Below are 45,009 nucleotides of genomic sequence, written 5' to 3'. Positions count from 1 at the left end.
GATCCGCCGCCGGATCGTCCGGCCGAGGCTGTGGGGCTGGGGCGCGCTGAGCGGGTCCGTGGGCATGTCCCTGTTCGGAGCCGCCCCTCACCCGTTGTCGCCGGGCGTTACTTCTTCTTGTTGGCGCCGCGCTTCTCCCGCACCCGCACCGAGATGTGGATCGGCGTGCCCACGAAGCCGAACTCCTCGCGCAGCCGGCGCTCGATGAAGCGGCGGTAGCCGTGCTCGATGAAGCCGGAGGCGAAGAGGACGAAACGCGGGGGCTTGGTGCCCGCCTGCGTGCCGAACAGGATGCGGGGCTGCTTGCCGCCGCGGATCGGGTGCGGGTGGGCGGCGACCAGCTCGCCGAGGAAGGCGTTCAGCCGGCCGGTCGGGACGCGGGTCTCCCAGCCGTCCAGCGCCGTCTCGATCGCCGGGACGAGCTTCTCCATGTGCCGGCCGGTGCGGGCCGAGACGTTCACGCGAGGGGCCCAGGCCACCTGGGCGAGCTCGGTCTCGATCTCCCGCTCCAGGTAGTAGCGGCGCTCCTCGTCGAGGGTGTCCCACTTGTTGAACGCGAGCACGATCGCACGGCCGGCGTCGACGGCCATGGTGACGATGCGCTGGTCCTGCACGGAGATGGTCTCGGACGCGTCGATCAGGATGACCGCGACCTCGGCCTTCTCGACGGCGGCCGCGGTGCGCAGCGAGGCGTAGTAGTCCGCGCCCTGCTGGAGGTGGACGCGCTTGCGGATACCCGCCGTGTCGACGAACTTCCAGGTGATGCCGCCGAGTTCGATCAGCTCGTCGACCGGGTCACGGGTGGTGCCCGCGACCTCGTTCACGACGACACGGTCCTCGTTCGCCACCTTGTTCAGCAGGGAGGACTTGCCGACGTTCGGGCGGCCGATGAGGGCGATGCGGCGGGGGCCGCCCACCGCGGCGCCGAAGCTCTGCTCGGGGGCCTCGGGCAGGGCTTCCAGGACGGCGTCGAGCATGTCGCCGGTGCCGCGGCCGTGCAGCGCGGAGACCGGGTGCGGCTCGCCGAGACCGAGCGCCCACAGGTACGAGGCGTCGGACTCGCCGCTCATGCCGTCGACCTTGTTGGCGCACAGGACGACGGGCTTGCCGGCCTTGCGGAGCAGCCGGACGACGGCCTCGTCGGTGTCCGTGGCGCCGACCTTGGCGTCGACGACGAAGACGACCGCGTCGGCGGCCTCGATCGCGTACTCGGCCTGGGCGGCCACGGACGCGTCGATGCCGAGGACGTCCTGCTCCCAGCCACCGGTGTCGACCAGCTTGAAGCGGCGGCCCGCCCACTCGGCCTCGTAGGTGACGCGGTCGCGGGTGACGCCGGGCTTGTCCTCGACGACCGCCTCGCGGCGGCCGATGATGCGGTTCACCAGGGTCGACTTGCCGACGTTCGGGCGGCCGACGACGGCGAGGACGGGCAGCGGGCCGTGGCCCGCCTCCCCGATCGCGCCCTCGACGTCCTCGATGTCGAAGCCCTCTTCCGCGGCGAGCTCCATGAACTCCGCGTACTCGGCATCGCCAAGCGCCCCGTGCTCGTGCTCTGCCGAGCCGTCGGGCTGGATGTGGTCGTTCATGAAGTCCGTACCTCGTCGTTCATCGTGGTGATCGGTGGAACGACCGCAAACCGGCCGATCCACTACTCAAGTGTCGCCTAACGCCCGGCGGGGCGCCCGGCGTTTTCCGGGCGTCCGGTGAGACGCCTGGCGTGGTCCAGGTGGGCGCTGAGCTGCTTCTGGATGCGGCCGGTGGCCTCGTCCAGGGCGCTGCGGGTGCGCCGTCCGCTGCCGTCGCCCGCTTCGAAGGGGTCGCCGAAGACGACGTCGACCCTGCTGCGCAGCGGGGGCAGCCCCTTTATCAACCGGCTGTTCCGCTCGGAGCTTCCCAGCACCGCCACGGGGACGATCGGGGCGCCGCTGCGCACCGCGAAGTACGCGAGGCCGGCCCGCAGCGAGGCGAAGTCGCCGTCGCCCCGGGTGCCCTCGGGGAAGATCCCGAGGACGCCGCCGGACGTCAGGACGCCGAGGGCGTCGGTGATGGCCGTGCGGTCGGTGGTGTGACGGTCCACCTTCAGCTGGCCGATGCCCAGCAGGAAGGGGTCGAGCGGCCCGATGAACGCTTCCTTCTTGATCAGGAAGTGGGTGGGCCGGGGCGCCACGCCCATGACCATCGGTCCGTCGATGTTGTGCGAGTGGTTCACGGCCAGGATCGCCGGACCGGTCGCGGGGACCTTCCAGGCGCCGAGGACACGCGGCTTCCACAGCCCGTACATCAGGCCGACGCCGATACGGCGCCCGACCTCGGCGCCTCTCGCGGAGGGTGCGGTCACTCGGCGGCCCGCTTCTCCTCGACGAGGGTGACGACGCACTCGATGACCTGCTGGAGCGTGAGGTCGGAGGTGTCCACCTCGACGGCGTCGTCCGCCTTGGCGAGCGGGGACGTCTTGCGGCTGGAGTCGGCGGCGTCGCGCCGGATGAGCGCCTCGCGGGTCGCCGCGACGTCCGCGCCCTTCAGCTCGCCGCTGCGGCGGGCGGCGCGCGCCTCCGGAGAGGCGGTGAGGAAGATCTTCAGGTCGGCGTCGGGCAGCACGGTGGTGCCGATGTCCCGGCCCTCGACGACGATGCCGTCGGCGGCGGACGCGGCGAGCGTGCGCTGCAGCTCGGTGATCCGGGCGCGCACCTCGGGCACGGCGCTGACCGCGCTGACCTTGGAGGTGACCTCCTGCGTGCGGATCGGGCCCGCGACGTCGATGCCGTCGACCGTGATGGTCGGCGCGGACGGGTCGGTCCCGGAGATGATCTCCGGCTTGCCGGCCGCGGAGGCGATCGCGGCGGGGTCCGTGACGTCGATGTCGTTGCTGACCATCCACCACGTGATCGCGCGGTACTGGGCCCCGGTGTCCAGGTAGCTCAGCCCGAGCTTCGCGGCCACGGCCTTCGAGGTGCTCGACTTGCCGGTGCCCGAGGGGCCGTCGATGGCCACGATGACGGTCGGAGCGGTCCGGGCGGCGCCGTTTTCCACGGTGGGAACACCTTCCTGGTGCGGGGTGGAGGTCTGTGCGGGACACGATCGCGCCCCGCACAAGGTTACTGGCTCCGCGGACCCCGTATTACTGGCCCTTCCCGGGCCGTACGAGCGGGCCGTCCCCGCTCCGGCTCACCGGGGCCCGCCGGGTCACCCCCGGCCGGGCCCGGAGCTGCCGCCCGGCCCGGGACCGGGCTTACTGGCGCAGCGCCCAGCCGCGGTCCCGCAGCGCGGCGCTGAGCACCGGTGCCGCCTTCGGCTCGACCATCAGCTGCACCAGACCGGCCTGCTGCCCGGTGGCGTGCTCGATGCGTACGTCCTCGATGTTGACCCCGGCCTGCCCCGCGTCGGCGAAGATGCGGGCGAGCTGGCCCGGCTGGTCGTCGATGAGGACCGCCACGACCTCGTAGGCGCGCGGCGCGGAGCCGTGCTTGCCGGGGACACGGACCTGTCCGGCGTTGCCGCGGCGCAGGACGTCCTCGATGCCGGTGGCGCCGTCGCGGCGCTTGCCGTCGTCGGCGGACTGGAGGGCGCGCAGCGCCCGTACCGTCTCGTCGAGGTCGGCGGAGACGTCCGTGAGGAGGTCCGCGACGGGTCCCGGGTTGGCGGAGAGGATGTCGATCCACATCCGGGGGTCGGAGGCCGCGATACGGGTCACGTCGCGGATGCCCTGCCCGCAGAGGCGTACGGCCGCCTCCTCCGCGTGCTCCAGGCGGGCGGCGACCATGCTGGACACCAGGTGCGGCATGTGCGAGACGAGGGCGACGGCACGGTCGTGGGCGTCCGCGTCCATCACGACGGGCACGGCCCGGCAGTGCGACACCAGTTCCAGGGCGAGGTTCAGGACCTCGGTGTCGGTGTCGCGGGTGGGCGTGAGGACCCAGGGGCGCCCTTCGAAGAGGTCGCCGGTCGCGGCCAGCGGGCCGGACTTCTCGCGTCCGGACATGGGATGCGAGCCGATGTACGCGGCGAGGTCGAGGCCGAGGGCCTCCAGCTCGCGGCGGGGGCCGCCCTTGACGCTGGCGACGTCCAGGTAGCCGCGGGCGAGACCCCGGCGCATGGCGTCGGCGAGGGTGGCGGCGACGTGGGCGGGCGGCGCGGCGACGATGGCGAGGTCGACGGGCCCGGCGGGCGGCTCGTCGGTGCCCGCGCCCAGTGCCGCGGCGGTACGGGCCTGCTCCGGGTCGTGGTCGGCGAGGTGGACGACGACGCCGCGGGCGGCGAGCGCGAGGGCGGCCGACGTGCCGATCAGGCCGGTGCCGATGACGAGTGCGGTCCTCACTGGGCGATGTCCTTGCGCAGTGCGCCGGCGGCGCCGAGGTAGACGTGCACGATCTCGGCGCGCGGCCGGTCGGACTCGATGTGGGCGAGGACCCGGACGACGCGCGGCATGGCGCCCTCGATGTCCAGTTCCTGCGCGCAGATCAGCGGGACGTCGACGATGCCGAGCTTGCGCGCGGCGGCCGCCGGGAAGTCGCTGTGCAGATCGGGTGTCGCCGTGAACCAGATGCTGATCAGGTCGTCCGTGGTGAGCGCGTTCCGCTCCAGGACGGCGGTGAGCAGCTCGCTCACCTGCTCATCCATGTGGCCGGCCTCGTCCCGTTCCAGTTGGACGGCGCCCCGGACCGCTCGTACCGCCACGGTGATGCTCCTCGCTGGTCTGCGTCGGTCGTGTCGTGGCCAGCGTAGTCAGGGCCCGGAGCGGGGGTGCGCGGCGCCCGCCTGACGAGACGGGGCCGCGCAGCGGACCCGGCCGTCCGCGGCCGGGGCCACGGGGTCAGAGCGACTGCTGCTTGATGAGGTCCTCGAGCGAGGTGCCGGACGGGATCTGCCCGGTCGGGGTGAGCTTGTCGACGGCCTGCGGAAGCGACTGGGCGATCTGGTCCGCGGCCTGCTGGGGGCTGACCCCGTTCTGCTCGGCGACCTTCTGGAGGGTCTCGTCGGGCAGCGCCTCGGCGATCTGCCGGCCGCTGACGGCCTTGTTCTCGCCGCTGCCGACCCAGGACTGGGCCTGGTCGACCAGGCCGGACTTGGTGAGCATGTCCATCAGGCCGCCCAGCGGACTGCCGCCGCCGTTGCCCGACGCGCCGCCGCCGAGGGCTCCGAGCAGCGCGCCCAGGATGTTGCCCGCGCCGCCGCCGGAGGAGCCGGACTGGCCGCCCCCGCCGAGGAGGCCGCCGAGCAGACTGCCGAGATCGTTACCCGCCATGGTCCCGCCTTTCGTGAGTGCGGCCGGGGGAGGCGCCCGCCCGGCCTCAAGCTCTGTCAATGTCACCGGAATCACCCCTTTCCGCCACTTGTGGTGAGAACGCGCCTGTGCGCCTCTGGACGCGGGGCCGCGGGTCCGCTCTCATGGCAGGAGACTCGCCTCGGGGGAGGCCCGTATGACCCGCATGAAGCGTCCAGGACCCCTTCTCACCCTTCTCGCGGGGCTCGTGCTCGGCGTGTTCCTGCTGTCGCTCAACGCGGCGACGGGGACGAGGACAGCGTCGGCCGACCAGAAGAACCCACCGGGCGCCACGGTGTCGCCCGCCGCGTCCGGGGCCTCCGCGTCCCCGTCCTCACCGGACCCCTCATCGCCGTCGCCGCGTTCGTCGCCCTCCTCATCGCCTCCGGCGTCACCCACGGTCCGCCCGGCGCCCGACGCCGACTACGCGGGCCGCACGGACGACGACTCGTCGGCGGTCGCCGTCTCCCTGCGGAACGGGAAGGCGATCGCGTACTTCTGCGACGGGCACGACAAGGAGTCCTGGCTGAAGGGCGACGTCGGCAGCGACGGCGCCATGAAGCTCACGGGCCGCGACGGCGCCGAGCTGAACGGCACGCTCAAGGACGGCCGGCGGATCCGCGGGACCGTCGACCTCGGCGGGCGGCGCTACGGCTTCACCGCCGACCGGGCGGTCAAGCCGTCCGGGCTGTACCGGGCGACCTCGACCGTGCGCGGGGCGAAGATCGACGGCGGCTGGATCGTGCTGCCGGGCGGAAAACAGGTCGGCGTCGTCGACCGCGACGGCACTCCCTCGAAGGCTCCGGCGATCGACCCGGAGACCGGTGCCGTGACCATCGACGGACACAAGATCGTCGCGCGGCCTGTCACCCCCTGACCCCCTCTCTCGCAGGGAGCAGCTCATGACCGTGGACCCGAACGCCGCCACCCGGGGATTTCCCGTTCCGCCACCCGCCCACCGCCGCCGGAGTCCGGCCCGCTATCTCGTCCCCGCCCTGGTCGCCGGGGCGGTCGCCCTCGGCCTCGGTGTCTACGGCAGACTGCACGACCCGGCCGGAACGGCCTTCAACCTGGCGGGCTTCAGCAGCACCGGCGCCGTGAAGTCGTGGCTCGCGACGGCCGCGTTCTTCTTCGCGCTCGTCCAGTTCGCGTCGGCGCTCATGATGTACGGGAAGCTGCCGGGGCCGGGCTGGGCGTCCACGCTGCACCGGTGGTCCGGGCGGATCGCCTTCCTGGTGGCGGTGCCGGTCGCCGTGCACTGTCTGTACGCGTTGGGCTATCAGACGTACGAGACACGCGTCCTGTTGCACTCGCTCCTCGGTTGCTTCTTCTTCGGTGCCTTCAGTGCCAAGATGCTGCTGCTCCGCTGGGAGCGCCTGCCCGGCTGGCTGCTGCCGATCGTCGGCGGCCTGGTCTTCGCCGTGCTCACGGCCCTCTGGCTGACGTCCGCCCTCTGGTTCTTCCGAACGTTCGGAGTGACGACATGACCCACCGCTCGACGCGGCGCACCGTGATCCTCGCGACGGGGGCGTCCGCGCTGCTCGTGGGGTGCAGCAAGTACGGGGACGAAGGCGGCTCGGACAGCTCCTCGGACAACACCTCCAACACCTCGCCGAAGGCGTCGAGCGGCGAGAAGCTCGCCTCGACGGGCGACATCCCGGTCGGTGGCGGCAAGATCTTCAAGGACAAGAAGATCGTGGTGACCCAGCCGAAGAAGGGCGACTTCAAGGCCTTCTCGGCGATCTGCACGCACCAGGGCTGCACCGTGAACACCGTCGCGAACGGCACGATCGACTGCCCGTGCCACGGGAGCAGGTTCAGCGTCGAGAACGGCGCGGTGAAGGCCGGTCCCGCACCGCGTCCGCTGCCCGCGGAGAAGATCGTCGTGGAAGGAAATTCGATCCGCACGGCGTGAGAAGGCCCGTACGCTCCGGGCATGCGTTCCGAATCCGGAGCGCCGCGGGTCTCCGCGGCGTCCCCCGTCTCCCCGCTCTCCCTGGTGCGTGATCACACGGTCTACTCCTGTGTGATGGGGTCGCGGGCCTTCGGGCTGGCCACGGACGACAGCGACACGGACGTCCGGGGCGTCTTCCTCGCCCCGACCCCGCTGTTCTGGCGCTTCGAGAAGCCCCCGACCCATGTCGAGGGGCCGGCGGAGGAGCAGTTCAGCTGGGAGCTGGAGCGGTTCTGCGCGCTCGCGCTGCGCGCCAACCCGAACATCCTGGAGTGCCTGCACTCCCCCCTCGTCACGTACACGGACGAGGTGGGGCGCGAACTCCTCGCCCTCAGAGGGGCGTTCCTGTCCCGTCTCGCACACGAGACGTTCGCCCGCTACGCCCTGGGCCAGCACAAGAAGCTGGAGGCCGATGTCCGCCGGCACGGCGCCCCGCGCTGGAAGCACGCCATGCATCTGCTGCGGCTCCTGATGAGTTCGCGCGATCTGCTGCGCACCGGCGTCCTCACGGTCGACGTGGGCGACCAGCGGGAGCCGCTCCTCGCCGTGCGGCGGGGCGAGATGTCCTGGGACCGGGTCGAGGCGTGGATGTCCCGGCTGGCGGCGGAGGCCGAGGAGGCGGAGTCCCGCAGCCCGCTTCCGCCCGAGCCGGACCACGCGCGCGTGGAGGACTTCCTGATCCGGACGCGCCGGGCCGCCGCGCTCCGGGACTCCGGCGCTCCGGACCCGCCCTAGGAGACGGCCGCGGCCTGTCGGTCGGCGTCGAGACGGACCCGGACGACGTAGTCGTGCAGGGCGTCGCGCACGGAGGGGGCCTCCGGCAGTGCCGAGGCGTCCTGGGCCTCGTCGAGGAGGCTGTGCAGCCGCTCGACGTCCGCCTCCACGCGCGCGTGGGGGACGTCGGCGGCGCCGTGCTCCCGCTCCGCCTTCTCGGCGATCAGGTCCGGCAGGTAGTCGGGAGAGGCGATCTGTCCGACGAGCGTCGGCAGATCGGCCTGGACCTCGCCGCTGCGCATGAGGTGGATACCGGTGAGCAGCACACGGAACGTGTAGAGCAGCGGCTTGAGTTCGCCGGTCCTCTCGAAGAGCCGCCACTGCGTCGAGGCGAACCCCCGGTAGTGGTGGGCGTGATGACGGGTGAGGACGCCGGGGGCGAGCGAGACCAGCTCCCGGTGTTCGTCACCGGTGTGCACGACGAGCGGCGAGAGCAGCTGCTCCAGTACATAGCCGTTGCGCCGCAGCATCAGCCGTACGAACTTGCGCAGGTCGTGGGTGACCAGGTCCATCTCGACGCCCTCGCGCAGCCACATGCGGGACCGGGTCTCCTCGGGCTCGCGCAGTCCGACGAGGTCGGCCGTGGGCAGCAGATGGACGCCGCGCAGGTCGACGTCGGAGTCGCGCGAGGGGAAGCCGTACAGGTGCGCCCCGGAGACGGTGGCGAAGAGCACGGGGTCGGGCTGTTCGGCCACCACGCTCGCGAGGTCGGTGCCGAGGTCCAGGGCGTCTGTCATCCCTCAAGCGTCCCAGAGCGCCCCCAGGGACATCAGGTCGCCCTGGTACTCGATCCGGTCGGCCCACTCCCGGGGCCAGGCACCGGAGCCGTGGTAGGCGCCGGCGAACGCCCCGGTCAGGCAGGCGATCGAGTCGGAGTCGCCCGAGGTGCAGGCGGCGCGGCGCAGCGCGGTGACGGGTTCGTCGACGAAGAGCAGGAAGCACAGCAGGCCGGTGGCGAGTGCCTCCTCGGCGACCCAGCCCCCGCCGGTGGCCATGCAGGGGTCGGACTCGGGCGAGACGGTGCGCACGGCGTGCCGGAGGTTGTCGAGGACGTCGAGGCACTCGTCCCAGCCGCGGGAGATGTACTGCTCCGGTGTGGCGTCCTCGCTGAAGGTCCACAGGTCGCCGAGCCAGCGCGTGTGGTAGCGGTGCCGGTTCTCGTACGCGTACGAGCGCAGCCGGCCGATCAGTCCCATCGGCTCGGTGCCCTGGGCGAGCAGCCAGACCGCGTGGGCGGTGAGGTCCGAGGCGGCGAGCGCGGTGGGGTGGCCGTGGGTGAGTGCGGCCTGCAACTGCGCGGCCCCGGCCCGCTGTTCGTCGCTGAGTCCGCGGACGAGTCCGACGGGTGCGACGCGCATGTTGGCGCCGCAGCCCTTGGAGCCGATCTGACTGGCCTCCTGCCAGCGCCGCTTCTCGTTCTTGAGGAGGTTGCAGGCGGTGAGGCAGGTCCGGCCGGGGGCGCGGTTGTTCTGCGGCGACTGGTACCAGTCCACGAACTCCTCGCGCACCGGCCGTTCCATCCGCAGCGGGCCGAGCAACCCGCGGTCCATGGCGGTGCGCAGCCCCCAGGCCAGGGCGAGCGTCATCTGGGTGTCGTCGGTGACGATCGCGGGCCGGGGCAGCGCCATCTGCCGCCAGGGGCCGCACTTGTCGAGGATGGCGGGCACGGAGTTGAACTCGGTGGGGAACCCGAGCGCGTCACCGAGGGCCAGGCCGATCAGGGAGCCGGTGGCGGCGCGTTTCGCGAGGGTCGTGGTGGTCATCAGGGCCGTCCTTCCGAGGTGGGGCGCAGCAGGGGTGGATGCAGTGCTTTCGCGCCGCCCGCGCGGTAGAGGGCGGCGGGCTTGCCGCGGCCGCCGGTGAGGCGGGCGCCGCCGGGGACCTGTTCGACGAAACCCGGCGTCGCGAGGACCTTGCGGCGGAAGTTGGGCCGGTCGAGAGCGGTGCCCCACACGGTCTCGTAGACCTGCTGCAGCTCTCCGAGGGTGAACTCGGGCGGACAGAAGGAGGTGGCGAGACAGGAGTACTCGAGCTTGGCGCCGACGCGTTCGTGGGCGTCGGCGAGGATGCGGTCGTGGTCGAAGGCGAGCGGGGCGAGCGCGTCGAACCGCAGCCACCGGGCCTGTGCCGCGTCGCCGCCGCCGTGCGGTTCGGGGGCGTCGGCGAGGAGCGCGGCGAACGCGACGGAGACGATCCGCATACGGGGGTCGCGGTCGGGTTCGCTGTAGGTGCGCAGTTGTTCCAGGTGGAGCCCGGAGATGTCCGACAGGCCCGTCTCCTCGGCGAGTTCGCGGCGCGCCGCCGCCTCCGCGGACTCGTGGGGCAGCACGAAGCCGCCGGGCAGCGCCCAGTGGCCGGCGTACGGCTCCTGGCCACGCTCGACGAGCAGCACCTGGAGTGCGCCCGCGCGCACCGTCAGGACGGCCAGGTCGACGGTGACGGCGAAGGGCTCGAAGGCGTACTTGTCGTATCCCTCGGGCTTCGTACCGCCCGGCGCGCGGCCGTCCTCTGACGCCACACCCTCATCCCCTTTATGGTCAGTCTGACTATGGTCAGTACGACTATAAAGGGGATGCGAGGACCCCAACAAGGTTCACGCCCACGGAAGTTGCTGCTCCTCGCCGCGCCCGTGGGAGATGTGTCGCCGCCTGGGGCGGGGGCGGCGGAAGGGATGCGGAACCCGGACGAAGGCCGCTTCGGTCACCCGTCGACCCCGGCGTTCGTAACCTCGGCCCGACGGGCCCGCGACCGGCGCACGTCGTGCCCCTGCGCCGGTGTGCGCGCCGGGGCGAGAGCCGCCACGAGCGCTCCGACGGTCGCGACGCCGGCGGAGACCCACAGCGCGGGGCCGCAGCCGTCGACGAAGCGCTCGGCCGAGCCGTAGCCCCCGTACCGGGTGAACACGGCCGCGGCGACGGCGATCCCGAAGACTCCGCCGAGTTCGCGCAGCGCGTTGTTGACGCCCGCGGCGACCCCCGCGTCGGCGGGCGGGACCGACGAGGTCACCGCGTTGGCGACGGTGGGGAAGACCATCGAGATGCCGACGCCCGCGACGATCAGCGGCAGCACCAACCGCCCGTAGTCCACGCCCGGTTCCACCTGCCACGCCAGCAGACCGAGACCGAGCGCCTGGAGAGCGAGCCCGCCGAGCATGAAGGGCCGGTTGCCGAACCGGTCGGCGAGCGCGCCCGCGAGCGGAGCGACGGCCAGCGGCATGCCGGTCCACACCAGGATGCGGACACCGGCCTGCAACGGCGAGTTCCCGAGCCCCAGTTGGAACAGCTGCGTGATCATGAACAGGGAGCCGAGCAGCGACATGAACGTCAGGAAGGCGACGCCGTTGGCGGTGGAGAAGGCCCGCCGGCGGAAGTATCCGAGCGGCAGCATCGGGTAGCGCGCCCGCGACCGCTCCCAGCCGAGGAAGGCCGCCGTGAAGAGGACTCCGAGCGCCAGTGCGCCCAGCACCTCGGCGCTCCCCCAGCCCGCCTGCGGGGCCCGCACCGGCGCCCAGGCCAGGCCGGTCAGCCCGACGGCCGCCAACAGCAGCCCCACGACGTCGAGTTGTGGACGCGGCCCGTGACTCTCACGCAGCTTCAGCGCGGCCAGTGGCAGCATCACCAGCCCGGTGGGCACGTTCAGCCAGAAGATCCACTGCCAGGACAGGCCCTCGGTGACGGCCCCGCCGAGGACGGGTCCCGCCGCCACCCCGAGGCCGGTCACCCCGCCCCACACCCCGATGGCCACGCCCCGCTTCTCGGCCGGGAACGCCTCGCTGATCAGGGTCAGGGTGAGCGGCAGCAGGACGGCCGCGCCGGCGCCCTGGAGCACCCGCGCGCCGATGAGCTGCCCCGGCCCCCCGGCCAGCGCCGCGAGCGCCGAGGCCAGGGTGAAGACGGCGAGCCCGGCGACGTACATGCGCCGCCGGCCGAAGCGGTCGCCGAGCGCGGCACCGGTCAGGGTGAGACAGGCGAACACGAGGTTGTACGCGTTGATCGTCCATTCCAGGTCGGACAGGCTCGCCCCGAAGTCGGCCCGCAGCGAGGGCAGCGCGGTGGCCACGACGACCACGTCCAGGGAACAGAGCAGCGCCCCCAGTCCGGCGAGCACGACGGTCCACGCACGGCGTGCGGGCACGGGCGTCGGCTGCTGGACGGGGGCGCGTGCGGTGGTGTCGGTCATGACGGTTCCTTCCGTGAGGATCACTCACGGAAGACGGACCGGCGCCGCCCCGAAAAGGAATCGTGGCTGCGGACCGCGTCCCAGGAAGGCGAGCAGCAGGTCGCCGGGCCCGGCCCCCGCGGGCACCGCGACCGGATCGGCGAACCGCACCCCGCGGTCGGCGTCCGCCACCACGACCGGTGCGAGGGGCAGCAGTTCCGCCGCGAGCGCGGACGGTATCGGCCGTGGCCGACCGCACGCCTGCGTCACGTCCCAGCCGTGCACCGCGATCTCCAGGGCACCGACCGCCGCCAGCAGCCCCAGGTCGAGGCGGCGGTCCCCCACGGCCGGGGCGGGCGGCGCGCCGGACACGGCCGCCCAGGCGCCGAGGAGCGCCCCGGCCCGCGCGCGGAAGGCACACACCGGATCGGCGGCGGGTACGGCGGGACACAGCCCCACCCGGCCCTCGGCGACGCCCTCGTAGAGCGCGTCCAGCGAGTCGTCGAGGTGCTGGAGCAGTTCCCCGAGGTCCCAGTCCGCGCACGGCGTCGGCCGGCCCAGACCCGTGCGCGGGACGGCCGCGACACCGCCCAGCGCGTAGGCGAGGGAACGCTCCAGCAGCTCACCGGGGTTCACGCGAGCACCCCGGGCAGCCCGAAGCCGGGGAACAGCTCCGGGTCCAGGAAGACGGTGAGCCGTGCGACAGCGCCCTCCTCGACGGTGAGGACCTGCACGGAGTGCGCCCGCAGCATCCCGTCGGCACCGCTTTCGTACGCCGCCACCGCCGGCTGCCCGTTGGCCCGGACCGGCAGCATGCGGATCCATCCCGGCGCGCGGCCGGAGAGCACCCGTACCCGCAGGAACCGCAGGACGTCCTTCTTGCCGCTGAACCACTCCAGGTGGGGCGGCATCTCCAGCTCGACCCCGTCCCGCAGCAGGCCCAGCAACGACTCCATGTCGGCGTTCTCGAAGGCCCGCATGTACCGGTCGAGCAGCTCGCGGTCGTCGGCCCCGTCGGGCTCGACCACCAGGTCCTCCTCCGGCGCGACCTCGTCGAGGCGGGCACGCGCGCGCTGGAGGGTGCTCTTGACCGCCGCGGTGGTCGTGTCGAGCACGGCGGCGACCTCGGAGGCCCGCCAGGCCAGCACGTCCCGCAGGATGAGCACGGCCCGCTGCCGCGCGGGCAGGTTCTGCAGCGCGGCGACCAGCGCGAGCCGCAGGGTGCCGCGCGCGGCGACGACCGCCGCCGGGTCGAGGAGCGAGTCGGGCAGCGGCTGGAGCCAGGGAACGTCCGTCGCCGGGGCCCGCAGCGGGCCCTCCGGCGCGTCTCCCGGCCCGCCGAGCCCGGTGGGCAGCGGACGCCGCCCCCGCCCCTCCAGGGCCGTCAGACACGTGTTGGTGGCGATCCGGTAGAGCCAGGTGCGCAGGGAGGCCCGGCCCTCGTACCCCTCGTAGGACCGCCAGGCCCGCAGGTACGTCTCCTGGACCAGGTCCTCGGCGTCGTCGACCGAGCCGAGCATGCGGTAGCAGTGGGCGAGCAGCTCCCGCCGGTACGGGTCGGTCAGCCGGACGAACTCGTCCCGGTCCGTCGTCGCGGTCATCGCCGCTCCCTTCGTTCGCACCGGGCGCACGGCGGCACACCGGTGGTCCGTTCACCGGTACAGACCGGCCGGGCGGCGAAAACGAATCGGCCGGCCCCGGAGAAGTTCCGGAACCGGCCGTCGTACGCGCGAGGCGCGGGGGGGGCGGTGGGTCGTGCGACCGCCCCCGGGGTCCTGTCGGGGCCTAGAGGCCGACCTCGGCCATCAGCATGCCGACCTCGGTGTTCGACAGGCGGCGCAGCCAGCCCGACTTCTGGTCGCCCAGCGTGATCGGGCCGAAGGCGACGCGCACCAGCTTGTCGACCGGGAAGCCGGCCTCGGCGAGCATGCGGCGCACGATGTGCTTGCGGCCCTCGTGCAGGGTCACCTCGACGAGGTAGTTCTTGCCGGTCTGCTCCACGACGCGGAAGTGGTCCGCCTTGGCGTACCCGTCCTCCAGCTGGATGCCGTCCTTGAGCCGCTTGCCCAGGTCACGCGGGATCGGGCCGACGATGTGCGCGAGGTAGACCTTCTTCACGCCGTACTTGGGGTGGGTCAGCCGGTGCGCGAGCTCACCGTGGTTGGTGAGCAGGATGACGCCCTCGGTCTCGGTGTCGAGCCGGCCGACGTGGAAGAGCCGCGTCTCGCGGTTCGTCACGTAGTCGCCGAGGCACTGACGGCCCTCGTTGTCCTCCATGGTGGAGACGACACCGGCGGGCTTGTTCAGCGAGAAGAACTGGTACGACTGCGTCGCGACCGTCAGGCCGTCGACCTTGATCTCGTCCTTCTCCGGGTCGACGCGCAGACCCTGCTCCAAGACGATCTCGCCGTTGACCTCGACCCTGGCCTGGTCGACCAGTTCCTCGCAGGCACGCCGGGAGCCGTAGCCCGCTCGCGCGAGGATCTTCTGGAGGCGCTCGCCCTCCTCCTCGGCACCCGGGAAGGTCTTGGGCAGCTTGATGTCGGGCTTGCCCGCGTACCGGTCGCGGTTGCGCTCCTCGGTCCGCGTCTCGTACTCACGGGAGCGCGAGGGCTCGGTGCGGCCGCCGCGCTGCTGGCCCTGCTTGGGGCCGCCCTTGGCGCCGCCGCGTGCCGAGGCGCCGCGCCCGGACTTCGGGCCTTCGTGTGTGCCCCCGGGGCCTACGTCGTAGCGACGCTCCTCGGGACGGGGCTTGCTGGGACGCTTCGGCTGGTCGTCGCGCCCCGCGTCGCTCCTCGGCTGGGAACCGGCTCCGCGTGAGCCCGCGCTCCCGCCGGCCCCACGCGAACCGCCGGCCCCACGCGGGCCGCCGCCTCCACCGGCCCCACGCGAACCGCCGGCGCTTCCGCGCGCACCGCCGCTCCCGCCGGCCCCACGCGAGCTACCGCTCCCGCCGGTTCCCCGCGGGTTGCCGCGCCCGCTGTTCCTGCCGCTGCCACTGCCACTGCTTCGCATCAAAGTTCCGTCGTCGTCGTGTCGTCTGCGTCTGTATCCGGTGCATCCGGATCGAACGACGGGACCCCTTCCAGCGTCTCTGCTTCGATCGCGTCCGCCTCGGGGAGGAAGGGCGCGAGCTCCGGGAGCTCGTCCAGACCGCGCAGGCCCATTCGCTCCAGGAAGTAGTTCGTCGTCGTGTACAGGATCGCACCTGTTTCGGGTTCCGCGCCCGCCTCCTCCACCAGACCCCGCTGGAGGAGGGTGCGCATCACGCCGTCGCAGTTGACTCCGCGGACCGCCGAGACCCTGGAACGGCTGACCGGTTGGCGGTACGCGACGACGGCGAGCGTCTCCAGGGCGGCCTGGGTGAGACGGGCCTGCTGCCCGTCCAGGACGAAGCGCTCGACGGCGGCCGCGTACTCGGGCCGGGTGTAGAAACGCCAGCCGCCGGCGATGAGCCGCAGCTCGAATCCACGGCCCTGGACGGTGTAGTCGTCGGCCAGTGCGCGCAGGGCGTCCGCGATCTGCCGCTTGGGCCGCTCCAGTATTTTCGCGAGGTGCTCCTCGGTCGCGGGTTCGTCGACGACCATCAGGACGGCCTCAAGGGCCGGCCTGAGGTCGAGGTCGGCGACGGTGCGCGGCCCCGCGGGGGTCTCCATGGTGTCCTCGCTCACGTCTTCTCCTCCTCGGGTTCCCCGCGCTCCTTGGCCGCCCGCCTCTTCCCGTCGTCCAGCGGCTCAGGGGGCCGGTCGAACTCGTCCGTCACCCTCGGCTGGTCCCCGCCCTCGCCGCCCGTCCAGCGCACCATCAGGTCCCCGAGGGCCTCCTCCTGGTCCAGGGCGACGGCCTTCTCCCGATAGAGCTCCAGCAGGGCCAGGAAGCGGGCGACGACGGTGAGGGTGTCGTCGGCGTCCTCGACGAGCGCCCGGAAGCTGGCCTCGCCCAGTTCCTTCAGCCGCGCCACCACGATGCCCGCCTGCTCCTGCACGCTGACGAGCGGCGCGTGGATGTGGTCGACGTAGACCTGCGGCCTGGGCTTGGGCTGCATCGCCTTCACGGCGAGCCTGGCGAAGCCCTCCGGCCCGATGCTGATGACCACCTCGGGCAGCAGCGCGGCGTGGTGCGCCTCCAGGCCGACCGTACGCGGGTAGCGGCGGCCCTCCTCTTCGAGCCGGGCGTTGAAGATGTCGGCGATCCGCTTGTACGCGCGGTACTGGAGCAGCCGTGCGAACAGCAGGTCGCGCGCCTCCAGGAGGGCCAGGTCGGCCTCGTCCTCGACCTCCGCGGTCGGCAGCAGGCGGGCCGCCTTCAGGTCGAGCAGGGTGGCCGCGACGACCAGGAACTCGGTCGTCTGATCGAGGTCCCAGTCCGGCCCCATCGCCCGGATGTGCGCCATGAACTCGTCGGTGACCTTCGACAGCGCGACCTCGGTGACGTCGAGCTTGTGCTTCGAGATGAGCTGGAGCAGCAGGTCGAAGGGCCCCTCGAAGTTCGAGAGCCGCACCTTGAAGACGCCGTCGTCGGTGGCGTCGGTCGGGTCGGCCGCGTCGGAGGCGTCGCCGCCTGTCGTCCCGGTCCCTTCGGGAGCAGTGACGGGCCTTGCGGATCCGGCCGTGGCCCCCTGACCCGGCCCCGTCGGAACGTGGGCCGCGCCGGTCCCGGGCACGGAGGCCGGCGTGTCACCGGGCGCTCGTCGTGGCACGGCGGACGGAGCCCTGGACGCGGGCGGGACAGCGGTCCCGGCAACCGCGACAGGGCCGCCTCCGGTCTCTCCGGCGGACCCGTCAGGCCCCGCAAGGCCCGCGAGATCCTCGTCCCCGACGTCGCCCGCCACGAAGACGCCGGCGGAGGGGGCGGGAGCCGGGGGGTGCATGGGATCCGCAGTTGCCGGTCCGCCCGACCGGGAGCCCTCGACCGGGAAGCCTCCGGCGGATCCGGTGGGACCGGCGAGAGGCCCGGTCCTCGCTCCGCTCGCCCGAGCGGCTTGGTCGGACCCGGCGGACTCCGGAAGCGCCTCAGCGGCCTCCGCGGGCACCTGGAGCGCCTCGGAGCGTCCGACCGGACTCGCGGGCCCACCGGACGCGTCGGGGCCCTCTGGGGGCGCCTCAGGCGGTTCGGTGGGGGTCTCACGTCCGCCGCCGGACGCCTCAGGCGCTCCTGAGTCCTCGGTGGAGGGGGCCGGCGGCGCTTCCAGCGGCCGGGCGGGCGGTTCGTTCGGACCGCCCGTAGGACCGGGTGGTTCCGGGGACGGCGGGGGCTGGGCCCCACCGGGCGCCGGTGCCGTGCCCGGTCCGCGCCCCAGCGCACGCCGACGACCGCCGGAGGCGGCGGTCGGAGGCGGGTCGTTCGAGGTCATAGCCGTCGCAGGCTACCGCTACCGCCCGCGCAGCCGTCGTACGAGGATGCTCGCGTCCCCACGGGATTCCAGATCGGCGAGGACGACGGCGACCGCCTCGCGGACGATCCGCCCGCGGTCCACGGCGAGCCCGTGCTCACCGCGGAGCACCAGGCGGGCGTGCTCGAGGTCCATCAGTTCCTCGGCGGACACGTACACCGTGATCTTCTCGTCGTGCCGCTCCCGCCCGCTGGGGCGCCGGTTGGGGGCCGCCCGCCCGCGCTTGCGGGACGACTGCCCGCCGGCGGCGGGGGCGGCAGAACCTTCCTGCGCCTGCGGACGCCGCCCCGAACGGTCCGGGGCACCGCCCCGGCTGCGGGACTCCCCCGCGTCGGACGACTCGGCGTCGGCGGCGACGTGTTCGTCGCCCTCACCGTCACCGCCCTGGACGGGCACCGCGTGCGGTGCGTCCTCCCCGGCGGCCGCCGCGTCGCTCTCACCGGCCGGAGCCGGCACCCGGGCCTCGCCGTTGGTCCGGCGCGAGGGCGTGGACGACTGGAGCGCCATTCCCCCGGTGGTACGGAACAGTTCGTCGGCCCCCGGCAGACTCACTCGGCGGGACACCGGGCGAGCACCTCCCTGGCGAGCTGGCGATAGGCGGCGGCACCGACGGAGTTGGAGGCGTACGTGGTGATCGGCTCACCGGCGACCGTGGTCTCCGGGAAGCGGACGGTCCGGCCGATCACGGTGTGGTAGACGTGATCGTCGAAGGCCTCCACGACGCGTGCGAGCACCTCACGACTGTGCACCGTGCGGGAGTCGTACATCGTCGCGAGGATGCCGTCGAGTTCCAGGTCGGGGTTGAGCCGCTCCTGGACCTTCTCGATCGTCTCCGTGAGCAGCGCGACACCACGCAGCGCGAAGAACTCGCACTCCAGCGGCACGATCACCTTGTGGGCGGCCGTCAGCGCGTTCACGGTGAGCAGACCGAGCGAGGGCTGACAGTCGATCACGATGTAGTCGTAGTCGGCCATCAGCGGCTTCAGGGCCCGCTGGAGCGTCGACTCGCGCGCGACCTCGCTGACCAACTGCACCTCGGCGGCGGACAGGTCGATGTTGCTGGGCAGCAGGTCCATGTTCGGGACCGCCGTCTTCAGGAGCACCTCGTCGGCCGCCATGCCCCGCTCCATGAGCAGGTTGTAGACCGTGAGGTCGAGCTCCATCGGGTTGACGCCGAGCCCCACGGACAGCGCGCCCTGCGGGTCGAAGTCGACGAGGAGCACGCGGCGGCCGTACTCGGCGAGAGCCGCGCCCAGGTTGATGGTCGACGTGGTCTTGCCCACGCCGCCCTTCTGGTTGCACATCGCGATGATCGTCGCGGGTCCGTGGCTGGTCAGCGGACCCGGGATCGGGAAGTAGGGCAGGGGCCGCCCCGTCGGGCCGATGCGCTCACGGCGCTGGCGGGCCGCGTCGGGCGCGAGCGTGGCCGCGTACTCCGGATCGGGCTCGTACTCGGCGTCGGGGTCGTAGAAGTGCCCCTCGGGCAGTTCGTCGTAGTCGGCGAAGTGGGTGTGGTTCTCGCCACTTCCGTTGCCGGCCATGGCGTTCACGTGATGGCCATCCATGCTCTGGTGTGCTGGCTGGGTCAGCCCTGTTCTAGGGGGACTCTGGTGGGCTGCGAAGGTGCGGACAGCGACGGAGCCGACAGCCTCGAGCCCCGTGGGGCTCTGGCCCCGCGCCGGCATTCCTGGTTGACCACCCCCGGGAGTAAATGTCGACTCATTCACAAGTCGTCTTACCTCCTTGGTGACCAGGAAACTTCTAGATAGGTCAGCGTGGCACCATGCCGACGGTTGGCGACTCTATGGCGTGTCACCGCTCCGCAGCAACACAATCCGCCGGACCCGACCCGATGTGTCGGCAACCGAACACCCCTCTGTCAAGGGCGTAAGGCCGTCGCACAGCAGGTTTCACCGGTGTGCGAATCGGTTAAAGAGTTACGTTCGTGGCGAGTTGAACGAGTGTCGCAAAGTGACCCGACACACACCCGGCCGGACCTTGTCGGGCAAGGTCCGGCCGGGTGCGCGGTGTTGACGACCTGTGTTGACGTATCGCCTTTTGTCAGCCCGGAGTCGACCTCGAAAGTCGACTCTCGACGCCTCCGTGGGTCCTAGCTGAGCAGGCTCTCCAGGGCGACGTGCTCCAGGCCGTGAGCCTCGGCGACCTCGCGGTAAACGACCTTGCCGTCATGGGTGTTGAGGCCCTTGGCCAGGGCGTTGTCGCGGCGCAGCGCCTCGACCCAGCCGCGGTTGGCGAGCTCGACGATGTACGGCAGCGTCGCGTTGGTCAGCGCGTAGGTCGAGGTGTTGGGCACCGCGCCGGGCATGTTGGCGACGCAGTAGAAGACCGAGTTGTGGACCGGGAAGGTCGGCTCGGCGTGCGTGGTGGGACGCGAGTCCTCGAAGCAGCCGCCCTGGTCGATCGCGATGTCGACAAGGACACTTCCCGGCTTCATCCGCGACACGAGCTCGTTGGTGACCAGCTTCGGGGCCTTGGCACCCGGGATGAGCACGGCGCCGATCACGAGGTCGGCCTCGAGGCAGGCCTTCTCCAGCTCGAAGGTGTTGGAGACGACGGTCTGGATCTTCGTACCGAAGATCTTGTCCGCCTCCTTGAGCTTGTTGATGTCGCGGTCGAGCAGGGTCACGTGGAAGCCCATGCCGATGGCGATCTGCGCGGCGTTCCAGCCGGAGACGCCGCCGCCGATGACGACGGCCTTGGCTGCGAGCACGCCCGGGACACCGCCGGGCAGGACGCCGCGGCCGCCGTTGGCGCGCATCAGCTGGTAGGCGCCGACCTGCGGGGCCAGTCGGCCCGCGACCTCGGACATCGGGGCGAGCAGCGGCAGCGCGCGGCTGGGGAGCTCGACGGTCTCGTACGCGATCGCCGTGGTGCCCGACTCCAGGAGGGCGTCCGTGCACTCCTTGGAGGCGGCGAGGTGCAGGTACGTGAAGAGCGTCTGGTCCTTGCGCAGGCGGTGGTACTCCTCCGCGATCGGCTCCTTGACCTTGAGCAGCAGGTCGGCGGTGGCCCAGACCTCGTCGGCGGTGCCGAGGATCTGCGCACCGGCGGAGACGTACTCCTCGTCCGTGATCGAGGAGCCGACGCCGGCGTTCTGCTCGACGACGACCTGGTGGCCGTGGCGCACCAGCTCGTGCACACCGGCGGGGGTGATGGCCACCCGGAACTCGTTGTTCTTGACCTCGCGGGGGATGCCGACCTTCACGTCGATCACGGTCCTTGGCTCAGAGGGTTCGGGGCTATGCACGCCGAGGCGATGCAAGCCAGGCGATGCATGTCATACCCGGCATACGGGAGCACACCGGGAGACACCACGGAAGAACGCGGCGGAGCCAGTCTAATGAAGGGATTCTTTCTGTCTAGCCTTTCAATGCATCAATCTTCAGCGGATGCACTACGGATTTCGCAGGCGTTAGCGTCCTGTTCCAGATCGAATGCGCTCTCCGGGAGCTCATCTCCCAGCATGCGCTCGGCCGCGGCACGGTGCAGCCGGGCGGCCGCGGGGTCGCCGAGCCGGTCCAGGGTGTCGGCCAGCCGGAGCTGGAGCGCGGCCTGCAGCCGTACGTCGTCCGCGCGACGCGCCCACTCGACGGCCTCCTGGCAGGTGCGCAGCGACTCCTCGGGCCGTCCGGCGTACTCCTGGACGCGTGCCATCTCGCTCAACGCGCGGGCCTGCGCGGCGACATCGCCGTTCTTGCGGTGCCCGGCGACGGCCGCGCGCCAGTTGACCAGCGCCTCGCCGTAGCGGCCCGCGTAGGTGTGCGCGGTGGCGATGCGTCCGTACAGGCGGGCGGCGTCCACCCGCTCACCGCGGGCGAGGCGTTCGGCGAGGGCCCGGCCGTACCAGTCGGCGGCCCGGTCGTAGTCGCCCAGCTCCTGGTGGGCACCGCCTACGGATTCCATCGCGCGGCCGGTCGCGTACGGGTCGTTCGCCTCCCGTCCGGCGTCCAGCGCGGCCCGGTAGCGGGCGAGGGCGTCGGTCGTCCGGCCGGTCTGCGCGTCGAGGTCGGCGAGGTTCAGCAGGGCCGCGGCCTTCTCGCGCGGCAGCTTCCGGCGCTCGGCGACGTCGAGCACGAGCCGGTGGATGCCGTACAGCTCGGGTGCGGCGGCCTGGGTGCCGAAGTGGGCGACCATGGCCCGCACCAGGGCGGCCATCAGACGTCGGGCGAGGGTGTCCAGCTCCCCGTCGGCCACCGCGAGCCGGGCGGAGGCGAGCAGCGCTGGCTTGCGGACGGTCAGCCACTCCTCCGCCGCCCGGGGGCTCGGGAAGCGGAGGGCGCGCGGCATCCCGGCGAGCTTCTCCTGGGCGGGCGAGCTGTCGGTCTCCGTGACGGCGCGGCAGGACACCAGCAGCCGTACGGTCCGTTCCAGCATCCGGGCGCGGGCGAGCTGCACCTCGGCGGGCCGGTCGTGCGCCTCGATCAGTGCCTGGAGGAGCGGCTGGAGGCAGCCGGGGACCTCGTACTGCGGCAGCGGGGCCGGGACCGCGCGGAGCAGGCCGAGGGCGACGAAGTCGTCGAGCGTGGTGCGGGCGGCCTGCACCGAGCAGCCCGCCAGGGCGGAGGCCGTGTGCGGGTCCACGAGCCCCGCGGGCGCCAGGGAGAGCAGGCGCAGTATCCGCGCGGCCGTGCTCGGCAGCGCGGTGTAGGCGAGCCGGAAGACGCGGGCCAGCGCGGTGCCGTCCTCGCCCTCGGAGCGCAGGTGCTTGGCGAGGTCGGCCACGGCGGACGCCGGGCGGGCGGCGAGCCAGCCGCCGGCGAGCACCAGGGCCGCGGGCTGGCCGGCGCAGAGTTCGACCAGTCCCTCGGCGGCGAGCGGGTCCACGGTGATGCGCACCGAGCCGGTGAAGTGGCCGAGGAGTTCGAGGGCCGACTTGGTGTCCAGGCCGCCGAGGGTGCAGGGGCGGACGTCGGCGATCCCGGTCAGCGGGCCCCCGGACACGGCGACGACCAGGCAGTCCGGGGAGTCGGGCAGCACCGCGTCGACCTGCTCGGCGTCGGCCGCGTCGTCGAGGACGAGCACCGCGCGGCGGACGGCGAGAGCCTCGCGCAGCCGTTCGCCGAGGTCGTCCGCGCCGGCGCCGGGGGGCGTGGGCAGCCCGAGGGCGGTGAGCAGTTCCCGCGCGGTGGACTCGGTGGGCACCGGGGTGCCGTCGGGTTCGGTGAGCCGGGCTCGCAGTATGCCGTCGGGGTAACTCTCGGCGACCTGCGCGGCGAGTTCGGCGGCGAGCGCGGTGCGGCCCGATCCGGGTTTCCCTGCGATCAGGAGAACCCGCGCGCGAGGCGCCTTGCGGCCGGACAGCGTGTCCAGCCCGGCGCGTTCGATGTCGGCCCGGAGTTCCTTCAACTCTCTGGTACGGCCCAGGAACTGACTCTCCGTAGGAGCGGACCCGGCAGCCGGGCGCCGCCCCTTGGCCGACACCTTCGTGCCGCCGTCGTCCACTGCCTGATCCGCCACGGGCCACACTCCCGTTCCACTGCGCGCGCAAGCCCGCCGGGACTCCGGTTCGGGCGTTTCCAGAGCCTAGTTCACGCTCTGCGACGATCCGGGAGGAGCGCGGCGGGGACGTCCCCCGATCGGATCAGGCGATCGTAGGACCGGCACCTCCGGACGGGTGGGTGCTCCGCGTCCGGAGGGTGGCGGGAGGAACCGCTGTCAGGCGTCGAAGGGGCGCGCGGGCCACGGCGCCTCGGCGGGACGCAGCGCGTCCAGACCGTCGCCCTGCCGGGCCGCCACGAGCGAGAGGACGCCCACGACCAGGCAGTTGTTGTGCAGCTCGCCGGCGAGGACACCGCGGACGAGATCGTCGAGGGGAACGCGGGCCAGCTCCATGTCGGCCTCCTCGTCCTCGACGTCGAACCGCTCGCCCTCCGCCTCGGAGAGGTCGCGGGCGAGGAAGATGCGGACGGCCTCGTCGCAGCCGCCGGGCGTGGTGTACACGTCGGTCAGCACGCGCCAGCTCTCCGCCTTGACGTGCGCCTCCTCGTACAGCTCGCGCTGCGCGGCGTGCAGCGGGTTCTCACCGGGGATGTCGAGCAGGCCGGCCGGGATCTCCCACAGCTTCTGGCGCACGGGGTGGCGGTACTGGCGCAGGACCAGCACCCGGCCCTCGTCGTCGAGGGCGAGGACGGCCACGGAGCCCGGGTGGACCTGGTAGTCGCGGCGGACGACGGACCCGTCGGGCATGACCACGTCGTCGGTGCGTACCGAGGTCTTGTTGCCCTTGAAGGGGGTCTCGGTCGCCCGGACCTCCCACTCCTCGGGGGTGTCCTTGATCGTCATGGCTGTCCTCCCACACGTGCCCAAAGAAGCCGGTCCGTCGACGGAGCCGGGGTGCGCGACCTGCGGATCTCACCCGCGGGCCGACACCCCGGCCACCGTACAACCCTTGTGTTACTTGCCCGTCTTGCGCTCCACCGCGGCCTTGACCAGGCCCGCGAAGAGCGGGTGCGGCCGGGTCGGGCGGGAGCGCAGCTCGGGGTGTGCCTGGGTCGCGACCAGGTACGGGTGGACGTCACGCGGGTACTCGACGTACTCGACGAGCTTGCCGTCCGGGGAGGTGCCGGAGAACTGCAGACCGGCCTTCTTCTCCAGCTCGGCGCGGTAGGCGTTGTTCACCTCGTAGCGGTGACGGTGGCGCTCCTCGACGTACTCCTTGCCGTCGTACACCTCCCGCACGATCGAGCCCTCGGCGAGCTTGGCCGGATACATGCCCAGCCGCATGGTGCCGCCCATGTCGCCCTCGCCGGCCACGATGTCGAGCTGCTCGGCCATCGTGGAGATGACCGGGTGCCCGGTGGCGGAGTCGAACTCGGTGGAGTTGGCGTCCGGGATGTCGGCCAGGTTCCGCGCGGCCTCGATCACGATGCACTGCAGGCCGAGACAGAGGCCGAGCAGCGGGATCCCGTTCTCGCGGGCGTACTGGATGGCGCCGACCTTGCCGGACACGCCGCGGTCGCCGAAGCCGCCGGGGATGCAGATCGCGTCGACGTCACCGAGCTGTCCCGCGGCACCGGCCGGGGTCTTGCAGTCGTCGGAGGTGACCCACTTGATCTTGACGCGTGCCTTGTTCGCGAAGCCGCCGGCGCGCAGCGCCTCGGTGACCGAGAGGTAGGCGTCGGGCAGGTCGATGTACTTGCCGACGAGCGCCATGGTGATCTCGTGGACGGGGTTGTGGACGCGGTCGAGCAGGTCGTCCCAGGTCGTCCAGTCCACGTCGCGGAACGGCAGGTCCAGCTTGCGGACGACGTAGGCGTCCAGGCCCTCGGTGTGCAGGACCTTCGGGATGTCGTAGATCGACTTGGCGTCGATCGCCGCCACCACGGCCGCCTCGTCGACGTCGCACATCAGCGAGATCTTGCGCTTGATGGCGGTGGGCACCTCGCGGTCGGCGCGCAGGACGATCGCGTCCGGCTGGATACCGATGTTGCGCAGGGCCGCCACCGAGTGCTGGGTGGGCTTGGTCTTCAGCTCGCCGGACGGGCCGATGTACGGGAGGAGCGAGATGTGGACGACGAAGACGTTGTCGCGGCCGACCTCGTGGCGGACCTGGCGGACCGTCTCCAGGAAGGGCAGGGACTCGATGTCACCGACCGTGCCGCCGACCTCGGTGATGACGACGTCGACGTCGTCGGTGGCCATCCGGCGGATGCGGTGCTTGATCTCGTTGGTGATGTGCGGAATGACCTGCACCGTGTCGCCCAGGTACTCGCCGCGCCGCTCCTTGGCGATGACGGTGGAGTACACCTGGCCGGTGGTGACGTTGGCCGAGCCGTCGAGGTCGACGTCGAGGAAGCGCTCGTAGTGACCGATGTCCAGGTCCGTCTCGGCGCCGTCGTTCGTGACGAACACCTCACCGTGCTGGAACGGGTTCATGGTGCCCGGGTCGACGTTCAGGTACGGGTCGAGCTTCTGCATCGTGACCCGCAGACCCCGCGCCTTGAGCAGCGCGCCCAGGCTGGAGGCCGTCAGTCCCTTGCCGAGGGAGGAGGCGACACCCCCGGTGACGAAGATGTGCTTGGTCGTCGTGGCAGTGCTGTTTCGGAAAGCAGCGGGCGGCATGGCCAAGAGGGGGCTCCCGTGGTCGCGGTCTGGGGTGCGTACCGGCGTGGGGTCCGGAGATTTCCGGAGGCGCCGTCGCTGCGGTTCGGGGGTTTCTTGCCCACCGGTCCACGGGCTACCAGGGTATCAGCGACCGAACGAGGCTGCTTCCGGCCACGCTCCGCGCACACCTCGGCACACACCCCGCACACCGCTCACTCGATCGGCCCAGCCGGGTTGCCGGGAGCGGCACGCGGATCTTCCACGTGCGTCGTATCCTGCTCGGACACTCGCTGCCGAGTCCCGCCGGTACACGGCATCATCCCGTCCGTATCCGGAACAAAGAGGGCTTGTCAGTTCGTTTCGAGACGACAGTCGGATCGCCCATCACACTGAAACGGACGCTCCGCAGCGACGTACGAACTACGTCCCCCCACCCCCGATCCTCCGCAGTACCGAACTTCCGCATTGCCTACTTTTCCGCACTACCTACGTTCCCTTGACCGCAAGAGCGACCGCCCCGCGCAGGGGCGCCGTGGCCGTTCGACTGGAGATGCACGTGGCCGGGCGCATCGAGGACTACGCACTCATCGGAGACATGCAGACAGCCGCGCTGGTCTGCCGGGACGGCACAGTCGACTGGCTGTGCCTGCCCCGCTTCGACTCCCATGCCGTCTTCGCAGGACTGCTCGGCACGGAGGAACACGGATTCTGGCGGCTCGGGCCCGCGCACGCGGCCGACGCCGAACCCCCCACGGCGGCGCGCCGCAGATACCGCGGCGACTCGCTCATTCTCGAATCCGAGTGGGACACCCCGCGTGGCACGGTCCGGGTGACCGATTTCATGCCCCCGCGTGACGGCGCCCCGCAGCTCATCCGGATCGTCGAGGGCGTCACCGGCCGGGTGCCGATGCGCTCCGCGCTGCGGATGCGTTTCTCGTACGGCCGCGTGGTGCCCTGGGTGCACAAGCACGAGGGCCGCACGGTCGCCGTCGCCGGACCGGACTCGGTCTGGTTCGACACGGACTGCGAGACGTACGGCAAGGACCTGACCACCTACGCCGACTTCACGGTGGCGCCGGGTGACCGGATCGCCTTCACGATCTCGTGGGAGCCCTCGCACAAGGTGCCGCCCGCGCTGCCCGAGCCGGAGCAGTCCCTGGAGGCGACCGAGGACTTCTGGCGCGACTGGGTCGACCAATGTACGTACCACGGCCCCTACCGCGAGGCCGTGGTGCGCTCCCTGATCACGCTGAAGGCCCTGACGTACGCACCCACGGGCGGCATCGTCGCCGCGCCGACCACCTCCCTCCCGGAGGAGATCGGCGGGGTGCGCAACTGGGACTACCGCTACACCTGGCTGCGCGACGCGGCCATCACCCTCTCCTCGCTGCTGCGCACCGGCTACCGCGAGGAGGCCCGCGCCTGGCGCGAGTGGCTGCTGCGCGCGGTGGCCGGCGACCCGGAGAACCTGCAGATCATGTACGGCATCGCGGGCGAACGGGAGTTGGGCGAGGCCGAGCTCGACTGGCTTCCGGGGTACGAGGGTTCGTCGCCGGTCCGTGTCGGGAACGGCGCGGCGCACCAGCTCCAGCTCGACGTCTACGGCGAGGTCACCGAGGCCCTGCACCTGGCCCACATGACGGGCCTGTCCCGCAACGACTACGCCTCGCTGCTCCAGTTGAAACTGATCCGCTACCTGGAGGACCACTGGGACCAGCCGGACGAGGGGATCTGGGAGGTCCGCGGTCCGCGCCGGCACTTCGTGCACTCCAAGGTGATGGCGTGGGTCGCCGTCGACCGCACGATCAAGCTCATCGAGTCCGGTGACGCGGACGGCCCGCTGGAGAAGTGGCGCGAGCTGCGCGACGACATCCACCGGGACGTCTGCGAGAAGGGCTACGACAAGGAGCGGAACACGTTCACGCAGTCGTACGGCTCGAAGGAGCTGGACGCCTCGCTGCTGCTGATTCCGCAGATGGGCTTCCTGCCGCCGGACGACAAGCGGGTGATCGGCACGATCGAGGCGATCCAGCGTGAGCTGTCCACCGCGGACGGCTTCATCCTGCGCTACCCGACGACCGGCGAGCACGCGGGCGTGGACGGCCTGGAGGGCGACGAGGGCGCGTTCCTCGCCTGCTCGTTCTGGATGGCCGACGACCTCGCGATGATCGGGCGGGTCGACGAGGCCCGCAAGCTCTTCGAGCGCCTGCTCGCCCTGCGCAACGACCTCGGCCTGCTGGCCGAGGAGTGGGACCCGCGCCTGCAGCGCCAGGTCGGGAACTTCCCGCAGGCCTTCAGCCACGTCCCGCTGATCGACACGGCCCTGCGACTCACCGCGAGCGGCGCGTACGGCGGCTGACCCCCCGCCTGACGGCGCGCCGGGGCACATTCCGCTCCGGCGCGGCCGACGAGGTGCGACCCGGGCGCCCTGTTCCGCCTCGGCCACCGGAGCCCGTCCACCCGGGCGGGCTCCCGGCCTCCGGCCCCCACCTCGTCCGGTCACCTCGTCCGGTCACCTCGTTCGGCCGTTCCTGGCCCAGGTGAGCGCCTAGCCGGCCGACCGGAGATGCCCTCGCAACCCGTCCGCGGGTAGCGTCCGCAGCATGGACAGCCGTTACGACACCCAGGGCGCCGGAATCACCGTGCAGCGGGCCCTCGAGCTGCCCGGTCTACGGAGCGGGCTGCCGGAGATCCTCGCGGGGGCCGACCGGCTGCAGCGCACCGTGCGCTGGGTGCATGCCGGCGAGGTGCCGAACATCGCCTCGCTCCTCAAGGGCGGCGAACTGCTCCTGACCACGGGATACGGGCTCGGCACCCGCCCGGCGGAGCAGCGGGCGTTCGTCCGCACGCTCGCCGAGCGCGGTATCGCCGCGCTCGTCGTAGAACTCGGCCCGCGCTTCACCCGGCTGCCCGCCGCCCTCGTGGAGACGGCGCGCTCCGCCGGCCTGCCGCTGGTCCAGTTGCACCGCGAGGTGCCCTTCGTGACGGTCACGGAGGAGATCCACACCGAGATCGTCAACGGTCACTACACGCTGCTCCAGCAGGCCGAAGAGGTGCACCGGCGCTGCACCGAGGCTCTCCTCGGCGGCGGTGGAGTGCCCCAAGTGCTGCGCATTCTGGCCGACTTCAGCGGCAACCCGGTCTTCCTGGAGACCGCCGACGGGCAGCTCCTGTACTCGGCCGGGGCCGGTGCCGCGGGCGCCGACCCGCTCCAGGTCTGGGAGGGGATGCGCGGCCAGCACAAGGAGGAGCCGCCCGCGGGGACGACCCTGGTGGACGTGCCCGGCGGCGGACCGGGCACCGGTTCCGTGCGGGCACGCCTGGTCGTGCTGCCGGTCAGCGCCCCCGTCGCCCCGGTGCACCGGCTCGCCGCCGAACGGGCCGCCGGCATCCTGGCCGTCGTGCTGATGCAGGCGCGCCAGGAAGAAGAGCTGGCCGCGCGCGGACGCGGCGACTTCCTCACGGACCTCGCCGAGGGACGCATCGAGGCGGAGGACGCGCCCGCGCAGGCCCGTGTGCTCGGCTTCAAGCCCGGCAACAGCCCGCTCCTGCCGGTCGTGATGCGCCTGGCCGACGGTCTCGCCCCGGGCGGCGGCTGGGCGGTCCTCGCCCGCGCGGTCGCCGAGGAGCTGGCCTCGGTCGGCGTCCCGGTCCTGCTGGGCGTCCGTCCCGTCGAGGGCCGTGTCCCGCTGCTCCTCGGCCTGCGCGCGGAGTCGGAACGCTCGACCGTCGCCGACCGGGTCGCGGCGGCGCTGCGCGCGGGCGTGGAGCGCGCGGGCATGCAGCGGCCCGGGGCACAGCCGCCGGTCGTGGTGGTCGGGGTGGCGGGCGGCTGGGCGGCCGCGTCGGCGGGCCTGCGGCACGCGGCGGAGACGGCGACGGCCGCACAGGGCCTGTCGGACCGCCCCTGGTACGACGCCCGCCGCCTGGACATCGACCTGCTGCTGTGGCGGCTGCGCGAGCATCCCGACCTGGCCGCCTTCGTGGACCGGGCGATCGGCCCGCTGACCGATCACGACCGCCGCTCCAAGCCGCCGCTGCTTCCCACCTTGGAGACCTATCTGGCGCACGCGGGCCGCAAGGCGGAGACCGCCCGCGAACTGCACCTCAACCGGCAGACCCTCTACAACCGGCTGGCGCGGATAGGGGAGTTGCTGGGCACGGACCTCGACGACCCTCAGACGGTCCTGGCGTTGAGCCTGGCCCTGCGGGCCCGCAGACACGTGCCGTAGCGGGCACGGCGTCGCTCACCCGCGCCGGCGGTCCCGCCACCCGGAGCGAACCACGGGTCAGCTCAACGGCCTGGGCTGCGTCAACTCGTCGTACACGCTGAGCACTTGGGCCACCGTCTCGTCCTCGGTCGGCCAGGTGGCGGCCTGCCGGGTGCCGCGCTCGCGCAGTTCCTCCTGGCGCGCCGGATCCGCCAGCAACCGGACGACCGTGTCGCCGAGCGCCCTCGCGTCGCCGTACGGGACGAGTTCCGCGGCGTCGCCGACGAGTTCGGGGATGCCGCCGACGGCGGTCGCGACGAGCGGCACCCGCGCGTGCAGCGCCTCCTGCGCGAGGACCGACCGCGATTCCCAACTGCTGGGCAGCAGCGCGAGGTCGGCGGCCGCGAGCAGTTCCGTGATGTCGTCGCGCCGCCCGATGAGCCGGACCGGCAGTTCCTCGTCCTCGATGCGACGCTGGAGGACGGCGCGCAGCGGCCCCTCCCCCGCGATCACGAGCAGCGGCACCGGATCGAGCCGGCACCAGGCGCGCGCCGCGTCCAGTAGCGTCTCGTAACCGCGCTGCCGGTCGAGCGAGCCGACCGCCATGAGCAACGGACGGTCGGTCGAACCGAGTTCGGCCCGCGCCTTGTGCCGGTACCGGTCCGGGTCTGCGGGCTCGACGGGCGGGCGCGGCGCGGGCAGCGCTACCGCGGCGAGCCGCGCGTCCCGCGCTCCCCTGCGGCGCGCCCGGTCCACCAGGTCGGAGGAGGTGCCGAGGACCACCGACGCGGCCCGTGCGACCCGTCGTTCGAGGAGGCGCAGCAGATGGGCCCGCGCTCCCTCGGCGTCCGCCCGCGTGTGCCAGGTGACGACGAGCGGCACGCGCCGCCCGCTGAGCGCCAGGGCCGCCCGCAGCGCGGCGTGCAGTCCGTGCGCGTGCACCAGATCGGCCTCGGCGCACGCCGCCCGCAGCGCGGACACGGAGGAGGGATCGCTGCTGCGGGGGACGGGGACGTGGTGGGCGCCCACCCCGGAGAACCCGTACGAGCGGTCGGCCTCGGTGGGGGCGCACACGGTGACCCGCACGCCCCGGGCGACGAGCCCCGAGGCCAGCGACCGCACGTGCGCGCTGCTGCCCGCGCTGCCGCCGCCGAGCACCTGCACGGTGCGCAGCGGCGACTGGCCGTGCGGTGAGTGGCTGCTCACGTGGCTCACGTGGCCGGGGCTCCTGGTTCGGCGTCGGACCGTCACGAAGAAACGTACAGAAGGATCGCGCGGAGGGGGTGGACCGCACGTCGTGCACGGCGTATCTACGCCAAGGATGCCAGGCCGTACGGGTGTTCCGGCACAGCCATCGCGACGAGGGCACGTCAGAGAAGGCAACTCGACGACGACGGTCACCCGCACGAGTGAGAAACGCCCCGGTCCGACGGCCTCCGGCCACGCGTCGGGCGACTGGGGCCCCACGAGGTCCTTCCGCCCCGGGATCCACCTGGTTCACACGACCACCACGGGTCGCATCCGTCGCACCGCGCGCCCCTCCGCACGGTTGCGCCCCACACCCGGTGGCCGTTCCGCGCACCGCACGGCCGGCGTGGACCGGGGGCGTCTCACCGGTGAACCGTGACGGCTCGCGCGGGCCGCGTGATGCTCGTCGCCGGAATGCGGGGGGCTCGCAAGGTGTCACGCGCGTGTCCGCCCCCGCCCCTCACTCCCTGAGATACCTGAACGCCCCCACCGCCGCGGCACTGACCCGCGGTCCGCAGGCCGCCGCCGTCACCAGGGCCGCCGCGTGGGCGACCAGGCCGGTTCGCCCGGTGCCGAGGACGACGGCGGTACCGAGCGCGGCGCCCAGTGCGTGCGCGCCCGCGTCGCCGATCATGGCGCGCTCTGCGAGATCGTCGCCGAGGACGGCGGCGACGGCGCCCAGCGCCCCCGCCGCCACCTGCCCCGCCTCGCCGCCGCGCAGCACCCCGGGCACGCCGAGCGCGAGGACGGCACCGGCGGCACTGCCCGGCCGTACGTCGACCAGGTTGACGAAGTGCGCGGTGCCGGCGATCACGACACCGGCGAGCACCTTGTCCAGCGGCCGCTCCTTCAGCAGCGCCCCGGTCACCAGCCCCGCCGCCGTGATCCCGAACAGCTTGACGGCCCCGCTGGTCACCTCTCCGTCGCGCAACGCGCCCAGATGAGCCCGGAACCCGCGCCGCGGGTCACCGGCCCCGGCGAGGTCGTCGTACGTGCCGCACGCACCGGCGACGGCGACGGCCAGCCCCGCGGCTGGGCGGACCCGGGCGGCTGCGAAGGTCGCGCCCACAGCGGTCGCGGGGCCCGCGAGAAGGTCGACGGTGCGCCCCGCGTGGTTGGCACGGGCCCAACGGTCCGGTCCACCGGGCGGCTTGGCCCGTATGCCGACGAGACACGCGCGCGCGACCGCCGCCGCGCCCACGAACCCGACGACCCGTCGCTCCCGACGCATGATCATGCGACCACCCTGGAAGGCCGCACGAACGCCTCTGCGGCCGGGACCGGGGCCACCGCGCGCAACCGATCCACGGGTCGTGGGCCGCCTGTCCCCACAGCCGCGTCCACGAACAACCCCCCAATCGGTCCAGCAGCCGCAGCCGGCCCCTCCCCCGAGGCACCGCCCCGAAGCCGCGCGGCGGCCCGCCTCAGCCGTCCGCGCGGGCCGTCGCCAGGAGTTCCTCGGCGTGGGCCCGGGCCGTCTCCGAGTCCTCCTGGCCGGCGAGCATCCGGGACAGTTCCCGGATGCGCTCCTCGCCCTCCAGGACCTTGACGCCGGAGCGGGTCACCGACCCGTCGTTGGTCTTCTCGACCAGCAGCTGGCGGTCGGCGAACGCGGCCACCTGCGGCAGGTGCGTCACGACGACGACCTGCGCGGTCTTGGCGAGCCGGGCCAGCCGGCGCCCGATCTCGACGGCGGCCTTGCCGCCGACACCCGCGTCGACCTCGTCGAAGAGATAGGTCGGCACCGGGTCCGTCCCCGCGAACACGACCTCCACCGCGAGCATCACGCGGGAGAGTTCACCACCCGACGCGCCCTTGGCGATGGGCCGCGGCGGCGCACCGGGGTGCGGGGCGAGCAGCAGCTCCACCTCGTCGACGCCCGCCGAGCCGTAGGCCACCGTGCGTCCGCCGACCTCGACCCCCTCCGGGTCGTCGGTCTGCCGGATCTCGAAGGACACGCGCGCGTGGGGCATGGCCAGCGAGGCCAGTTCGGCGGTGACGGCGGCGGCGAACCGTTCGGCGGCCTCCGCGCGAGCGTCGGTCAACGCCTGGGCGAGTCCGCCCAGTTCGGCACGGAGCGCGTCCCGCTCGGCGGTCAGCTCACCGAGCCGGTCGTCGTCGCCGTCCAGCTCGGTGAGCCGGGCGGCGCCCTGTTCGGCCCAGCCGAGCACGGCGTCGATGTCCGTGCCGTACTTGCGGGTCAGCTGGGTGAGTGCGGCGCGGCGCTCCTCGACCGCCGCCAGCCGCAGCGGGTCGGCGTCGAGGTCGTCGGCGTAGCCGGCGAGTTCTCCCGCCACGTCGCCGAGCAGGATCGCGATCTCGCCGATCCGGCCGGACAGGGTGGCGAGGGCCGAGTCGTGCGAGCGCACGGCCTCCAGGGCGCGGTGGGCGCCCGCGACGAGGGTGGCCGCGTCGATGCCCTCGGGGTCCTCGGGATTGCCCGCGAGCGCGGCGTGGGCGACCGTCGCGGCCGAGGCGAGGGCCTCCGCGTGGCCGAGCCGCTCCGCCTCCGCCGCCAGTTCGGTGTCCTCACCGGCGCGCGGCTCGACGGCCGCGATCTCCTCGAGCCCGAAGCGCAGCAGGTCGGCCTCCTGGGCGCGTTCCCGCGCGCGGGTGGTGATCTCGTCCAGCTCGGCCGAGATCGCCCGGAGTCGGCGGTAGGCGCCCGCGTACTTGGTGAGGGGTACGGCGACGGCGTCACCGGCGTACCGGTCCAGGGCCTGCCGCTGCCGGGACAGCTTGAGCAGCCCCTGCTGGTCGGTCTGCCCGTGCACCGCGACGAGCTCGTCGGCGAGCTCGGCGAGCACGCCCACCGGCACCGAGCGGCCGCCCAGGTGGGCCCGTGAGCGCCCCTCGGCCGAAACGGTACGGCTGAACAGCAGCGCGCCGTCGTCCAGCTCGGCGCCCGCCTCCTCGGCCCGTACGACGGCCGTCCCGCCCGGGGGCACGGTGATCCGTCCCTCCACGACGGCGCTCTTGGCGCCGATCCGAACGAGGGCCGGGTCCGCACGTCCTCCCAGCAGCAGCCCGAGGCTGGTGACCACCATCGTCTTGCCCGCGCCGGTCTCACCGGTCACGGCGGTGAAGCCGGGCGACAGCTCGACCACCGCGTCGTCGATGACTCCGAGCGACCGTATCCGCATCTCCTCCAACACGGACACGACCTTACGAGGTCGGGGGCGGGGTGTGCGACGGGCCCCGCCCCGCCGGTGCGAAGGCGCAGGTGACAAGGCCGCACAAAGAGGCCGTTGTCACCCGCGTGAGTGGGGCTCCGCACATGCGGAACCCCAGTCGTCCTCGTACCGCTAGTGGGGTGCCCCACGCCAGCCGGCGACCGGCAGGGCGAACTTGGCGACCAGCCGATCGGTGAAGGAGGCGTGGTGCAGCCGCGCCAGGCGTACGGGCACAGCACCGCGCCGCACCTCGACGCGCGCGCCGGGCGGCAGCTCCACCGTGCGCCGCCCGTCGCACCACAGCACCCCCGGCGGGATGTGCGGCAGCACCTCCACGGCGAGCACCGAGTCCGGCGAGGTCACCAGCGGCTTCGCGAACAGGGCGTGCGCGCTGATCGGTACCATCAGCAGTGCCTCGACCTCGGGCCAGACCACCGGCCCGCCCGCGGAGAAGGCGTACGCCGTCGAGCCGGTCGGGGTCGCGCACACGATCCCGTCGCAGCCGAACCCGGTGACGGGCCGCCCGTCGATCTCCAGCACCACTTCGAGGAGCTTCTCGGCGGACACCTTCTGCACGGCCGCCTCGTTCAGCGCCCAGTCGGTGTGCACGATGTCGCCGTTCTGATGGACGACGACATCGACGGTCATGCGTTCCTCGACCTCGTAGGCCTTGGTCACGACCCGGTCGACGACCTTGTCCAGGTCGTCGCGCTCGGCCTCGGCGAGGAAGCCGACGCGTCCCAGGTTGACGCCGAGCATCGGGACCCCGGAGGCCCGGGCGAACTCGGCACCGCGCAGCAGCGTGCCGTCACCGCCGAGAACGATGAGCAGCTCACAGCCGTCGAGACACTGCGGGGTGGCCTCCTTGACGAGTTCCACCTGGTCGGGCAGCGGAAGGTCCGCCGCCTCGGCCTCCAGGACCCGCACGCCGATCCCGGAGCGCAACAGCCCCTCGACGACCAGCTCGGCGCTGCGGATGGCTGCCGGACGCCCGGTGTGGGCCAGCAGGAAAACAGTACGAGCTCGGGTCTGTGTCAACGCGGCCCCTCCGCCACTGCACGGTCAACGTCGGCCGGGTCGAGTTCGGGTGCCCCGGCCCGCAGCCACAGAAAGTACTCGACGTTGCCCGAGGGTCCGGGCAACGGACTTGCGGTCACACCCCGTACTCCGAGCCCCAGCTCGTGGGCGCGTCCGGCCACCGCGCGCACGGCCTCGGCACGCAGCTCCGGGCTGCGCACCACACCGCCGCTGCCCAGTCGGTCCTTCCCCACCTCGAACTGCGGCTTGACCATCATCACCAGGTCGGCATCCGGCGCCGCGCACCGCACGAGGGCGGGCAGCACCAGTCCGAGCGGGATGAAGGACAGATCCCCGACAACAAGGTCCACGGGCTCCCCATCGATCGCCTCCAACGTCAACTCGCGTACGTTCGTACGGTCCTTGACGGTGACGCGTTCATCGCTCTGCAGAGACCAGGCGAGTTGTCCGTAACCGACGTCGACGGCGAGGACGTGGGCGACACCCGCGCGCAGCAGGACGTCGGTGAAGCCTCCGGTGGAGGCGCCGGCGTCGAGCGCCCGCCGTCCCTCGACCTTCAGGCCCTGGGGCACGAAGGCGGCGAGGGCGCCGGCGAGCTTGTGCCCGCCGCGCGAGACGTAGTCGGGATCGCTGTCGTCCTTCGTCACGACGATCGCGGCCGCGGTCTCCACCTGTGTGGCGGGCTTGGTCGCGAGGGTCTTGCCCACGCTGACCCGCCCCGCGGCGATCAGCTGGCCCGCGTGCTCGCGCGAGCGGGCGAGTTTCCGGCGGACCAGCTCGGCGTCGAGGCGTCGGCGCGCCACTCCTGCCACGTTCGGTTCAGCTCCTCGTGTACGTCGATGGGGGCGCCGGAGGTCCCGGGCGGGCGTCGAGCTCGGTGAGCGCGTCGCGCAGCCCCCGGTGTACATCCTCGTACACCTCGACGTGGCCGTCCGTCGCGAGGTGGTCGGCGTCCGCGAGCCGGTCGAGCCGGGCGTCGACGTCCGCGTCGCCCGAGGGCACGCGCGGGACGTTCAGCGGGGCCGGTGCGGCGGGGTCGTACGCCGGTTCCGGCGGTGCCGGTGCGGGCGCGCCGGGCTCCGCGGGCGTCGGGGCCTGCGGGACCTCGCCCTCGGGGACTGAGTCGTTCATGCCCCGACGCTACCGCGAAGCGCTGCGGTACCGTCGATCACGATGGCGACGATTGAGGAGTGCCGCGCCGCACTCGACAAGCTTTCGGACAACATGGCGAGCGCGGAAGGGGACGTGCGCACCGCCGCGGCCCTGGACCGGTCGCTGAGCTGCCGTGTCACCGACCTGGACATCACCTTCGTGGGCCGCCTCAAGGACGGCCGGATCGAGGTGCTCGACACGCTCCAGGGCCCTCCCCCGGACAAGGCCCAGATCCGTCTGACCATGGCGGGCGACGATCTGGTGGCGATGGTGGACGGCAGACTGAACTTCGCGAAGGCCTGGGGTTCGGGCCGGGTGAAGCTGGAGGCGGGCCTGCGGGACCTGTTCCGGCTCAGGACCCTTCTGTAGCCACCGACGCCGCGACGGCGGCCACGCGCGCCCTGCGGGCCGCGGGCACCACGAGGGGTGTCCCGGTCTCCGGGTCGTCGATGACCTGGCAGCGCAGGCCGAACACCTCTTCGACCAGGTCGGCCGTGACGATGTCGTTCGGCGCGCCCTCGGCGATGATCTCGCCGCCGCGCAGCGCTATCAGGTGGGTGGCGTAGCGGGCCGCGTGGTTGAGGTCGTGCAGCACGGCGACGAGGGTGCGGCCCTGCGTCTCGTGGAGCTCGGCGCACAGGTCGAGGACGTCGATCTGGTGCTGGATGTCGAGGTAGGTCGTCGGCTCGTCGAGGAGCAGCAGCGGGGTCTGCTGCGCGAGGGCCATGGCGATCCACACGCGCTGGCGCTGGCCGCCGGAGAGTTCGTCCACGTAGCGGTCGGCGAGTTCGGCGACGCCGGTGGAGGCCATCGACTCCTGGACCACCCGCTCGTCCTCCGCGGACCACTGGCGCAGCAGGCCCTGGTGCGGGTAGCGGCCCCGGCCGACGAGGTCGCCGACCGTGATGCCGTCGGGCGCGATCGACGACTGCGGCAGCAGTCCGAGGGTGCGGGCGACCTTCTTCGCGGGCATCGACTGGATGGCGTGCCCGTCGAGCAGGACGCGGCCCTCGGAGGGCTTCAGCATGCGGGAAAGGGCCCGCAGCAGGGTGGACTTGCCGCACGCGTTCGGGCCGACGATCACCGTGAAGGAGTTGTCGGGGATCTCCACCGACAGCTTCTCCGCGATGACGCGCTGGTCGTAGCCGAGGGTGACGTTGTCGGCGGACAGGCGGTTCACAGTGCTCCTTGGGATGTTCTCGTCCGCGTTCACGGGGGTGGCCTTCGCCGCGCGGCTCATATCCGGCCCGCCTTGCGCTCGGTGACCAGGAGCCACAGCAGGTAGACGCCGCCGAGGACTCCGGTCACGACACCGACGGGCAACTGGTCGGCGCCGAAGGCGCGCTGCGCGGCCCAGTCCGCGACGATGAGCAGGGTCGCGCCCATGCACATCGACGGCACCAGGTTGGGGCCGGGCGACCGCGTGAGCCGACGGGCCAGCTGGGGCGCGGTGAGCGCCACGAAGCCGACCGGTCCCGCGGCGGCGGTGGCACCCGCGGTGAGCAGCACGGCGGCCACCATCAGCAGCAGCCGCGTCCGCTCGACGCTCACTCCGAGGGCGTACGACACGTCGTCGCCCATCTCCATCATGCGCAGTCCGCGGGCGTTGCCGAGGACGAGCGGGACGAGGACGCCGCAGAGGATGAGCAGGGGCCAGACCTGCGCCCAGTCACGGCCGTTGAGGGAGCCGGTCATCCAGACGACGGCGCGGGCCGCGTCCACGAGGTCGGCCTTGGTGAGCAGATAGCCGTTGACCGCGGTCACGATCGCGGAGACGCCTATGCCGACCAGAACGAGCCGGTACCCGTGCACACCCCGCTTCCAGGCGAGCAGATAGATGGCGAGACCGGTCACGAGGCCGCCGGCGAGCGCTCCGAGAGCCACCTCGGTCGCGCTGCCCGAGAAGAGCACGATCATGATGAGCGCGCCGGCCGTGGAGCCCTGCCCGAGCCCGAGGACGTCGGGACTGCCCAGCGGATTGCGGGAGATGGACTGGAAGAGCGCGCCGCCCAGCCCGAGCGAGGCACCCACCAGCAGTCCGACCAGGACCCGCGGCAGCCGCAGGTCGTTGACGATGAACTCCTGGCTCGCGTTGCCCTCGCCGAACAGCGTCCTGATCACGTCGGCGACGGGGATCGGGAAGTCGCCGGTGCCGATGAGCACCACACTCGCGGCGGCCGCGGCCACCAGCAGCAGGACGACCACGACGGACGTTCGGATGTCGAGGCGGACGGAGATGCCGCCGGCCGTGCGGACCGACCGGACGCGTCGGGTGACCGGCGCGGGATCGGCTTGCGCGCGGGCGGTTCGGATACGTGGGGTCGTCACAGCTGCGCCGTCCTCCGTCGCCGTACGAGAAAGATGAAGACCGGTCCGCCGAGGATCGCGGTGACGATGCCGACCTGGAGTTCCGCCGGTCGGGCGACCATCCGTCCGAGGACGTCGGCGCCGAGCAGCAGAACGGGCGACAGGACGGTGGCGTACGGCAGGATCCAGCGCAGGTCGGGGCCGGTGAAGGACCGGACGACGTGCGGGACCATCAGCCCCACGAACACGATCGGCCCGCAGGCGGCGGTCGCGGCGCCGCACAGCACGGTCGCCGCGGCCATGGACAGCGCACGGGTGCGATTGAGGTTGGCGCCGAGGGCACGGGCGGTGTCGTCACCCATGGCCATCGCGTTCAGCGGCCGGGCCAGGGCCAGCGCCAGCAGGGTGCCGACGGCGAGGAAGGGGGCGACCTGCCGGATCGTCGAGTCGGTCGCCGAGGCGAGTGAACCGACCGTCCAGAAGCGCATCTTGCCGAGCGCCGCGTCGTCCGTGATCATCACGGCCTGCAGATAGCCGTAGAGAGCGGCGCTGATCGCGGTACCGGCGAGCGCGAGCCGTACCGGGGTGGCGCCCCGGCTGCCGCCCAGGAACCAGACGAGCGCACCGACGGCCGCCGCGCCGGCGAAGGCGAACCAGACGTAGCCGCTCAGCGAGGTGACACCGAAGAAGGTGATCGCGGTGACGACCGCTGCGGACGCCCCCGCGTTGATGCCGAGCAGCCCCGGGTCGGCCAGCGGATTGCGGGTGAGCGCCTGGAGAACGGCACCGGAGAGACCGAGTGCCGCTCCCACCAGCAGTCCGAGGACAGTACGCGAGATCCGGTCACCGACCACGACATCGGAGAACGTCCCCGAGTCGTGGAACAGGCCGTGCCACACCTGGTCCAACGGCAGCGCCTTCGCGCCGATCGCGATACTCGCCAACGCGACAAGCACCAGGAGCCCCACGGAGATCAGGAGTCCGAGGGTTCGTATCGCCCGTCGGGTCGGGGGCGCGGGGGCGGTTTCCGCGCGCTGTTCTGGAGGACTGTCGACCAACACGAGGTTAGGTTAGCCTAGCCTCGCATCTGCTCTCGATCCGGCTCCGCACCGCGCCCACGCACCAACGCCCAGGTCAGCGACCGCACTGGACGACCCGTCGGCTCTAGAGCCCGAGCCGCGCCAGCGCCTTACCGCCGTCCAGCTCACACCCGGACTCCCCGGCGGCCGTCCAGGCGGCGGCGCACAGGGCGCGCAGTCCGTCGATGGCCTCGCCGTCACCGGACAGCTCCAGCTCCTCGCTCCCCGCCTTCGCCGTCCAGCCGCCACAGCGGAACCCCTCGCCGGCCTCCTCGACCTCCGGCTGACCGGTGAGCATCCCGCGGAGGTCGGCATCCACGTAGGTCGGCCGGTGCTGCGGCGGCGCGGCGAGCAGCTGCGCGCCGTCCGTCACCCCGGTGAGGACGAGCAGCGAGTCCACCTCGCCGTTGAACGCGCCCTCGATGTCGGTGTCCAGCCGGTCGCCGACCACCAGCGGCCGCTTCGCACCGGTCCGCAGAATCGTCTCGCGGTGCATCGGGGGCAGCGGCTTGCCCGCCACCTGCGGCTCGGCGCCCGTGGCGATCCGGACGACCTCCACCGCCGCGCCGTTCCCCGGCGCGATACCGCGCGCGCTCGGGATCGTCAGGTCGGTGTTCGAGGCGAACCACGGCACCCCGCGCGCGATGGCGTAACAGGCCTCGGCGAAGCGCGACCAGACCAGGTCGGGACCGCCGTACCCCTGCGCGACCGCCACCGGCTCGTCGTCCGCCGAGTCGACCGGCTCGAGGCCGCGCTCACGGAGCGCGACCCGCAGGCCCTCACCGCCGATGACCAGCACCCGCGCACCGGCGGGCACCTGCTCGCTGATGAGCCGCGCCACGGCCTGCGCCGAGGTGATCACGTCGGAGGCCGCAGCCGGTATGCCCAGCTCCGTGAGGTGCTCGGCGACCGCGTCCGGCGTCCGCAGCGCGTTGTTCGTGACGTACGCGAGGTGCATTCCGCCGGAGCTCGCCGTCCCGAGGGACTCCACGGCGTGCGCGATCGCGTTCCCCCCGGCGTAGACCACACCGTCCAGGTCGAGCAGCGCCGTGTCGTACGCCTCGCTCAGGGCCTGACTGCTGGCTTCGGGCCTCGTCCTGACGGTCTGGCTCATTACGCATCGCTCCTCGCTCGATCCCTTTGCCCCGATCATCGCTCATGCCACTGACACACTTACGATGCCTCAATGAACTATGCGGGTCCCGAGGAGGAAACACCGGCACGGAACGGTCTTGAGCTCACCCCGTTCCAAGGCCTGCGCTACGACCCCGACCGGGTCGGCAGCCTGGCCGCCGTGACATCCCCGCCGTACGACGTGATCGTCCGGCCCGACGGCCTGCTCGAACTCGAATCCGCGGACCCGTACAACATCGTGCGGCTGATCCTCCCGCAGGACCACTCGCCCGCCGCCCGCAACCAGCAGGCCGCCGACACACTGCGCCGCTGGCGGGCCGAGGGCGTCCTGACGACCGACACCGAGCCGGGCCTGTACGTGTACGAGCAGCGCGACGGCGACCTGCTGCAGCGCGGCGTGATCGGCACCCTGCGGCTGTCCGAGCCCGCGGACGGCGTCGTGCTGCCCCACGAGGACGTGATGCCGCACATCGTCGCGGACCGCGCGGACCTGATGCGGGCCACGTCCGCCAACCTCGAACCGCTGCTGCTCACCTACCGCGGGAACGGTTCCGGCTGTGGCACGGCCACCGTCGTCGAGAAGACCGCGACGCTGCCCCCGTTGCTGGCCACCACCACGGAGGACGGCATCAGCCACCGTCTGTGGGCGGTGACGGATCCGGCCGACCTCACGGAGATCCGGACGGACCTCGGCCGTCACCAGGCCCTGATCGCCGACGGCCATCACCGCTGGGCGACCTATCTGCGTCTACGCGCGGAGCATCCCTCGCCGAGCCCCTGGGACCACGGCCTCGTCCTCCTCGTGGACACCGCCCGCTACCCGCTCCGGGTCCGGGCCATCCACCGCCTGCTGCACCGCCTGCCGGTCGCGGACGCGCTGGCCGCCCTCGGAGACACCTTCCGTGTGCGCCGCCTCGACGTGCCCCTTACGGAGGCCCTGGAGTCCCTGGCGTCGGCGGCCGCCGACGGAAACGCCTTCCTCCTCGCCGGCGACGGCGCCTTCCACCTGATCGACCGCCCGTCACCGGACCTCCTGGCCCGTACGATCCCGGCCGGCCATCCGGAGGCCTGGCGCACCCTGGACGCGACGGTCCTGCACGCCACGCTCCTCGACCATGTGTGGGGCATCCCGGAGGACTCGCCCGAGCACATCGCGTACATCCACGACACGGTCGCCACGGTGGAGAAGGCCGAACACGACGGCGGCACGGCCGTCCTGATGCACCCGGTCCGCGAGGAGGTCGTACGCGATCTCGCCCGGCAGGGCGTCACGATGCCCCGCAAGTCGACGTCCTTCGGCCCCAAGCCGGCATCGGGACTGGTCCTGCGCGCTCTCACGCCCTGAAACGCCACGTGGGCGGCGGTACTCCTTCCGGAGTCCCGCCGCCCACGTGGTGAACCGCTGTGTCGGACGTCAGCTCTGAGGACGCTGGGGAGCGTCACCCTTGCTGTCGTCCTCATCCTCGTCCTCGGCGACGAGGTCGTCGTCCTCGGCGTCCTGGAGGTCGTCGTCGGCGAGGTCGTCGTCAACGTCGTCCGTGGCCACACCCGCGATCTCCGCGTCGTCACCGTCGTCGTCGACATCGTCTTCGTCGTCGGCCGGAACCTCGGTGTCGGCCTCCTCGGAGACGGCCACCTGCGCCCGCTCGCCTTCCTCGTCGTCATCGTCCTCGACGAACGCGTCGACGAACTCGACACCGTCCATCTCGGCGAGCCGGTCGGAGGCGTCCGTGCTCCCGTCCTTGTCGGACTCGACGGCCTTGGCGAACCACTCACGGGCCTCGCCCTCACGGCCGGCCGCGAGCAGCGCGTCGGCGTAGGCGTACCGCAGGCGCGCGCTCCAGGGCTGGACGGAGTTCGACGCGAGCTCCGGGCTCTGCAGGGTGACGATGGCCGCGTCGAGCTGGTCCATGTCACGCCGGGCACCGGCCGCGACGAGCCGCATCTCGACCTGGGAGGCCTTGTCCAGCTTCTGCACCTCGGGGGCGCCGGCCATCTCCAGGGCCTTCTCGGGCCGGCCGAGACCGCGCTCGCAGTCCGCCATGACGGGCCACAGCTCGACACTGCCGGTCATCCGACGCGCGGCACGGAACTCCGCGAGGGCCTCGCTGAACTTCTGGTTGGCGTACGCGGCGAACCCGGCGGCCTCCCGCACGGCGGCGACGCGGGAAGCGAGCCGCAGAGCGATCCGCGAGTACGCGTAGGCCGCCTCGGGGTCCTCGTCGATCAACCGGGCGACCATCACCAGGTTGCGGGAGACCTCCTCCGCAAGCCCCTTGGGCAGGCTCTGGAGCTCCTGCCGTACGTCCTTGTCGATCTCGTCGCCGGTGACGTCGTCCGGGATCGGCAGCCGCTTGATCGGCTCACGGTCCCGCTCCCGCTCGTCGCGGTAGCCTCCGCCGCCGCGCCGGTCGTCACCACCGCGGTCGTCACGGCCACGGAAGCCTCCGGGACGCCCGCCCCGGTCGTCACGCCCACGGTCGTCGCGGCCACGGAAGCCGCCACCGCGGCTGTCGCCGCCCCGGTCGTCACGACGGAAGGCCGGACGGTCGCCGTCCCTGCGCTCGTCACGACGGAAGTCGCTGCCGCCGCCACGGTTGTCGTCACGGCGGAAGCCACCACGGTCACCACCGCGATCCCCACCGCGGTCATCACGACGGTCATCGCGACGGAACCCGCCACGATCACCACCGCGGTCGTCGCGCCGGTCGTCACGACGGAAGTCGCTGCCGCCGCCACGGTTGTCGTCACGGCGGAAGCCACCACGGTCACCACCGCGATCCCCACCGCGGTCGTCACGACGGTCGTCACGGCGGAAACCACCGCGGTCGTCATCACGACGCGGGCTGCTGGGACGGTCGTCGCGACGCGGACCACCGGTCGGACGGTCGTCACGACGGAAACCGCCGCCGCTACCACTGCCGCCACGGTTGTCGTCACGACGGAAGCCACCGCCGCTGCCGCCGCCACGGTTGTCGTCGCGACGGAAGCCACCACGGTCACCGCCACGATCCCCACCGCGGTCATCACGACGGTCATCACGGCGGAATCCACCGCCGGTGCCGCCGCCACGGTTGTCGTCGCGACGGAAGCCACCACGGTCACCGCCACGATCCCCACCGCGGTCGTCACGACGGTCATCGCGGCGGAAACCACCGCGGTCGTCATCACGACGCGGGCTGCTGGGACGGTCGTCGCGACGCGGACCACCGGTCGGACGGTCGTCACGACGGAAACCGCCGCCGCTACCACTGCCGCCACGGTTGTCGTCACGACGGAAACCACCGCCGCTGCCGCCGCCACGGTTGTCGTCGCGACGGAAACCACCACGGTCACCGCCACGATCCCCACCGCGGTCATCACGACGGTCATCACGGCGGAATCCACCGCGGTCGTCATCACGACGCGGGCTGCTGGGACGGTCGTCGCGACGCGGACCACCGGTCGGACGGTCGTCACGGTTGAAGGCGGGACGGTCGCCATCCCGGCGGAAGCCGCGGTCACGGTCGTCACGGCGCGGCCCGCTCGGGCGGTCATCGCGACGTGGACCGCCGGTGGGACGGTCGTCACGACGGAACGGCGGACGGCTACCGCCGACGCCACCTCGGTTGTCGTCACGCCGGAAGCCGCCGCTACCGCTACCGCTGCCGCCGCGGTTGTCGTCGCGACGGAAACCGCCACGGTCACCGCCGCGATCGCCGCCGCGGTCGTCACGACGGCTGGAGCCGGCACGGTCGTTGTCACGGCGGTCGTTGTCTCGGCGCGGAGCCCCGCGGTAGCCACCGCGGTCTCCACTGTCACGACGGCGCTCGTCGCGCTCCGGTCGCTCGTCGGGAGAGTTGGTGGACATGGGTGACTCCTGTCTTCGGTACCGCAAGTCATTCTCGCGCAGCCGGGTACCCAGCGCGCTTCGGAAAAACAAAAGGACCCTTGGTCCCAGCGAGTCGCTGGGACCAAGGGTCCTCCAAAGATTGTTCGGCGGCGTCCTACTCTCCCACAGGGTCCCCCCTGCAGTACCATCGGCGCTGTGAGGCTTAGCTTCCGGGTTCGGAATGTAACCGGGCG

At 72.4% G+C, this 45,009-nt stretch carries 41 protein-coding genes and 1 rRNA gene; 8 read left to right on the top strand and 34 right to left on the bottom strand.

The window, feature by feature from the left end; genetic code table 11:
- Positions 1-107: 107 nt before the first annotated feature.
- The 6 genes from der to AB0C62_RS38435 form a co-directional block, all read right to left on the bottom strand.
- Positions 108-1,586 (bottom strand): ribosome biogenesis GTPase Der, encoded by a 1,479-nt coding sequence (gene der, locus AB0C62_RS38460; protein WP_362981388.1) that lies wholly within the window; start codon positions 1,584-1,586, stop codon positions 108-110.
- A 77-nt stretch (positions 1,587-1,663) separates the two neighbouring features.
- The gene (locus tag AB0C62_RS38455) at positions 1,664-2,377 is read right to left on the bottom strand and encodes a lysophospholipid acyltransferase family protein (protein WP_362981386.1); all 714 of its coding nucleotides are present in this window, start codon (positions 2,375-2,377) and stop codon (positions 1,664-1,666) included.
- A complete protein-coding gene (cmk, locus tag AB0C62_RS38450) occupies positions 2,335-3,030 on the bottom strand; it encodes a (d)CMP kinase (RefSeq protein WP_362981384.1) in 696 nt (231 codons plus the stop codon). Before cmk ends, AB0C62_RS38455 begins: the two co-directional genes overlap by 43 nt.
- 199 nt (positions 3,031-3,229) lie before the next feature.
- Positions 3,230-4,315 carry a prephenate dehydrogenase gene (locus AB0C62_RS38445; RefSeq protein WP_362981382.1) on the bottom strand — a complete coding sequence of 362 codons (1,086 nt, stop codon included), beginning with the start codon at positions 4,313-4,315 and terminating at the stop codon, positions 3,230-3,232.
- Positions 4,312-4,674, bottom strand: a complete 363-nt coding sequence (gene aroH / locus AB0C62_RS38440) for a chorismate mutase (RefSeq protein ID WP_081223608.1) — start codon at positions 4,672-4,674, stop codon at positions 4,312-4,314. The genes AB0C62_RS38445 and aroH overlap by 4 nt, the downstream gene beginning before the upstream one ends.
- Before the next feature lie 136 nt (positions 4,675-4,810).
- Positions 4,811-5,242 carry a YidB family protein gene (locus AB0C62_RS38435; protein ID WP_362981380.1) on the bottom strand — a complete coding sequence of 144 codons (432 nt, stop codon included), beginning with the start codon at positions 5,240-5,242 and terminating at the stop codon, positions 4,811-4,813.
- Between the two features lie 184 nt (positions 5,243-5,426).
- On the opposite strand from AB0C62_RS38435, the gene AB0C62_RS38430 reads away from it, so the two are divergent.
- Genes AB0C62_RS38430 through AB0C62_RS38415 form a run of 4 tightly spaced genes read left to right on the top strand, consistent with a single transcriptional unit; the run spans position 5,427 to position 7,949 of the window.
- The gene (locus tag AB0C62_RS38430; RefSeq protein WP_362981398.1) at positions 5,427-6,137 is read left to right on the top strand and encodes a hypothetical protein; all 711 of its coding nucleotides are present in this window, start codon (positions 5,427-5,429) and stop codon (positions 6,135-6,137) included.
- A 25-nt stretch (positions 6,138-6,162) separates the two neighbouring features.
- Positions 6,163-6,747, top strand: a complete 585-nt coding sequence (locus AB0C62_RS38425) for a DUF6529 family protein (protein ID WP_362981378.1) — start codon at positions 6,163-6,165, stop codon at positions 6,745-6,747.
- Complete coding sequence (locus AB0C62_RS38420; protein ID WP_362981376.1) at positions 6,744-7,175, top strand: Rieske (2Fe-2S) protein; 432 nt, start codon at positions 6,744-6,746, stop codon at positions 7,173-7,175. The genes AB0C62_RS38425 and AB0C62_RS38420 overlap by 4 nt, the downstream gene beginning before the upstream one ends.
- A gap of 21 nt (positions 7,176-7,196) precedes the next feature.
- Complete coding sequence (locus tag AB0C62_RS38415; RefSeq protein WP_362981374.1) at positions 7,197-7,949, top strand: nucleotidyltransferase domain-containing protein; 753 nt, start codon at positions 7,197-7,199, stop codon at positions 7,947-7,949.
- Here the strand turns inward: AB0C62_RS38415 and AB0C62_RS38410 are convergent.
- The 15 genes from AB0C62_RS38410 to AB0C62_RS38340 form a co-directional block, all read right to left on the bottom strand.
- Positions 7,946-8,725 carry a nucleotidyltransferase domain-containing protein gene (locus tag AB0C62_RS38410; RefSeq protein WP_362981372.1) on the bottom strand — a complete coding sequence of 260 codons (780 nt, stop codon included), beginning with the start codon at positions 8,723-8,725 and terminating at the stop codon, positions 7,946-7,948. The two genes, AB0C62_RS38415 and AB0C62_RS38410, sit on opposite strands and share 4 nt — an antisense overlap.
- Before the next feature lie 3 nt (positions 8,726-8,728).
- Positions 8,729-9,751 carry an ADP-ribosylglycohydrolase family protein gene (locus AB0C62_RS38405; protein ID WP_362981370.1) on the bottom strand — a complete coding sequence of 341 codons (1,023 nt, stop codon included), beginning with the start codon at positions 9,749-9,751 and terminating at the stop codon, positions 8,729-8,731.
- Positions 9,751-10,506 (bottom strand): NUDIX domain-containing protein, encoded by a 756-nt coding sequence (locus tag AB0C62_RS38400; RefSeq protein WP_362981368.1) that lies wholly within the window; start codon positions 10,504-10,506, stop codon positions 9,751-9,753. The genes AB0C62_RS38405 and AB0C62_RS38400 overlap by 1 nt, the downstream gene beginning before the upstream one ends.
- Positions 10,507-10,688: 182 nt before the next feature.
- A complete protein-coding gene (locus AB0C62_RS38395) occupies positions 10,689-12,167 on the bottom strand; it encodes an MFS transporter (RefSeq protein WP_362981366.1) in 1,479 nt (492 codons plus the stop codon).
- Between the two features lie 24 nt (positions 12,168-12,191).
- The gene (locus tag AB0C62_RS38390) at positions 12,192-12,782 is read right to left on the bottom strand and encodes a TIGR03086 family metal-binding protein (protein ID WP_362981364.1); all 591 of its coding nucleotides are present in this window, start codon (positions 12,780-12,782) and stop codon (positions 12,192-12,194) included.
- Positions 12,779-13,747, bottom strand: a complete 969-nt coding sequence (locus AB0C62_RS38385) for a sigma-70 family RNA polymerase sigma factor (protein ID WP_362981362.1) — start codon at positions 13,745-13,747, stop codon at positions 12,779-12,781. The genes AB0C62_RS38390 and AB0C62_RS38385 overlap by 4 nt, the downstream gene beginning before the upstream one ends.
- A 184-nt stretch (positions 13,748-13,931) precedes the next feature.
- Positions 13,932-15,161, bottom strand: a complete 1,230-nt coding sequence (locus AB0C62_RS38380; protein ID WP_362981360.1) for a pseudouridine synthase — start codon at positions 15,159-15,161, stop codon at positions 13,932-13,934.
- Positions 15,161-15,817: an SMC-Scp complex subunit ScpB gene (gene scpB, locus AB0C62_RS38375; protein ID WP_081223620.1), complete on the bottom strand. Its 657-nt coding sequence runs from the start codon at positions 15,815-15,817 to the stop codon at positions 15,161-15,163. Before scpB ends, AB0C62_RS38380 begins: the two co-directional genes overlap by 1 nt.
- On the bottom strand, positions 15,814-17,016 hold the full coding sequence (locus AB0C62_RS38370) for a segregation/condensation protein A (RefSeq protein WP_362981358.1): 1,203 nt from the start codon (positions 17,014-17,016) through the stop codon (positions 15,814-15,816). The genes scpB and AB0C62_RS38370 overlap by 4 nt, the downstream gene beginning before the upstream one ends.
- Before the next feature lie 501 nt (positions 17,017-17,517).
- Positions 17,518-18,102, bottom strand: a complete 585-nt coding sequence (locus AB0C62_RS38365) for a hypothetical protein (protein WP_362981356.1) — start codon at positions 18,100-18,102, stop codon at positions 17,518-17,520.
- Positions 18,087-19,223, bottom strand: coding sequence for a ParA family protein (locus tag AB0C62_RS38360; RefSeq protein ID WP_355874640.1), 1,137 nt, complete (start codon positions 19,221-19,223; stop codon positions 18,087-18,089). The genes AB0C62_RS38365 and AB0C62_RS38360 overlap by 16 nt, the downstream gene beginning before the upstream one ends.
- 425 nt (positions 19,224-19,648) lie before the next feature.
- The gene (gene ald, locus AB0C62_RS38355) at positions 19,649-20,773 is read right to left on the bottom strand and encodes an alanine dehydrogenase (RefSeq protein WP_362981354.1); all 1,125 of its coding nucleotides are present in this window, start codon (positions 20,771-20,773) and stop codon (positions 19,649-19,651) included.
- Positions 20,774-20,934: 161 nt separating this feature from the next.
- On the bottom strand, positions 20,935-23,016 hold the full coding sequence (locus tag AB0C62_RS38350) for a tetratricopeptide repeat protein (RefSeq protein ID WP_362981352.1): 2,082 nt from the start codon (positions 23,014-23,016) through the stop codon (positions 20,935-20,937).
- Between the two features lie 198 nt (positions 23,017-23,214).
- Positions 23,215-23,841 carry an NUDIX hydrolase gene (locus AB0C62_RS38345; protein ID WP_362981350.1) on the bottom strand — a complete coding sequence of 209 codons (627 nt, stop codon included), beginning with the start codon at positions 23,839-23,841 and terminating at the stop codon, positions 23,215-23,217.
- A gap of 111 nt (positions 23,842-23,952) precedes the next feature.
- A complete protein-coding gene (locus tag AB0C62_RS38340; RefSeq protein ID WP_362981349.1) occupies positions 23,953-25,620 on the bottom strand; it encodes a CTP synthase in 1,668 nt (555 codons plus the stop codon).
- Between the two features lie 538 nt (positions 25,621-26,158).
- On the opposite strand from AB0C62_RS38340, the gene AB0C62_RS38335 reads away from it, so the two are divergent.
- Positions 26,159-27,961, top strand: a complete 1,803-nt coding sequence (locus AB0C62_RS38335; protein ID WP_362981396.1) for a glycoside hydrolase family 15 protein — start codon at positions 26,159-26,161, stop codon at positions 27,959-27,961.
- 244 nt (positions 27,962-28,205) lie between these two features.
- On the top strand, positions 28,206-29,834 hold the full coding sequence (locus tag AB0C62_RS38330) for a PucR family transcriptional regulator (RefSeq protein ID WP_362981347.1): 1,629 nt from the start codon (positions 28,206-28,208) through the stop codon (positions 29,832-29,834).
- A 57-nt stretch (positions 29,835-29,891) separates the two neighbouring features.
- Here the strand turns inward: AB0C62_RS38330 and AB0C62_RS38325 are convergent, their stop codons facing one another.
- The 6 genes from AB0C62_RS38325 to AB0C62_RS38300 form a co-directional block, all read right to left on the bottom strand.
- Positions 29,892-31,028, bottom strand: a complete 1,137-nt coding sequence (locus AB0C62_RS38325) for a glycosyltransferase family 4 protein (protein ID WP_362981345.1) — start codon at positions 31,026-31,028, stop codon at positions 29,892-29,894.
- 493 nt (positions 31,029-31,521) lie between these two features.
- On the bottom strand, positions 31,522-32,298 hold the full coding sequence (locus AB0C62_RS38320) for a hypothetical protein (protein ID WP_362981343.1): 777 nt from the start codon (positions 32,296-32,298) through the stop codon (positions 31,522-31,524).
- Positions 32,299-32,485: 187 nt separating this feature from the next.
- Positions 32,486-34,216, bottom strand: coding sequence for a DNA repair protein RecN (recN, locus tag AB0C62_RS38315; protein ID WP_362981341.1), 1,731 nt, complete (start codon positions 34,214-34,216; stop codon positions 32,486-32,488).
- A 150-nt stretch (positions 34,217-34,366) separates the two neighbouring features.
- Complete coding sequence (locus AB0C62_RS38310; protein ID WP_081223629.1) at positions 34,367-35,272, bottom strand: NAD kinase; 906 nt, start codon at positions 35,270-35,272, stop codon at positions 34,367-34,369.
- The gene (locus AB0C62_RS38305) at positions 35,269-36,084 is read right to left on the bottom strand and encodes a TlyA family RNA methyltransferase (RefSeq protein ID WP_362981339.1); all 816 of its coding nucleotides are present in this window, start codon (positions 36,082-36,084) and stop codon (positions 35,269-35,271) included. Before AB0C62_RS38305 ends, AB0C62_RS38310 begins: the two co-directional genes overlap by 4 nt.
- Before the next feature lie 7 nt (positions 36,085-36,091).
- Entirely contained in the window at positions 36,092-36,403 is a 312-nt protein-coding gene (locus AB0C62_RS38300) for a hypothetical protein (RefSeq protein WP_362981336.1), read from the bottom strand.
- 42 nt (positions 36,404-36,445) lie between these two features.
- On the opposite strand from AB0C62_RS38300, the gene AB0C62_RS38295 reads away from it, so the two are divergent.
- On the top strand, positions 36,446-36,793 hold the full coding sequence (locus AB0C62_RS38295) for an SCP2 sterol-binding domain-containing protein (RefSeq protein WP_362981334.1): 348 nt from the start codon (positions 36,446-36,448) through the stop codon (positions 36,791-36,793).
- Here the strand turns inward: AB0C62_RS38295 and AB0C62_RS38290 are convergent.
- The 4 genes from AB0C62_RS38290 to AB0C62_RS38275 form a co-directional block, all read right to left on the bottom strand.
- Positions 36,777-37,664 (bottom strand): ABC transporter ATP-binding protein, encoded by an 888-nt coding sequence (locus AB0C62_RS38290; RefSeq protein ID WP_362981332.1) that lies wholly within the window; start codon positions 37,662-37,664, stop codon positions 36,777-36,779. The genes AB0C62_RS38295 and AB0C62_RS38290 overlap by 17 nt on opposite strands.
- Positions 37,661-38,737: an iron chelate uptake ABC transporter family permease subunit gene (locus AB0C62_RS38285; protein ID WP_362981394.1), complete on the bottom strand. Its 1,077-nt coding sequence runs from the start codon at positions 38,735-38,737 to the stop codon at positions 37,661-37,663. The genes AB0C62_RS38290 and AB0C62_RS38285 overlap by 4 nt, the downstream gene beginning before the upstream one ends.
- Positions 38,738-38,748: 11 nt before the next feature.
- Positions 38,749-39,792: an iron chelate uptake ABC transporter family permease subunit gene (locus AB0C62_RS38280; RefSeq protein WP_362981330.1), complete on the bottom strand. Its 1,044-nt coding sequence runs from the start codon at positions 39,790-39,792 to the stop codon at positions 38,749-38,751.
- 103 nt (positions 39,793-39,895) lie between these two features.
- The gene (locus AB0C62_RS38275; RefSeq protein ID WP_362981328.1) at positions 39,896-40,924 is read right to left on the bottom strand and encodes an HAD hydrolase-like protein; all 1,029 of its coding nucleotides are present in this window, start codon (positions 40,922-40,924) and stop codon (positions 39,896-39,898) included.
- Between the two features lie 72 nt (positions 40,925-40,996).
- Between AB0C62_RS38275 and AB0C62_RS38270 the strand changes: the two genes are divergently transcribed.
- Positions 40,997-42,289 (top strand): DUF1015 domain-containing protein, encoded by a 1,293-nt coding sequence (locus AB0C62_RS38270; RefSeq protein ID WP_362981326.1) that lies wholly within the window; start codon positions 40,997-40,999, stop codon positions 42,287-42,289.
- Positions 42,290-42,358: 69 nt separating this feature from the next.
- Here AB0C62_RS38270 and AB0C62_RS38265 read toward each other — a convergent pair whose 3' ends face one another.
- The 3 genes from AB0C62_RS38265 to rrf all read right to left on the bottom strand — a co-directional run.
- Entirely contained in the window at positions 42,359-43,303 is a 945-nt protein-coding gene (locus AB0C62_RS38265) for a hypothetical protein (protein WP_362981392.1), read from the bottom strand.
- On the bottom strand, positions 43,186-44,745 hold the full coding sequence (locus AB0C62_RS38260) for a hypothetical protein (RefSeq protein WP_362981390.1): 1,560 nt from the start codon (positions 44,743-44,745) through the stop codon (positions 43,186-43,188). Before AB0C62_RS38260 ends, AB0C62_RS38265 begins: the two co-directional genes overlap by 118 nt.
- A 172-nt stretch (positions 44,746-44,917) precedes the next feature.
- Positions 44,918-45,009: ribosomal RNA gene (gene rrf, locus AB0C62_RS38255) — 5S ribosomal RNA — on the bottom strand; the annotation flags it as partial.

It is taken from the genome of Streptomyces sp. NPDC048643, assembly GCF_040650615.1.
In the GTDB taxonomy this organism is placed as follows: Bacteria; Actinomycetota; Actinomycetes; order Streptomycetales; family Streptomycetaceae; genus Streptomyces.
Note: the sequence above shows the minus strand (reverse complement) of the source record. Positions and strands in the feature narration are given on the sequence as shown.

Excerpts from the sequence above, each read along its gene's own strand:
- der (WP_362981388.1), bottom strand. The coding sequence starts at position 1,586 with ATGAACGACCACATCCAGCCCGACGGCTCGGCAGAGCACGAGCACGGG.
- AB0C62_RS38435 (WP_362981380.1), bottom strand. The coding sequence starts at position 5,242 with ATGGCGGGTAACGATCTCGGCAGTCTGCTCGGCGGCCTCCTCGGCGGG.
- AB0C62_RS38430 (WP_362981398.1), top strand. The coding sequence starts at position 5,427 with ATGAAGCGTCCAGGACCCCTTCTCACCCTTCTCGCGGGGCTCGTGCTC.
- AB0C62_RS38425 (WP_362981378.1), top strand. The coding sequence starts at position 6,163 with ATGACCGTGGACCCGAACGCCGCCACCCGGGGATTTCCCGTTCCGCCA.
- AB0C62_RS38420 (WP_362981376.1), top strand. The coding sequence starts at position 6,744 with ATGACCCACCGCTCGACGCGGCGCACCGTGATCCTCGCGACGGGGGCG.
- AB0C62_RS38415 (WP_362981374.1), top strand. The coding sequence starts at position 7,197 with ATGCGTTCCGAATCCGGAGCGCCGCGGGTCTCCGCGGCGTCCCCCGTC.
- AB0C62_RS38410 (WP_362981372.1), bottom strand. The coding sequence starts at position 8,725 with ATGACAGACGCCCTGGACCTCGGCACCGACCTCGCGAGCGTGGTGGCC.
- AB0C62_RS38405 (WP_362981370.1), bottom strand. The coding sequence starts at position 9,751 with ATGACCACCACGACCCTCGCGAAACGCGCCGCCACCGGCTCCCTGATC.
- AB0C62_RS38395 (WP_362981366.1), bottom strand. The coding sequence starts at position 12,167 with ATGACCGACACCACCGCACGCGCCCCCGTCCAGCAGCCGACGCCCGTG.
- AB0C62_RS38385 (WP_362981362.1), bottom strand. The coding sequence starts at position 13,747 with ATGACCGCGACGACGGACCGGGACGAGTTCGTCCGGCTGACCGACCCG.
- AB0C62_RS38380 (WP_362981360.1), bottom strand. The coding sequence starts at position 15,161 with ATGCGAAGCAGTGGCAGTGGCAGCGGCAGGAACAGCGGGCGCGGCAAC.
- AB0C62_RS38370 (WP_362981358.1), bottom strand. The coding sequence starts at position 17,016 with ATGCACCCCCCGGCTCCCGCCCCCTCCGCCGGCGTCTTCGTGGCGGGC.
- AB0C62_RS38360 (WP_355874640.1), bottom strand. The coding sequence starts at position 19,223 with ATGCCGGCGCGGGGCCAGAGCCCCACGGGGCTCGAGGCTGTCGGCTCC.
- AB0C62_RS38345 (WP_362981350.1), bottom strand. The coding sequence starts at position 23,841 with ATGACGATCAAGGACACCCCCGAGGAGTGGGAGGTCCGGGCGACCGAG.
- AB0C62_RS38340 (WP_362981349.1), bottom strand. The coding sequence starts at position 25,620 with ATGCCGCCCGCTGCTTTCCGAAACAGCACTGCCACGACGACCAAGCAC.
- AB0C62_RS38330 (WP_362981347.1), top strand. The coding sequence starts at position 28,206 with ATGGACAGCCGTTACGACACCCAGGGCGCCGGAATCACCGTGCAGCGG.
- AB0C62_RS38320 (WP_362981343.1), bottom strand. The coding sequence starts at position 32,298 with ATGATCATGCGTCGGGAGCGACGGGTCGTCGGGTTCGTGGGCGCGGCG.
- AB0C62_RS38300 (WP_362981336.1), bottom strand. The coding sequence starts at position 36,403 with ATGAACGACTCAGTCCCCGAGGGCGAGGTCCCGCAGGCCCCGACGCCC.
- AB0C62_RS38295 (WP_362981334.1), top strand. The coding sequence starts at position 36,446 with ATGGCGACGATTGAGGAGTGCCGCGCCGCACTCGACAAGCTTTCGGAC.
- AB0C62_RS38290 (WP_362981332.1), bottom strand. The coding sequence starts at position 37,664 with ATGAGCCGCGCGGCGAAGGCCACCCCCGTGAACGCGGACGAGAACATC.
- AB0C62_RS38275 (WP_362981328.1), bottom strand. The coding sequence starts at position 40,924 with ATGAGCCAGACCGTCAGGACGAGGCCCGAAGCCAGCAGTCAGGCCCTG.
- AB0C62_RS38270 (WP_362981326.1), top strand. The coding sequence starts at position 40,997 with ATGAACTATGCGGGTCCCGAGGAGGAAACACCGGCACGGAACGGTCTT.